This is a genomic window from Dietzia sp. Alg238-R159, from assembly GCF_900537145.1.
GTDB classification, from domain to species: Bacteria; Actinomycetota; Actinomycetes; order Mycobacteriales; family Mycobacteriaceae; genus Dietzia; species Dietzia kunjamensis.
This window is the reverse complement of the sequence record NZ_UNRI01000006.1, coordinates 1-56,506: the sequence shown is the minus strand read 5'-3', so window position 1 is coordinate 56,506 and position 56,506 is coordinate 1. Positions and strand designations below refer to the sequence as shown.

The 56,506-nt window shown below is 70.7% G+C and carries 52 protein-coding genes, 5 pseudogenes and 2 CRISPR repeat arrays (1 of these 59 cut by a window edge); of the genes and pseudogenes, 29 read left to right on the top strand and 28 right to left on the bottom strand.

Annotation, left to right across the window (positions count from 1 at the left end):
* The 3 genes in view from G6R20_RS13795 to G6R20_RS13785 are tightly spaced (each overlapping or abutting the next) and all read left to right on the top strand, a layout consistent with a single transcriptional unit that may run on beyond the window.
* On the top strand, positions 1-790 hold the 3' portion of the coding sequence (locus tag G6R20_RS13795; RefSeq protein ID WP_240341473.1) for a ParA family protein. The gene continues 152 nt to the left of window position 1, outside the view; the window shows 790 of its 942 coding nt (coding positions 153-942); its start codon lies off the left edge, out of view; the stop codon is at positions 788-790.
* Entirely contained in the window at positions 790-1,908 is a 1,119-nt protein-coding gene (locus G6R20_RS13790; protein WP_163376704.1) for a ParB/RepB/Spo0J family partition protein, read from the top strand. The genes G6R20_RS13795 and G6R20_RS13790 overlap by 1 nt, the downstream gene beginning before the upstream one ends.
* A complete protein-coding gene (locus G6R20_RS13785; protein WP_067720183.1) occupies positions 1,905-2,573 on the top strand; it encodes a hypothetical protein in 669 nt (222 codons plus the stop codon). The genes G6R20_RS13790 and G6R20_RS13785 overlap by 4 nt, the downstream gene beginning before the upstream one ends.
* A gap of 57 nt (positions 2,574-2,630) precedes the next feature.
* Here G6R20_RS13785 and G6R20_RS13780 read toward each other — a convergent pair whose 3' ends face one another.
* The 9 genes from G6R20_RS13780 to G6R20_RS13740 all read right to left on the bottom strand — a co-directional run bounded on the left by G6R20_RS13780 (position 2,631) and on the right by G6R20_RS13740 (position 14,907).
* The gene (locus G6R20_RS13780; RefSeq protein ID WP_067720182.1) at positions 2,631-3,821 is read right to left on the bottom strand and encodes an N-acetylmuramoyl-L-alanine amidase; all 1,191 of its coding nucleotides are present in this window, start codon (positions 3,819-3,821) and stop codon (positions 2,631-2,633) included.
* A gap of 156 nt (positions 3,822-3,977) precedes the next feature.
* Positions 3,978-4,322: a thioredoxin gene (gene trxA / locus G6R20_RS13775; RefSeq protein WP_067720180.1), complete on the bottom strand. Its 345-nt coding sequence runs from the start codon at positions 4,320-4,322 to the stop codon at positions 3,978-3,980.
* 57 nt (positions 4,323-4,379) lie between these two features.
* The gene (trxB, locus tag G6R20_RS13770; RefSeq protein ID WP_069389400.1) at positions 4,380-5,312 is read right to left on the bottom strand and encodes a thioredoxin-disulfide reductase; all 933 of its coding nucleotides are present in this window, start codon (positions 5,310-5,312) and stop codon (positions 4,380-4,382) included.
* A 138-nt stretch (positions 5,313-5,450) separates the two neighbouring features.
* Positions 5,451-6,008 (bottom strand): RNA polymerase sigma factor SigM, encoded by a 558-nt coding sequence (gene sigM / locus G6R20_RS13765; protein ID WP_067720252.1) that lies wholly within the window; start codon positions 6,006-6,008, stop codon positions 5,451-5,453.
* Between the two features lie 192 nt (positions 6,009-6,200).
* The gene (locus G6R20_RS13760; RefSeq protein ID WP_163376703.1) at positions 6,201-7,880 is read right to left on the bottom strand and encodes a protein kinase family protein; all 1,680 of its coding nucleotides are present in this window, start codon (positions 7,878-7,880) and stop codon (positions 6,201-6,203) included.
* Between the two features lie 89 nt (positions 7,881-7,969).
* Entirely contained in the window at positions 7,970-9,829 is a 1,860-nt protein-coding gene (locus tag G6R20_RS13755; protein ID WP_163376702.1) for a murein biosynthesis integral membrane protein MurJ, read from the bottom strand.
* Positions 9,826-12,444, bottom strand: coding sequence for a hypothetical protein (locus G6R20_RS13750; RefSeq protein ID WP_163376701.1), 2,619 nt, complete (start codon positions 12,442-12,444; stop codon positions 9,826-9,828). The genes G6R20_RS13755 and G6R20_RS13750 overlap by 4 nt, the downstream gene beginning before the upstream one ends.
* Entirely contained in the window at positions 12,441-13,754 is a 1,314-nt protein-coding gene (locus G6R20_RS18810; protein ID WP_240341472.1) for an NUDIX hydrolase, read from the bottom strand. The genes G6R20_RS13750 and G6R20_RS18810 overlap by 4 nt, the downstream gene beginning before the upstream one ends.
* 70 nt (positions 13,755-13,824) lie before the next feature.
* Complete coding sequence (locus G6R20_RS13740; RefSeq protein ID WP_163376700.1) at positions 13,825-14,907, bottom strand: alpha/beta hydrolase family protein; 1,083 nt, start codon at positions 14,905-14,907, stop codon at positions 13,825-13,827.
* Between the two features lie 100 nt (positions 14,908-15,007).
* On the opposite strand from G6R20_RS13740, the gene G6R20_RS13735 reads away from it, so the two are divergent.
* The 4 genes from G6R20_RS13735 (at position 15,008) to G6R20_RS13720 (ending at position 19,919) form a co-directional block, all read left to right on the top strand.
* Positions 15,008-15,340: an antibiotic biosynthesis monooxygenase gene (locus tag G6R20_RS13735; protein WP_067720170.1), complete on the top strand. Its 333-nt coding sequence runs from the start codon at positions 15,008-15,010 to the stop codon at positions 15,338-15,340.
* 408 nt (positions 15,341-15,748) lie between these two features.
* Positions 15,749-17,290, top strand: a complete 1,542-nt coding sequence (locus G6R20_RS13730; protein WP_227022314.1) for a CCA tRNA nucleotidyltransferase — start codon at positions 15,749-15,751, stop codon at positions 17,288-17,290.
* Positions 17,287-18,570 (top strand): glycosyltransferase 87 family protein, encoded by a 1,284-nt coding sequence (locus G6R20_RS13725; protein WP_163376699.1) that lies wholly within the window; start codon positions 17,287-17,289, stop codon positions 18,568-18,570. Before G6R20_RS13730 ends, G6R20_RS13725 begins: the two co-directional genes overlap by 4 nt.
* A 35-nt stretch (positions 18,571-18,605) precedes the next feature.
* Positions 18,606-19,919 carry a hypothetical protein gene (locus G6R20_RS13720; protein WP_163376698.1) on the top strand — a complete coding sequence of 438 codons (1,314 nt, stop codon included), beginning with the start codon at positions 18,606-18,608 and terminating at the stop codon, positions 19,917-19,919.
* On the opposite strand, the gene G6R20_RS13715 is transcribed toward G6R20_RS13720, so the two are convergent.
* On the bottom strand, positions 19,839-21,260 hold the full coding sequence (locus G6R20_RS13715) for an MFS transporter (protein WP_163376697.1): 1,422 nt from the start codon (positions 21,258-21,260) through the stop codon (positions 19,839-19,841). The genes G6R20_RS13720 and G6R20_RS13715 overlap by 81 nt on opposite strands.
* Positions 21,261-21,363: 103 nt before the next feature.
* Between G6R20_RS13715 and G6R20_RS13710 the strand changes: the two genes are divergently transcribed.
* Together G6R20_RS13710 and G6R20_RS13705 are read left to right on the top strand one after the other, a co-directional pair.
* Positions 21,364-21,996 carry a YqgE/AlgH family protein gene (locus tag G6R20_RS13710; protein ID WP_163376696.1) on the top strand — a complete coding sequence of 211 codons (633 nt, stop codon included), beginning with the start codon at positions 21,364-21,366 and terminating at the stop codon, positions 21,994-21,996.
* A gap of 85 nt (positions 21,997-22,081) precedes the next feature.
* Positions 22,082-23,329: an MFS transporter gene (locus G6R20_RS13705; protein WP_240341471.1), complete on the top strand. Its 1,248-nt coding sequence runs from the start codon at positions 22,082-22,084 to the stop codon at positions 23,327-23,329.
* A 44-nt stretch (positions 23,330-23,373) separates the two neighbouring features.
* Here G6R20_RS13705 and G6R20_RS13700 read toward each other — a convergent pair whose 3' ends face one another.
* Positions 23,374-23,805: a VOC family protein gene (locus tag G6R20_RS13700; protein ID WP_163376695.1), complete on the bottom strand. Its 432-nt coding sequence runs from the start codon at positions 23,803-23,805 to the stop codon at positions 23,374-23,376.
* A gap of 84 nt (positions 23,806-23,889) precedes the next feature.
* Here G6R20_RS13700 and G6R20_RS13695 point away from each other — a divergent pair, with 84 nt between their 5' ends.
* A complete protein-coding gene (locus G6R20_RS13695; protein WP_163376694.1) occupies positions 23,890-24,594 on the top strand; it encodes an AzlC family ABC transporter permease in 705 nt (234 codons plus the stop codon).
* Entirely contained in the window at positions 24,591-24,926 is a 336-nt protein-coding gene (locus G6R20_RS13690; protein ID WP_119193280.1) for an AzlD domain-containing protein, read from the top strand. Before G6R20_RS13695 ends, G6R20_RS13690 begins: the two co-directional genes overlap by 4 nt.
* A 22-nt stretch (positions 24,927-24,948) precedes the next feature.
* Here G6R20_RS13690 and G6R20_RS13685 read toward each other — a convergent pair whose 3' ends face one another.
* Positions 24,949-26,193: a cytochrome P450 gene (locus tag G6R20_RS13685; protein WP_154831011.1), complete on the bottom strand. Its 1,245-nt coding sequence runs from the start codon at positions 26,191-26,193 to the stop codon at positions 24,949-24,951.
* A 72-nt stretch (positions 26,194-26,265) separates the two neighbouring features.
* Here G6R20_RS13685 and G6R20_RS13680 point away from each other — a divergent pair, with 72 nt between their 5' ends.
* Positions 26,266-26,718, top strand: coding sequence for a MarR family transcriptional regulator (locus tag G6R20_RS13680; RefSeq protein WP_240341470.1), 453 nt, complete (start codon positions 26,266-26,268; stop codon positions 26,716-26,718).
* Positions 26,719-26,754: 36 nt separating this feature from the next.
* Here G6R20_RS13680 and G6R20_RS13675 read toward each other — a convergent pair whose 3' ends face one another.
* Positions 26,755-27,312 carry a GNAT family N-acetyltransferase gene (locus G6R20_RS13675; RefSeq protein WP_163376693.1) on the bottom strand — a complete coding sequence of 186 codons (558 nt, stop codon included), beginning with the start codon at positions 27,310-27,312 and terminating at the stop codon, positions 26,755-26,757.
* Positions 27,313-27,432: 120 nt separating this feature from the next.
* Positions 27,433-27,762, bottom strand: coding sequence for a hypothetical protein (locus G6R20_RS13670; RefSeq protein WP_163376692.1), 330 nt, complete (start codon positions 27,760-27,762; stop codon positions 27,433-27,435).
* Between the two features lie 902 nt (positions 27,763-28,664).
* On the opposite strand from G6R20_RS13670, the gene G6R20_RS13665 reads away from it, so the two are divergent.
* The 4 genes from G6R20_RS13665 (at position 28,665) to G6R20_RS13655 (ending at position 30,882) form a co-directional block, all read left to right on the top strand.
* Positions 28,665-29,363: a type 1 glutamine amidotransferase domain-containing protein gene (locus tag G6R20_RS13665; RefSeq protein WP_096906399.1), complete on the top strand. Its 699-nt coding sequence runs from the start codon at positions 28,665-28,667 to the stop codon at positions 29,361-29,363.
* A 10-nt stretch (positions 29,364-29,373) separates the two neighbouring features.
* On the top strand, positions 29,374-29,796 hold the full coding sequence (locus tag G6R20_RS18540) for an alpha/beta fold hydrolase (protein ID WP_205475889.1): 423 nt from the start codon (positions 29,374-29,376) through the stop codon (positions 29,794-29,796).
* Positions 29,797-30,225, top strand: a complete 429-nt coding sequence (locus G6R20_RS18535; protein WP_205475887.1) for an alpha/beta fold hydrolase — start codon at positions 29,797-29,799, stop codon at positions 30,223-30,225.
* Positions 30,226-30,309: 84 nt separating this feature from the next.
* The gene (locus tag G6R20_RS13655; RefSeq protein ID WP_275898262.1) at positions 30,310-30,882 is read left to right on the top strand and encodes a VanZ family protein; all 573 of its coding nucleotides are present in this window, start codon (positions 30,310-30,312) and stop codon (positions 30,880-30,882) included.
* Positions 30,883-30,915: 33 nt separating this feature from the next.
* Here the strand turns inward: G6R20_RS13655 and G6R20_RS13650 are convergent, their stop codons facing one another.
* On the bottom strand, positions 30,916-31,920 hold the full coding sequence (locus G6R20_RS13650; RefSeq protein WP_069390147.1) for a bile acid:sodium symporter family protein: 1,005 nt from the start codon (positions 31,918-31,920) through the stop codon (positions 30,916-30,918).
* A 68-nt stretch (positions 31,921-31,988) separates the two neighbouring features.
* Between G6R20_RS13650 and G6R20_RS13645 the strand changes: the two genes are divergently transcribed.
* On the top strand, positions 31,989-32,390 hold the full coding sequence (locus G6R20_RS13645; RefSeq protein WP_096906397.1) for a DUF202 domain-containing protein: 402 nt from the start codon (positions 31,989-31,991) through the stop codon (positions 32,388-32,390).
* Positions 32,387-32,758 carry a hypothetical protein gene (locus G6R20_RS13640; RefSeq protein ID WP_120285641.1) on the top strand — a complete coding sequence of 124 codons (372 nt, stop codon included), beginning with the start codon at positions 32,387-32,389 and terminating at the stop codon, positions 32,756-32,758. Before G6R20_RS13645 ends, G6R20_RS13640 begins: the two co-directional genes overlap by 4 nt.
* Before the next feature lie 60 nt (positions 32,759-32,818).
* On the opposite strand, the gene G6R20_RS13635 is transcribed toward G6R20_RS13640, so the two are convergent.
* The 3 genes from G6R20_RS13635 to G6R20_RS13625 form a co-directional block, all read right to left on the bottom strand.
* Entirely contained in the window at positions 32,819-33,388 is a 570-nt protein-coding gene (locus G6R20_RS13635) for a hemerythrin domain-containing protein (RefSeq protein WP_120285745.1), read from the bottom strand.
* Between the two features lie 116 nt (positions 33,389-33,504).
* Positions 33,505-34,098, bottom strand: a complete 594-nt coding sequence (locus G6R20_RS13630) for an SdpI family protein (RefSeq protein ID WP_083249818.1) — start codon at positions 34,096-34,098, stop codon at positions 33,505-33,507.
* Positions 34,095-34,610 (bottom strand): MarR family transcriptional regulator, encoded by a 516-nt coding sequence (locus tag G6R20_RS13625; protein WP_163376691.1) that lies wholly within the window; start codon positions 34,608-34,610, stop codon positions 34,095-34,097. The genes G6R20_RS13630 and G6R20_RS13625 overlap by 4 nt, the downstream gene beginning before the upstream one ends.
* Before the next feature lie 116 nt (positions 34,611-34,726).
* Here G6R20_RS13625 and G6R20_RS13620 point away from each other — a divergent pair, with 116 nt between their 5' ends.
* Both G6R20_RS13620 and G6R20_RS13615 read left to right on the top strand, forming a co-directional pair.
* Entirely contained in the window at positions 34,727-34,921 is a 195-nt protein-coding gene (locus tag G6R20_RS13620; protein ID WP_143337727.1) for a hypothetical protein, read from the top strand.
* A gap of 122 nt (positions 34,922-35,043) precedes the next feature.
* Complete coding sequence (locus G6R20_RS13615) at positions 35,044-38,097, top strand: class I tRNA ligase family protein (RefSeq protein ID WP_240341469.1); 3,054 nt, start codon at positions 35,044-35,046, stop codon at positions 38,095-38,097.
* Between the two features lie 157 nt (positions 38,098-38,254).
* Here G6R20_RS13615 and G6R20_RS13610 read toward each other — a convergent pair whose 3' ends face one another.
* The 3 genes and pseudogenes from G6R20_RS13610 to G6R20_RS13600 form a co-directional block, all read right to left on the bottom strand.
* Positions 38,255-38,698: a hypothetical protein gene (locus G6R20_RS13610; RefSeq protein ID WP_240341468.1), complete on the bottom strand. Its 444-nt coding sequence runs from the start codon at positions 38,696-38,698 to the stop codon at positions 38,255-38,257.
* A gap of 2 nt (positions 38,699-38,700) precedes the next feature.
* Positions 38,701-39,596, bottom strand: a pseudogene (locus G6R20_RS13605) (SDR family NAD(P)-dependent oxidoreductase).
* Positions 39,593-40,123: a nuclear transport factor 2 family protein gene (locus G6R20_RS13600; RefSeq protein WP_163376690.1), complete on the bottom strand. Its 531-nt coding sequence runs from the start codon at positions 40,121-40,123 to the stop codon at positions 39,593-39,595. The pseudogene G6R20_RS13605 and the gene G6R20_RS13600 overlap by 4 nt, the downstream one beginning before the upstream one ends.
* 23 nt (positions 40,124-40,146) lie before the next feature.
* Here G6R20_RS13600 and G6R20_RS13595 point away from each other — a divergent pair, with 23 nt between their 5' ends.
* Positions 40,147-40,581: a nuclear transport factor 2 family protein gene (locus G6R20_RS13595; RefSeq protein ID WP_163376689.1), complete on the top strand. Its 435-nt coding sequence runs from the start codon at positions 40,147-40,149 to the stop codon at positions 40,579-40,581.
* 46 nt (positions 40,582-40,627) lie between these two features.
* On the opposite strand, the gene G6R20_RS13590 is transcribed toward G6R20_RS13595, so the two are convergent.
* Entirely contained in the window at positions 40,628-41,995 is a 1,368-nt protein-coding gene (locus tag G6R20_RS13590) for a lipase family protein (protein ID WP_163376688.1), read from the bottom strand.
* 397 nt (positions 41,996-42,392) lie between these two features.
* Here G6R20_RS13590 and G6R20_RS13585 point away from each other — a divergent pair, with 397 nt between their 5' ends.
* Positions 42,393-43,115 (top strand): class I SAM-dependent methyltransferase, encoded by a 723-nt coding sequence (locus G6R20_RS13585; RefSeq protein WP_163376687.1) that lies wholly within the window; start codon positions 42,393-42,395, stop codon positions 43,113-43,115.
* A gap of 23 nt (positions 43,116-43,138) precedes the next feature.
* Here the strand turns inward: G6R20_RS13585 and G6R20_RS13580 are convergent, their stop codons facing one another.
* On the bottom strand, positions 43,139-43,996 hold the full coding sequence (locus tag G6R20_RS13580; protein WP_163376686.1) for a hypothetical protein: 858 nt from the start codon (positions 43,994-43,996) through the stop codon (positions 43,139-43,141).
* Positions 43,997-44,079: 83 nt separating this feature from the next.
* Positions 44,080-44,949, bottom strand: a complete 870-nt coding sequence (locus G6R20_RS13575; RefSeq protein ID WP_163376685.1) for an alpha/beta fold hydrolase — start codon at positions 44,947-44,949, stop codon at positions 44,080-44,082.
* Between the two features lie 554 nt (positions 44,950-45,503).
* A CRISPR array of direct repeats spans positions 45,504-47,067; the repeat unit is 29 nt; unit sequence GGGACCATCCCCGCTCGCGCGGGGAGCAC.
* A gap of 208 nt (positions 47,068-47,275) precedes the next feature.
* On the opposite strand from G6R20_RS13575, the gene istA (G6R20_RS13570) reads away from it, so the two are divergent.
* The 4 genes and pseudogenes from istA (G6R20_RS13570) to G6R20_RS13555 form a co-directional block, all read left to right on the top strand.
* Positions 47,276-48,817, top strand: a complete 1,542-nt coding sequence (istA, locus tag G6R20_RS13570) for an IS21 family transposase (RefSeq protein ID WP_163376684.1) — start codon at positions 47,276-47,278, stop codon at positions 48,815-48,817.
* Entirely contained in the window at positions 48,814-49,611 is a 798-nt protein-coding gene (gene istB, locus G6R20_RS13565; RefSeq protein WP_061917874.1) for an IS21-like element helper ATPase IstB, read from the top strand. Before istA (G6R20_RS13570) ends, istB begins: the two co-directional genes overlap by 4 nt.
* 144 nt (positions 49,612-49,755) lie before the next feature.
* Positions 49,756-50,212: a CRISPR direct-repeat array (repeat unit 28 nt; unit sequence GGACCATCCCCGCTCGCGCGGGGAGCAC).
* 56 nt (positions 50,213-50,268) lie between these two features.
* Positions 50,269-51,199, top strand: a pseudogene (locus G6R20_RS13560) (IS5 family transposase).
* Positions 51,154-51,594: pseudogene (locus tag G6R20_RS13555) on the top strand (HAMP domain-containing protein); the annotation flags it as partial. The pseudogenes G6R20_RS13560 and G6R20_RS13555, both read left to right, overlap by 46 nt.
* A gap of 103 nt (positions 51,595-51,697) precedes the next feature.
* Here G6R20_RS13555 and G6R20_RS13550 read toward each other — a convergent pair.
* Together G6R20_RS13550 and istA (G6R20_RS13545) are read right to left on the bottom strand one after the other, a co-directional pair.
* Positions 51,698-52,465, bottom strand: a complete 768-nt coding sequence (locus G6R20_RS13550) for an ATP-binding protein (protein WP_006898359.1) — start codon at positions 52,463-52,465, stop codon at positions 51,698-51,700.
* Positions 52,465-54,066 carry an IS21 family transposase gene (gene istA / locus G6R20_RS13545; RefSeq protein ID WP_163376683.1) on the bottom strand — a complete coding sequence of 534 codons (1,602 nt, stop codon included), beginning with the start codon at positions 54,064-54,066 and terminating at the stop codon, positions 52,465-52,467. The genes G6R20_RS13550 and istA (G6R20_RS13545) overlap by 1 nt, the downstream gene beginning before the upstream one ends.
* 139 nt (positions 54,067-54,205) lie before the next feature.
* Here istA (G6R20_RS13545) and G6R20_RS13540 point away from each other — a divergent pair.
* A pseudogene (locus G6R20_RS13540) lies at positions 54,206-54,820 on the top strand (HAMP domain-containing sensor histidine kinase); the annotation flags it as partial.
* 42 nt (positions 54,821-54,862) lie between these two features.
* On the opposite strand, the gene G6R20_RS13535 reads toward G6R20_RS13540, so the two are convergent.
* Positions 54,863-55,129, bottom strand: a complete 267-nt coding sequence (locus G6R20_RS13535) for a hypothetical protein (RefSeq protein WP_067715495.1) — start codon at positions 55,127-55,129, stop codon at positions 54,863-54,865.
* A 299-nt stretch (positions 55,130-55,428) separates the two neighbouring features.
* Entirely contained in the window at positions 55,429-55,725 is a 297-nt protein-coding gene (locus G6R20_RS13530) for a hypothetical protein (protein WP_163376681.1), read from the bottom strand.
* A 111-nt stretch (positions 55,726-55,836) separates the two neighbouring features.
* Between G6R20_RS13530 and G6R20_RS13525 the strand changes: the two genes are divergently transcribed.
* Both G6R20_RS13525 and G6R20_RS13520 read left to right on the top strand, forming a co-directional pair.
* Positions 55,837-56,127, top strand: a complete 291-nt coding sequence (locus G6R20_RS13525; protein WP_069389795.1) for a transposase — start codon at positions 55,837-55,839, stop codon at positions 56,125-56,127.
* Positions 56,124-56,506 (top strand): annotated as a pseudogene (locus G6R20_RS13520) (IS3 family transposase); the annotation flags it as partial. The gene G6R20_RS13525 and the pseudogene G6R20_RS13520, both read left to right, overlap by 4 nt.

The following is a 56,506-nucleotide window of genomic DNA, read 5'->3' as shown; positions in this document are numbered from 1 at the left end:
CAACGTTGCCGCCGCTCTCGCCCTGGGTGGGCTCGGGGTGCTCGTGATCGACATGGATCCGCAGGGCAACGCGAGCACAGCGCTCGGTGTCGATCACCGCGAGGGCACACCGTCGAGCTACGACCTTCTGATGTGGGAGGCGTCCGTCGACGAGCTGATGCAGAAGAGTCCCCATGCCGAGCGGTTGTTCTGCGTGCCGGCGACCATCGACCTGGCGGGATCGGAGATCGAGCTGGTCGGGCTCCCCCAGCGGGAACGACGTCTCGCCGAGGTCCTCCTGCCGGAGGACCTGCAATCGCTTGGTATCGACTATGTCTTTCTCGACTGTCCGCCCTCGCTCGGCCTGCTCACCGTCAATGCGATGGTCGCTGCTCGCGAGGTCCTTATTCCGATCCAGTGTGAGTACTACGCCCTCGAGGGAGTGGGTCAGCTTCTCCGTAACGTCGAGCTCATCCAGCAGCATCTCAATACGGATCTGGAGATCTCGACCATCATGCTGACGATGTACGACGGGCGCACGAAGCTCGCCGAGCAGGTCGCCGGTGAGGTGCGGAAGCACTTCGGTGACACCGTGTTGCGGACGGTGATTCCGCGAAGCGTGAAGGTGTCCGAGGCACCGGGGTACGGGATGACCATCCTCCAGTACGACGCCGGGTCGCGCGGGGCGCTGGCCTACCTGGACGCCGCCCGCGAGATCAATGCACGGGGAGGGCCGGCCGGTCCGGGAGACCTCGTATCCACGCCCACCGCGAGTGAAGTTGAGGGCGTCGACCGCCCGGAGGAGAACTGATGAGCCAGCAGCGTAAGGGTGGTCTCGGGCGGGGTCTCGCCGCCCTCATCCCCACCGGCCCCGACGAAGGGCCTCGGCTCGGTAACGACGCCGCCGACCTGATCCTGGGGCCGCGTGGTGGCGGTCCGCGCACCACTCCCCCACGTCCGCGCTCGTCCGGGGCTGGGAATCGGGGTCCGGCGGATATGGAGCTCGCCGGTGCTGCGTCATCGACGGCTCGCGGGGCCGACGCTGGCTCGCATGCCGACGATGGCGCGCCGGTTTCACGTGAAACAACCGAGTTGGTGGACCCCGGCGCCGTCTACCGGGAGATCTCCCCGGCCGAGATCGACCCCAACCCGAAACAGCCCCGCACCCACTTCGACGAGGAGGCGTTGGCCGAGCTCGCTCATTCCGTCAAGGAATTCGGACTCCTCCAGCCCATTGTCGTTCGTGAGATGTCCGGTGGGCGCTATCAGCTCATCATGGGTGAGCGACGCTGGCGGGCGAGCCAGCGCGCGAAGCTCGAGACGATTCCGGCGATCGTTCGGCAGACCGACGACGAGGATCTGCTGCGGGACGCTCTGCTCGAGAACATCCACCGGGTACAGCTCAACCCTCTCGAAGAAGCCGCCGCCTACCAGCAGCTGCTGGAAGAGTTCGACGTGACCCAGTCAGAACTCGCGACCCGCATCGGCCGATCCCGCCCCGCGATCACCAACAGCATCCGCCTGCTCCAGCTGCCGACCGCCGTACAGCGGCGGGTCGCGGCTGGTGTCCTGTCAGCGGGACATGCGCGCGCACTCCTGGGCCTCGAGGCGGGGGCGCCGGCACAGGACGAGCTCGCCGCCCGGATCGTCGCCGAGGGCCTGTCGGTGCGGGCGACCGAGGAGCTCGTCACCCTCGCCAACCGCGATCCCGGGGACACCACGGACAAGCCAAAGCCCCCGCCCCGCGGACGCCAGCGCAACCCGGAGCTGGAGGCGGTGGCGGGTCGGCTGTCAGACCGCTTCGAGACCTCCGTGTCGGTCACGATGGGGCGCCGTAAGGGACGTATCACCATCGACGTCGGCGACACCGATGATCTGGCCCGGGTACTCGCACTTCTCGAGGGCGGGTCGACCGCAGCGCCGCGATGATCTCCCTCCGCCCGCTGGACCTGTCGGCGGTGGACCAGCTGGGTCCTCGCGCCCGGCGTTGCGTCTATTGGCAAACCGACGGTGAGCAGTCCCCGGGAGATCCGGAGTTCGAGAAGGAAGCGTGGATCTCACACGTATCCCTGGAATGGGGTGTCTGCGGCCAGCTCGCCACCTACGGGGACCGATCGACGGCTGCCGCCTTCTACGCCCCCCCGGGGATGGTGCCGCGGGCAACGTGCTTCCCGACCTCGCCCGTCGGCGCTGACGCTGTGCTGCTCGCCGGCATGAGTGTCGAGCACGGCGCACCGGCAGGGGTACTGACCGCGTTGCTCGACGCCGTCGTCGTCAATGTTCGAAGCCGCGGAATCAAGGCCATCGAGGCCTTCGGGGTCACGTCCGAGGACCCCGGGCATGTTACGTCACGTGACGGGTGCGGCGCGGACTCGTGCGTGCCGGGGATGAGCTTTCTGGTCGAGCACGGTTTCACGGTGGTGGCACCCCACGAGACCCATCCCCGCCTCCGGCTCGATATCGAGAGCGAGCACTTGTGGAAGGCGGATGTGGAGCGCGCCCTCGATCAGCTCTTCGCCGAACACGGATTCGCCACCCGGCGGCTCGGGGTGCTGTCGGGCGCGTCGGCGAGCGCCGTCGCCCGGGGGCTCTGACACCCCGGGAATCACGACACCCCGGTCCCGACTCCCCCGGGGTGGCCGGAGCCGCGATCAGTCGCGCTGGCGCTGCTCGTAGTCGATGAGGTCGTCGACGGACATCGACCCGGTGGGATGATCGTCCTCGTCGAGGAGGTACAGACGTTTCACGCCCACGAGGATCGAGTCGATGATGGTGTCCTGGGCGGCACGATCGCCGAGGATCTCGAGATCCTGCGGGTTGTACGCGTAGCCCAGGTAGATCTGCACGGACGGCATGCGGGTCATTCGCAGCAACGGCCAGCTCCGGCCATGGGTCCGGCAGTCGCGAAGAGTGGTGCGGCTGACGATCTCCCGCTGGATGAAGCCGGATAGGGCCTCACCGAGCATGGACTCCGCGCCGAGCGAGTTTCCGAAGTAGAACGTCGCGACCCCGTTGCCCACCGGATTCGGGTGGCGGTCCAGGCGGAGCGAGATGATGAGATCGGCGTTGAACGCGTTGGCTATCTCGGCGCGCTCGGGATCGGTCGGGATCATCGCCTCGGGCCGGGAGAGGAAGACCTCCACGCCGGCCTGGTTCATCCGCTCGGAGAGCCGCCGGGTGATGTCCCAGAGCAGTTCCGCGTCGGTGATGGTCCCGTAGGGGGTGTCGATCCGGATTGGATTCTCGGACCCACTGGGGCCGGGATCGAGGACGATCCGTTTACCGGCGAGCATGGGACCGGAGGTGCGGGCCCGCTCCTTCTCGACGAGAGAGGCGACGTCCCCGCCCTTGAACAGGGTCGAGAAGCGGCTCAGGGTGTCCAGGGTCTCGGCACCGACCACACCGTCCGCGGGGAGCGCGCAGTCGCGCTGGAAGTCGGTGACGGCCGCGTGCGTGAGGGGGCCGAAAGTCCCGTCCACCAGGCCGGCGTAGAACCCGAGCTCGCCGAGTCGTCGCTGCAGTTGGGCGATATCGTCCCCCGCCATCGGCCTGGAGACGATATAGCTCAGGTCCCGGGTCCCCAGCACGTGGCTGGCGTCGTGGAGCGCGGCCTGGGTGGCCGGACCCACGATACCGTCGGAGATCAGCGCACGCGCCTGCTGGAAGGCCAGAACGGCCTTCTCCAGGTCGGCGTCGAAGACGGCGTCGGTACGCGCGAGCACTGACCCGGTCTCGGGCTCGGTGACCCCGACCGACTCGATGTTGTGCAGCAGACCCATGCCCGCGAGGGTGGCCCGGATGGCGGCCACCTCGGGCCCACGGTCACCACGCCTCCACGCCATGGGTCTCCTCCCGCTCTCCTAGTGTTGGGTACCCGGATGAACTTACCGCCTCACACGCGGACATGCCCCGTCCGCGCCGGGCGGTGAGGGAACGCCACGGGGGAGCGCCACAGCGTAGCGACACAGGGTAGCGACCCGGTGCCGCCGGCGTGTGTGTCAGGCGCCGAGAACGTCGCCCAGCTCGGCTCGGAGCGCCGACTTGGACTTGGCGCCCGTGATGCGCTTGACCGGCTGTCCCTCCGAGAACAACAGCATCGCGGGGATCGCGGTGATCTGGTACTCGGCGGCGAGTTCCTGGTTGGCTTCGACGTCGACCTTGGCCACGGTCAGCTTGTCCGCCTCCGAGCCCGCCAGCTCGTCGAGGACCGGCGCCATCATGGTGCACGGGCGGCACCATGTGGCCCAGAAGTCCACGAGAACGGGCTTGGAGCCGCTGGCGGTGAGCACGGCGTCGGCGAAGTCGGCCTCGGTGACGTCGATGATGTTGGGGGTGTCGGCCATGAGGTGGTCCTTTCGGGTGGGTGGACGGGGCCCGGTTGTTCCGGGCCCGGTGCGGGCTCAGGCCTGCTCTGCGAGCCAGCGCTCGGCGTCGATCGAGGCGGCGCACCCCGAACCGGCGGCGGTGATGGCCTGGCGGTAGCGCTTGTCGACGAGGTCGCCACAGGCGAACACCCCGGGAAGGGAGGTGGCGGTGGTCTGACCGGTGAGGACGTAGCCGTCCTCGTCGACCTCGACCTGGTCGCGGGCCAGTTCGGAACGGGGATCGTGGCCGATCGCGACGAACATGGCGGCGGTCTCGAGCTCACTGGTCTCACCGGTGACGGTGTCGCGCAGACGGAGTTTCTCGACCGAGCCGGTCGCGCCGGCCAGCACCTCGTCCACGGCCGTGTTGAGGACGAACGAGATCTTCTCGTTCTCCCGTGCCCGCTCGAGCATGATCTTGGAGGCGCGGAACTCCTCACGGCGGTGCACGATCGTCACGGAGGAACCGAACTTGGTGAGGAAGGTGGCCTCCTCCATGGCGGAGTCGCCGCCGCCGACCACGACGATCGGCTTGTCGCGGAAGAAGAATCCGTCACACGTGGCGCACGAGCTCACGCCCCGGCCGAGGAACTCCTGCTCCCCCGGGACCCCGAGGTAGCGTGCCGCGGCACCCATCGCGAGGATCACGGCGCGGGCGCGGTGTTCCTCTTCCCCGACCCGGACGGTCTTGATGTCCCCGGCGAGGTCCATGGACGTCACGTCCTCCATCCGGAGGTCGGCGCCGAACCGCTCGGCCTGCTCGCGCATCTGCATCATGAGATCGGGGCCCATCATGCCCTCGGCGAAGCCGGGGAAGTTCTCGACCTCGGTCGTGGTCATGAGCGCGCCACCGAACTGGGAGCCCTCGAAGACGACGGGCTTGAGCTCGGCCCGCGCGGAGTAGATGGCGGCGGTGTACCCGGCCGGACCGGATCCGACGATGATGACGTCGTGGACGGTGTCGCTCATGAGTTCTCGGGGCTCCTCGGGCGGTTGGTGGCTCGTGAGTCGGAACCGGCATCAGGTGCCGGGTCTTCTAGAGGCCACAACACCCCGGGGGGCTGCCTTGTTCCCGCGCCCGCCCACCGGGTGACGGGAGGAACACCCTCACACGGTGAGGGTGACCCCCTCGAGCAGGGCCGCGAGTTTCGCGCGGCCACGGGAGCACCGGCTCTTCACGGTGCCCGGGGGGATGTTGAGCAGGTGGCTCGCCTCGGCGACGGTGCACCGCAGCATGTCGACGACGACGACGGCGTCCCGCTGATCGTCGGGCAGTTCCGCCAACGCCTCGGCCACGATGATCGCGTACGCCGGGTCCTGGTGGAAGTGGTCACGCAGCGTGACCTGTTCGTGTAGGGAGGGGGTGAGCTGGGTGTGGGTGCGCAGGCGCTGGGCCCGCATCTTGTCCAGGCAGGCGTTGACCACGATGCGGTAGAGCCACCCCTGGACCGGGCAGGCGTGGCGGAAGGTATCCGCCTTCCGGTACGCCGAGACGAGAGCCTCCTGCAGGGCCTCGGCGGCGTCGTCGCGGTTGAACGACGTGCGGATGGCCAACCGCCAGAGGTAGTCGTAGTGCCGCCGGACGAGGGCGGAGAAGGCGTCGGGGTCGCCGGCGACGTGCGCGTCCAACAGTTCGGCGTCGGACAGCGGGGACTCGGCTGTCAATGCGGGCCGGGCCCTGAGAACGGACTCTGCCCTGAGAACGGACTCTGCCCTGGGAGCGGACGGGGCGCTGAGCGGGGATTCCGCGCCTGCGGGCGGGGCAGGGGAACCCGCCGCGGTCGGGACGGCGGTACCGGTGTTCACGGCCGTCACCGTAACCCGGCCGGGCCGCCCGTGGGGACGTCTCCCGGCCGGTCAGCGGGTCAGTTCGACCTCGCTGATCGTGGCCTCGTAGGACTGGGCACCGGAGGTACCCAGGCGGGTGATCCACACCAGGACGTACCCGGACTCCCGCGGGTCATCGATCGTCACGGTGGCCGACCCGTCGCGGACGGTGCCCGCTCCGAGACGGGTGGTCTCGTCGAGTGACTCCGGAGAGGCACCGGGCGCGGACCGCACCTCGAAGCGCACGCCGTCATCCCCCGAGCGGAGCACCACCCGTCGGACCTCCTGCTCACCGTCCAGTGTGAGCAGCAACCCGATACCCGGCTTGTAGGCCGACGGGCCGTCGCCGATCTGGGATCGGTAGGCGTCGCTGGACCACGAGGTGGACCGGTCACCGTCGACCACGTTGGGGGCATCCGCCGAGTTCTCCGCGACGCCGTTCGAGGACGAGGGCTGCCAGGTGGTGACGGTCGACACGGAGACCGGGGTGGTCGGGGTGGCCTCCTCCGCCTCGTCCCCGGTGTCGCCTGCGGCGGGGTCATCGGCCGCGGGCTCGGCGGTCTGGGAGGCGCGACTGGCCTGGGCGGCTCGTTCGATCGCGTCGAGCTGCTGTGAGAGCGGGGTGTCGTTGCGGGTGCCGCCGAACCCCCCGAGCATCCACGTGAACAACAGGGCGATCACCACGACCGCGGCCGCGCCGGTCCCGGCCATGATCTGCCAGCGGCGCTTCTGGACCTCCGGGTCCGGCTCGCTGTACGGCGCGGGTTCGGGACCCGCCTCAGCCGAGGACCACTCCGCCGGCGATCCCTCCGCCGACGACCACTCCCCCGGTGCCCACTCCGTCGCGGTGGCGGTCGCCGGGTAGGCGACCCGGGAGGAGGCCCCGGAGGAGGCGCGCCGCGGCCCGCCGACGCGATCGGTCACCATCGCTCTCACGGTGGCCGCCGAGCTGACCGACGACCCGTCGAGAGACCGCATGGCCAGGACCGCGGATTCCGGCGCCACCCCGGAACCGGCCACCGTGGGGTCGAGGAGCTCGTCGTCGTCGTCCCTCCGGGCGGGGCCGGGCCGACCGTCGGTCGGTTCGTACAGATCGGAACCCTCGGGCAGCGGGAGCGGCCACGCTCCGGTGAGCAGCGCGTAGAGGGTGCCGCCCAGGCCCCGCACGTCGGACCGGGCGTCGTCCCCGTCGCGGACCCCGGGGAAGGCCAGGACGGCGCGCCCGTCCTCGGTCAGACGGATCCGGTCGGGCGAGTCGAGGCCCAGGGTCAGGCCCACCTCCTCGGCACGGGTCGCGGCGTCCGCCAGACCCCACACCGCGCCCACGGCGGAGTCGGGGTCCGGCTCGGTCACGGCCGCGGCGAGACTGCGTCCGGGGATCCACTCCGAGACCACGATGCCGCCCGCGCGGCCGCGGATGACGTCGAGCACGCGCGCCAACCCGTCCGCGTAGACCGTGGTGAGCGCGACGGTACGGTCGAGCACCCCCGTCGCCGAACCCGGGGGCTGCTCGCCGGGGAGCGGGTCGACGAAGGTCAGGGCGACGAACCTCCCCAGGCGCCGGTCGCGGGCCTTCCAGAAGGACTGGCCGGCGACACCACCGCACGGTTCGAGGAGTTCGTACCTGCCGCCGGAGACCAGGCCTCCGACGGTCAGACGCGGTGGCGACGAGGCGGTGTCCGGTGCCGGGGCTCCAGTCTGTTCACCCACCCGTTGACCCTCCTCGCCTGGTGCGGCAGCCCGTCGGGAGGCGCCGCTCGTGATCCCTGAGTGTACGTACCGGCCCCGCGTGGATTCGACTATCTCCTCAGACGCCCCACGAGTCCGCGGAGAACGGGGGTGATCGAGTCGAGTTCCGGCAACCGGGACCGCGACAGGATCAGACCGGTCACCGCGAGGGTGATGACGGCGGCGACACCGGCACGCAGGACGAACCCGATGCTTCCGACGGCGTCGGTGAGGGCGTCCATCGGCAGGATCGTGTCCACCGCGAGTGCGACCAGGGCGCCGACGATCGACGCGCCGAGGGTCCACGAGGCCGACCGGAGGGTCTCGCGACCACGCAGGGACCCCAGTTTCGACCGCAGCAGGACGAACCCGGCGACCGCGCCGACGACCCAGCCGATGCCGTTGGCCAGGGCCAGGCCGATCACCACGTGGGACCGCTGGTCGGCGACCACGGGGACGAGGAGCGACAGGATCACGCGGACGACCGTGATCGCGAGGATCATCGCCGTCGGCGTCCAGTAGTCCTCGCGGGCGTAGAACACCCGCTGCTGCAGCAGGACCACGGCGTAGGGCACCAGCGTGAACGCGCCGAAGGTCAGGGTCAGGCCGAGCACCTGGGCGCTCTCGGCGTCGAAGTTCCCGTAGCGGAACAGGCCGGTGGCGATCGTCGGGCCGAACGCGGTCATGAACGCGATGATCGGCAGCAGCCCGAACAGGGACAGCCGCGTCCCCAGCGAGATGTCCCGCACCACCGCGTCGTTGCGGCCGGCCACCCCGTTGTCCGCCAGGCGGGGGTTGATGGCGGTGAGCAGGGTGACGCCGATGATCCCGTACGGGACCTGCAACAGCAGCCAGTAGGTCTGGTAGATAGCGATGGCGGCCTCGTCCGCAGCCGACCCGATGCGGTTGGTCATGACCAGACCGACCTGCGAGATCAGGACGTAGGTCACACCGGCGACGGCGTGCCCGCCGAACTGCGTGATGCGGGGGTCCAGACCCCACTGGGGGCGCAGGTCCACGCCCGCGCGACGCAGGGCCGGCACCAATACCGCCGCCTGCAGCACCACGCCCAGGGTGGTGCCCAGGCCCAACAACAGGATGGGCGCGCTGAGCAGGTTGACCGGCGCGGCCGGGTCGATGCCGCTGCCGACCACCGCGAACAGCACCAGTGTCGCGATGGCCACCAGGTTGTTCCACACCGGCGCCCACGCCCCGGGACGGAAGACACCGTTGTAGTTGAGGATCGCGAGCATCACCGAGAACACGCCGTAGAAGAAGATCTGCGGCAGCAGCAGGAACGCGAACGCGGTGGCCAGGTTCGTGTTGACCTCGCCGTCGCCCAGGTTGAGCTCGGTGAGCAGCGGCGCGCACGCCACCGCCACGACGGTCGCCCCCAGTGCCAGGACCGAGGTCACGGTGAGCAGGCGACGGATGAAGGACACGCCCCCGTCCTCGTCCTCCTGCGCGGCCTTGGCCAGCAGCGGCATGAACATCGCGGTGAGCACCGAACCCAGGACGAGCTCGGTGATCATGTTGGGCAGCGTGTTGGCGGTGTTGAAGGCCGACGCCACGGCGGGGCCGAGCACGGTGAGGATGAGGATCATCCGGACGAACCCGGTGATGCGGCTCGCGAGGTTGGCCACGGCCATCGATCCCGTCGAGCGCATCACCGACGCGTCGGAGGAGTCGCGGTTCCGTGCCCCGGTCCCCCCGCCGGGCGTCGCCGGCCGCGCTGCGGACCGCTCCGGGGTCGGGGCGATCGGCCGCGCGATCGACGGCGCGGGCGCGGCGTCCGGGATGAACGAGTCGGCGACCGGCGGCGGGGAGGCCGGGCCCGGCAGCACGCAACTGCCCGGCTCACGGCGTCGGCCGCGGAGTCCGGGATCCGGTCTGCGCAGTTCGGGTCCGGGGGACCCCTGCTCGTCGTTCACGGTCGGTGCCCTTCGTCCGCGGGGTCGAGGATGCCCCGACGGTAGCGCAGGTACCGCCGGCCCCCGAGGACGAGGGCGAGGGCGGCCGCGGCCAACGCGAACGCCTGGGCGACCGGGTAGCCACCGGTCTGGACGGACAGCTCCACCGGCTCCGACAGCGGGCGCCCGTCGGGACCCTCGAGGACGAACGCCACGGTGTGGCGTACGCCGCCCTCGGCATCGGACTGGGTGGGCACCTGCAGGGTCCGCGAGCCCGAGGCCGGGATCTGGACGACCCCCACCGGCTCCACCGTGATGTCGTCCGGCGCGGTGACGGTGACGCCGACCCGCACCGGGAAGGGCAACGCGTTCCGGGTCACCAGCAGCAGTGGGCTGTTGGGGCTGGCCATGGTGAACACGCTGCCGGGCGGCAGCAGGTCCACCCTGCCGAGCGAGCGGGAGACCGTCTGCTCGAGGCGGTCGAGACGCTCGGCGGTGGCGGCGCGGGCGTCCGCCCCGGTACCGGACCCGGGCGACGTGCCGTCTCCCCCCGCCCGCCGGCCGGTCTCCGACAGGGCCCGGAGGGCCTCGGTCACCATCGGGTCGAGGTGGCCCTCGGCGTCCGCCGAGGTGGGATCGGCGGCGTCGACCAGTGACCGCAGCGTGCCGATCCCCCGCAGGGCGTCGGAGACGCGACGGTCCACCCCGGCCAGGTCCACGGCCCCCGGGTCGACGGCGCCCGTGGGGTCGTCCGCCAGGGACCCGTCCGGGACGGTGACCGGTCCGGCCAGGCGCTCGGTGAGCGGCACCGCGCGCATCCTCCCCGCCGCCAGTTGGGCGCCGAGGGTCTCCAGCAGCGAGCCGGCGGCCTCGCCGTCGACGCTCCACACCTGCGGCGGCACGGCCAGGACCCCCTGATCGTCGGACGGGCCCGAGGGCCCGGTGTCGGCAGCGGGACCGGTGCCCGCGGAAGGCCCGGCGCCGGCCGCGAGCGGGGCGATGGGGGCGGGCCCGGCGTCGATGGCGTCCACGACCGGCGCGAGGAGCGCGGCCCTCGCGTTCTGGAGTCGGGCCGCCGCGGAGTCGGCGGTCAGCCAGTACCGGGTGTCGGGGTCGGAATAGCGCGGGTTCTCCGGCGCGGACCCGGTCGCGGCGAGGGCCGCCCCGATCGGCGCCGAATACGTCAGTGCGCGTCCGCCGTCGGTGCCGGCCAACCCCACCATCCCGGGGGGCGGGACGATACCGGTGTCGGTCCGCGTCGACGGGGCCGCAACCACGGCGGTGGCGCCGGGCTCCCCCAGTGCCTCGGCGGTGCCGGGCAGCAGGGTCCCGGACGCGGGGACCAACACGTCGGGGATCGGGGACACCCCGAGGATCCGCTCCACGGAATCGTCGCTGTCCAGCGCGGCCCGGGTGAGCTCGGTGGACCCCACCGCGCCGACCGCCTCGAGGCCGGCCTGGGCGGCCGGCAGCGTCACCACGCAGGTGCCCTCGGCCAGCGCCCGCAGCTCGTCCAGCCAGCGTTCGGCGTCGGCTTCCACCGCCCCGGGATCGGCGGGGGCGGACCGCTCCGGGTCCTCCCGGCCGCCGCGGTTCCGCCCGGAGGAACCCCCGTCGTCGCCGCCGGTGCCGTTCCCGATGAGCACGGCGCGGCCGTCGGCGATCTCGGACACGGTCCCCAGCAGCTCCGGGTCCACGCCCAGGCACACCGCCTGTCGCAGGTCCTGCCCGCCGGGTCCGTCGAACGCGTCGTCGGCCGCCCGGACCAGCCCGGTGAGCCGACCGCCCTCGGACAGCTCGCGCAGGAGCGAGTCGTCGGTCAACGCGACCACCGGGTCCGGGCCTTCCGCTCCGGGCACCGTCGCGATCCGCGTGGGTGCCGCCGCCAGCGGCCACATCATGGTCAGCGGGACCGGCGCCGGGCCCCGCCCGTCCGCCGGCCCGGGTGCGACCACCTCGTCGTCGTCGTCGACCCCCGGTAGCGCCGCCGGTCGCGGCGCCTCGAGCACGGGCAACTGGGTGCGGGCGTCGTCGAGTCGCGCGGGCGACCCGCCCTCCGGGGTGCCGTTGACGTTGACGAGGAGCGGATAGATGCCGGGTTCGGTCAGCTGCAGGTCGGGGGCCGGGTCGCCGGGGATCTCCCGGGCCGGCATGGACACGCGGTACGGCACGGACTGCCCCGGCGCCACGGTCTCGGCCACCCGCAGGAACTCGCCGCGGACCGCGAACGACGGCTCGGACCACACCAGCGGTTCGCGCACCGCCTCCGCGTCGGCGGCGCGGGGCCCGCGCTGGAGCCGGACGTCGACCGACTCGAGGGGGATGTCGCCGACGTTGGTGATGGTGCCGGACACCGTGACGACCGGGACCCCGGACTCGGTGCCGACCGCGACCCGGCCCCCGCCACCCGCCCCGCCCGGCCCACCCGCCCCGTCGAGGACGGTCGGGGAGATCTCGTCGATGGTGATCCGGGCCAGTGTCGGCGCCGGATTGGGGATGTACCCGGCCGCCGCGGCCTCCGCGGGGGTGATGGCCCCGGCCGGCTGGACACCCCACAGCGGGCCGAGGGCCAGCGCCGCACACAGTGCCGTCGGGACGACCGCCCGGACTGCGCGCCCAACCGGCCGCCCGGTCACGGCCCGGACTCCTCCGGCGCGTGGTCGCGAGGGGTGACGCCGTGCGCCCCGGTGCGGCGGACCGGCTCGGGGCCGTCCGCCCGGCGGGACGGGTCCACCATCTGCGCGTCGGCGGGCGGGGGATTGTCGCCGGCCAGTTCGGCGCGCGCGAAGTCCGGGAGCAGGGTGCGGGCGGACTCGACCAGTCGCCGCTCGTCCGGGTACGCGAGGCGCCGGGGCAGGTCGTCGAACGCGAACCAGGCGACCTCGGTGATCTCCGGGTCCTCGTCGCACAACTCGCCGTGGTCGTAGCGGACGAGGTGGTGGTGGACGGTCTTGTGGATGCGCCGGCCCTCGGCGACGAACCAGTAGTCGATGGTGCCGAGCGGAGCCAGGACGGTGCCGTCGACACCGGTCTCCTCGAGTACCTCGCGCCGGGCCGTCTCCGCGACGGTCTCCCCCGGCTCGATGTGCCCCTTCGGCATGGACCACAGCATGCGGCCTCGGCGGTCCAGCCGACCGATGAGGGCGACCTCCAGCCGGGACAGGTCGGGCTCGGGCCCCTCCCCCGCCTGCGCGAGGTTCCGGACCACCAGGCCGCCGGCCGAGGTCTCCAGCACCGTCTTGAGGCGCTGGCCACCGCGGGGATGCCGCGCGCCCCCGCGACCGCCGCGGGCGTTCTTGGCGCCGGCCTTGCCGCCCTGGTGGGTGCCGGGCTTGGTGGTCTTGGCCGCGGCCTTGGACCCGCCCTTGCCACCGGCCTTGGAGCCGGTCTTGGACCCGGTGCCGCCGCCGGCCTTCGCGGGCGCGGACGTGCGGGTGGTGTTGGTGGAGCTCGCCTGGCCACCGCCGCCCGACTTGGACCGGCCGGGCTGACGCGGGTGACGGGGGGCCTGGCGGGAGGTGGCGCCGGCGGTGCCGTCGCCGGTCTTCACCGTGTGGGTGGCGTCGGGGCTCGACGGCTGGTTCTGGTTCTCGGGTGCGCGGCCCTGTCCCCGGCCGCCCCGCCGACCGCGTCCGCCGCGGCGGCGACGCCGCCCCTGCCGGGACTGACCGTCGCCGGAGGGACCGGAGGACCCGGTGGGCCCGGACTGGCCCCCCTGGCCGGACTTCTGACCTGGCTTCTGGCCGCCGCCCCCGGTGTCCCGGGGCGTCGACTTCTGCTTGTCGCCCTGCGCGCCGCGCTGGCCGTCGGACCCCTTCGCGGCAGCGCTGTCCCGCTTCTGACCTGCGGCGTCGCGTCCCGCGGCGCCGGGTCCGGCGGGCCGACGCGCACGACGACGCCGCGGCGCGTTGGCGCGCGGTTCGGCGGGACGATCGGCTTCGGACACCCATCGATGCTACCGGCCGGGGGTGAGTGGACCGGAATCCACGGCGCGCCGCGGCCCGGCCGCGTGCGGGTCAGGCCCCGAGCGCCGGACCGACGACCCGCCAGGAATCCCGCAACTCGCGGGTGAACAGGGCGAAGGTGTGGGCGCCGCTCGGGTAGCGGTCATAGGTGAAGGGCACGCCGCCGTCCCGCAGCGCGCGGGCCATGTGGCGGGTGCCCAGGTCGGCGGCGAGCTCCGTCGGCGCCCCGATGGCGAAGGTCGCCGACCCGATCTCCGGCGAGTCGTGCGGGCCGGGGTTGCCGGGGGCGGACGCGAGGTAAAGGGCGGTGCCGCGGAGGCGCTCGACATGGTGGGAGGGGTCGTGTGCGAGCCAGGCCGGGTCGTCCGGCGGGCCGAACGCGTTGTGGACGTTGCCGCCGCCGCGCGCGACCATGGCGGTCATGGCGGCGCGACCGAACAGAGTGGAGACCTCGGGGAATCCGGACAGGGACGCGGCGGCGGCGTAGTGGTGTCGGCTCCGCGCGGCGAGGGTCAGCGCCGGGCCGCCGGACATGGACACGCCGATCACGCCGCGGGTGCCGTTCAGGGCGTGGGCGCCGGCGAGCGCGGCGGGTAGTTCGGAGTCGAGGAAGGTGTGCCAGCGGTTGACGCCGAGGACGGGGTCCTCGCGCTGCCAGTCGGTGTAGAGGCTGAACCGGCCGCCCTCCGGGCTGGCGACCAGGACGTGTTTGTCGGCGAAGAAGTCCTCGTAGTCGGTGTGATAGGCCCAGCCGACGTGGTCTTCTCCCCCGCCCACGCCGTTGAGCAGGAGCAACAGCGGTGCCGGCGACGGGCTCGCGGGGAGGAGGAGGAACGTGGGGACGGCCTTGGCCATGGACGGGGACCACACGTCGGCGAGCACCTTGCGGCCCTCGACCGGTTGGACGCGCAGGATCTGTGGCCGCGAGGTGTCGGCCGGGGGCGGCGCGGTGGGGCGGGGCGAGGTGGTGAATCCGAGGGCCGTGGAGGTGTCGACGCCGCCGGCGGACTGCGCGCCTGCGAGCGGGTGGACCGCGCCGGTCAGCGCCACCGCGGCCGTGAGCGCGACGGCCGTCGGTGCGATGCGCCGACGGGTGGGTGACGGGCGTGGGTATATACGACGACGACGAGACACACCCGTCACTCTAGATCGCTTCTGTATCACGGGACAGAATGTCGGTCTCGTGGCGGCCGGGGACGGTCCCGCGGCGGCGGGCGCGGCTAGAGTCCGCGGTATGAGCTCTGGCCCGTCCACCCACGCCCTGGTCCTGCGACACCGGGCCAAGCCGGGCCGTCGCGACCAGTTGATCGAGGTGTGGCGCCGGCACATGCCCGAGGCCGTCCAGGCCAACGACGGGCACCGGGCCTATGTGCTGTGCGCGTCCCACGTGGATCCGGACGTGATGGTGGTGTTCCAGCACTACCGGGACGCCGCGGCCGCCCAGGAGTTCCTCGGTAACCCCGCCTACCTGCGATACCTGGAGGAGTCGAGCCCGCTGCTGAGCGGCCCGCCCGAGGTGGAGGCCGTGGACCCGCTGTGGTCGAAGGTCGTCGCGGCGGGTGGGTGAGGCGGCGCGCCGGGCATTCCGGCAGCGCATCCGGCCCGGATGCGCTGCCTTGTCGACTTGCGCGCCCCGAATGGTCCATTCCCGCAGCATGACCCGGTGATCGGCGTACATTCCGGCAGCAGAGGTCGGCGAGGCGGTGTACCCGGGACTGCGTGTGCCGGCGGTGCCCCCGCCCGGCCGCCGGCGCGGCCCTGCCCACTCGTGGACCCGGCTCACACCGGGCCCATCCGGCCCACGGGGCTGATCCCGCCCGGCCCCGAGCGCGCGGGTCAGGGATTGTCGGGCCCACTCGGTAAAGTCGGGCCCGTGACAGCCCGCAGACCGACCCCCGACCGCAGTGCCGCCGACAGCAGCGCCGCCGCCGATCGATCCGCCTCCGATCGACACGACGCCGCGGTGTTCTCGGCGTTGCAGGACGGACCGGGTTCCCGGCCCGACCCGGCGGAGGTCGAGGCGCGCCGGGTCCGGTTGCTCGCGGGCGCCCAGACCACGATGAACGACCTGGCCGACGTGCTGGCCCCACTCGCGACGGCGTTCGGTGACGCCGGGCACGAGCTCTACCTGGTGGGTGGCAGTGTCCGCGACGCCGTGCTCGGCCGACTGGGCACCGACCTGGACTTCACCACGGACGCCCGGCCCGAGACGGTGCGGGCCATCCTCGACGACTACGCGGACGCGGTGTGGGACACCGGGATCGAGTTCGGCACGCTCTCGGCCGTCAAGCGGGACGGTGGCGGGATCGAGCAGCAGATCGAGATCACCACGTTCCGTGCCGACTCCTATGACGGGGTGACCCGGAACCCCGAGGTCGTCTTCGGTGACACCCTCGACGGTGACCTGATCCGGCGCGACTTCACGGTCAACGCCATGGCGGTGCGTCTGCACCCGGACGGGCGCCAGGAGTTCGTCGACCCCCTGAACGGGATGGACGCCCTGCTCGCCGGCGTCCTGGACACCCCGGCCGCACCGGAGCAGTCGTTCTCCGACGACCCGCTGCGCATGCTGCGGGCCTGCCGGTTCGTCTCCCAGCTGGGGTTCACCCTCGCGCCGCGGGTGTTCCGTGCGATGGCGGAGATGACCGGGGAGATCGACCGCATCACCGTCGAACGGGTGCGGACCGAACTCGACAAGACCATTCTCGGCGACTACCCGATCGACGGCATCAACATGCTGTGCGAGGCCGGGTTGGCGGACCGGGTGTTGCCGGAGGTGCCCGGCATGAAGCTCGAGCGCGACGAGCACATGCAGCACAAGGACGTGTACTGGCACTCGCTCACGGTGCTCAAGCAGGCCATCGACCTCGAACCCGAGGGGCCCGACCTGGTGCTCCGCTGGGCGGCGTTGCTGCACGACGTGGGCAAGCCCGCCACGCGGGCGCCCAAGCCCGGCGGCGGCGTGACCTTCCACCACCACGAGGTGGTCGGCGCGAAGATGGTGCGCAAGCGCATGCGTGCGCTCAAGTACTCCAAACAGATGATCGAGGACGTCTCCGGCCTGGTGTTCCTCCACCTGCGCTTCCACGGGTACGGCGAGGGTCAGTGGACGGACTCCGCGGTGCGCCGCTACGTCTCCGACGCCGGACACCTGCTCCCGCGCCTGCACCGGCTGGTCCGGGCGGACTGCACGACCCGCAACAAGCGGCGGGCGGCCAAGCTGCAGGCCAACTACGACTCGCTGGAACGGCGGATCGCCGAGATCGAGGAGAAGGAGGACCTCGCCCGGGTCCGCCCCGACCTCGACGGCAACGAGATCATGACGCTGCTCGACCTCAAGCCGGGGCCCGATGTCGGTCGCGCGTGGGCGTATCTCAAGGAACTGCGCCTCGACCGCGGCCCGCTCGACCGGGATGAGGCCGAGGCCGCGCTCCTGAGCTGGTGGGCGGGACAGAACGAACCGCAGCAGAACGGCGGGTCCGGGGGCTCCGCCGAGCAGAACGGCGACCCGGCATGATCGGCGGAGCGGTCGACCGCTACCTCGGTTCGGCCGCTGCGCGGGTCGTCGTCGTCGTCCTCGCCGTCGTCGGCACGCTGCTGCACACCGTCGGAATCCCGGGGCTGCAGCAGACCCCGCCGTACCGCATCGACCTCGACGTCTACCGCGTCGGCGGGCAGGTGTTCCGCGACGGTGGCGACCTCTACGGCGAGCTGCCCCAGCTCGCCCAGGGCGCCCACCTGCCGTTCACCTATCCCCCGCTGTCGGCGCAGCTCTTCTCGCTGCTCACGCTGGTGCCGTTGGCGGTCGCGTCCGCGCTGATCACCCTGGCGACCATCGCGGTCCTGGCCTACGTCGTGCAGCTGGTGCTCACGCGCACGTGCGAACGCCCGCAGCGGGAGTTGTGGTGGCTCACCGCCGCCGTGGTGGCGGTGGCACTGTGGTTCGGCCCGGTGCGCGAGACGATCGGGTTCGGGCAGGTCAACGTCTTCCTCATGGCGCTGGTGCTGGTCGACGTGATCCGCGGCCGCGGCCGCTGGTGGGGAGGCACCCTCACCGGGTTGGCGATGGCCATCAAGCTCACCCCGGCGGTGTTCCTGCTGTACTTCGTGCTGCGGCGCGACTGGCGTGGGCTGGCCACGGCGGTCGTCTCGGCGCTGGCGTTCACCGGGATCGGGCACCTGCTCACCCCGGACGACTCCGTCCGCTACTGGACCTTCGCCATCCGTGACCCGGCCCGGATCGGTGGTCTGGCGTTCACGTCCAACCAGTCGGTGAACGGGTTCGTGCACCGACTGGGCTTCGAGGACACCACCGCGTCGGTCGCGTGGTTCGTGGTGTCCGCGGCGATCGGCCTGGGGATCGCGTGGGTGGCGTGGCGGTTGCTGCGGTCCGGCCACGAGGTGGCCGCCGCGGTCGCGGTGGGTCACGTGGCCCTGTTCTGCTCGCCCGTGTCATGGGGACACCACTGGGTGTGGGCGGTGCCCGCGGTCGTGCTCACCCTGGTGTGGGCCGACCGCGCGGGACGAGACGGCGACGACGACGAGCGCGGCTGGCTCGCCCTGGCCGGCAGCGGCGTGGTGATCTTTCTGGGCACGCCGCAGTGGTGGGTGCCGCACAGCGAGGGCCGCGAGCTCGGCTGGGGCCCGCTGGAGCACCTCGTCGGCAACGCCTACCTGATCTGGGCGGCGGTCTTCCTCGTCGTCGTGGGTGTGCGGGCTTCCCGCCTCGGCCGCCCCGACCTGGGCGGCGATCCCGAACAACCCGCGCTGCTCGTCAGGGCCACCGCGAGCAGCTGAGCGCCCGCCGTCAAGGCGGAATGGGGATCTGTGGAATGCGGTTCATCGCTCCACAGATCGCGGATCGGGGCTGGTCCGATCAGGGCTCCCGGGACACGATTCTGGCCATGGACTACTTCTTCGGAGACGGCGTCGGGGACCCGACGCAGTGGCAGGGCGAGCCCGACCTCACCCTCGGAACCGGTGCCGCGGACGCGCTGTGGCTGGACTTCGACGGCGACGGATACGCCGACGACGCCCTGTGGGACTCGGACCTCGACGGCGCCGCCGACCGCGTGGTGACCGACGTGGGTACCGGCGCCCAGGCCGCCTACGCCGATGACGGCGGACGCGGAGTGTGGAACGTCTACGCCGGGGGAGCCGGCGCGCTCGCCGCGGGGTCCGTGGGCGGCGGGTCTGTCGGGGGCGGGTCTGTGGGCGGTGGCTCGGTGGGTGGTGGATCAGTTGCCGCCGGTTCGGCGGGCGGTGGGTCCGTCGGGGCGGGGTCGGTGGGGGGCGGCTCGCTCGGCATGGGGGCCGTCGGGGCCGGCTCCCTGGCGTCCGGATCGGTGCTGGCAGGAGCCGAGGGTGCGGGCGCGCTGACGGGCGGTTCGCTGGCCGCGGGGGCGGACGGGCTGGCCGCCGGGTCGGAGGCGATGGGCGGGCTGCCGGACTGGGGCGCCCTGCTGTCGGATGCCATCGGCGCGATCCACCACGGGTCGGCCGCTGCAGCGGATTCGGCCAGGTGGTCCACTCCCCCGGTCACGGAACCCGATCCGGTGCCGCCGCCCCCGCCGGTCGTGCACACCCCGGCCCCGGAACCCGCGCCGGTGCAGGGCGGGACCGTTCCCGAACCCGCGGAACCGGTCGTCGAGGACGACGGCTCCATCACCGTCGACACGGGCAGCGGGATGCTGTCCGTGGCGGACATGAACGGCGACGGGCGGCTCGACGCCGCGCTGCCCTTCGAGCCGCCTCACCTGGAGCTCCCGCACATCGACGCGGGCTCGGCTGCCGGATCGCTCGACGTGGGGGTCATCGACGCCGGCGCGCTCGGCGGTGGCTCGGTTGGTGGTGGCTCGGCCGGTGGGGACGCCGGAGCTGTCGGTTCCGCCGCGGCGGGCTCGGCTGCGGCGGGTTCCGCTGCCGCCGGGTCGATGGGCGCGGGTTCGGTCGGGGCGGGTTCGGTCGGCGCAGGTTCGGTCGGTGGCGGCTCGGTGGGTGCAGGCTCGGTGGGTGGCGGTTCGGTCGCCGCGGGCTCTGTGGGCGGTGGTTCTGTGGGCGGAGGGTCAGTCGGTGGTGGCTCGGTCGGTGGTGGCTCGGTCGGTGGCGGTTCGATCGCCGCGGGTTCGCTCGGGCTCGGCTCCTGACCGCCTGCGCGCGGCGACGAACGCCGCGATCACCGCGGCGGCGGCGTACAGCGCGGCCGGGACCAGCATCAACGACACCGACCGTCCGTCGGCGGGCACCAACGGCACGACCGCGACCATCCCCACCACGAACGCCGAGTTGAACAGCGCGTCCTGCAGTGCGAAGACCCCGCCGCGGCGGGCGTCGGGGACGTCGGTCTGCATGGCGTTGTCCGCGACGAGCTTGACCACCTGGGCGCCCAGACCGATCGCCACCGCGCCCACGACCAGCGCCGTCGGCTCGAGGGTCGGGCCGACCGCGAGCTGCGCGACCCCCGACAGCACCGCGCCCGATGCCACGACGACGATCCGCCGCCGACGGGCGATGGCCCAGGGGGTGACGACGGCGGCCAGGCCCATGCCTGCGGCCACCGCCGCCGACATCAGTCCGAATCCACCCATCCCGGCCACGACAGGGCCGCCCACGCCGCCGGACTCGGCGTCGCGCAGTAGCAGGATCGCCAGCATCGTGGTGATCCCGAACGCCGCCCGGCCGAGCGTCACGCCGGTCAGCGACACCCACACGAGGGCCGTGGACCGGGCGGCCCGGACGCCCTCGGCCAATCCACCGGCGAACAGGGACAGCGCATCGAGTGCCACGCCCCGGCCGGGATCAGCGCTGAGCTCGTCGTCGTCGGGTCCCAGGTGCCGGCGCGGCAGCGCCAGGATCGCCCACACCCCCACCAGCGCGGCGACCACGGACGGCACGAGGGTCCACGACACCGCGGCGTCCCCGGCGCCGAGGACGGCCAGGACGGCGAACGCCGCGACCGCGCCGACGGCCGTGATGATCGACCCCACGGTGACCAGAACCGAGTTGGCGGCGGCGAGGATCCGATCGGGCACCACCTTTGGCATGGCCGCGGTCATGCCGGTGTTGATGAGGCGGCCGAGACCGATGGCCACGAGCGAGAGCGCGAACAACATCGCCAGGCCCGCCCCCGTGTGCACGGCGCCGGCGGCGACCAGCGCGATGGTCGCGACAATGGCCACCGTCCTGACCAGCGCCGCGACCGCGACGACGACCCGACGATCCCACCGGTCGAGCGCGGCGGCGGCGAAGGGGCCGACGACCGAGTACGGCAGCAGCATGACGGCGAACCCGCCGACGATGGCGGCGGGCGTCGTCGCGGACTCGGGGCTGAACAACACGATCCCGCCCAGCGCGGCCTGGTGGATCCCCTCACTGAGCAGGGCGGCCAGGCGCGCCGTGGACAACCGGCCGAGGCCGTCCGACTCCCGCAGCGCGGCCGCCAGTCGTCCGCGCGGGGGGCCGACCGGATCGGCGGACAGTGAGGTCACGCGAATCACCGTAGCGCTCGCCGCACGAGCGGTGACCACCGCGGCGGGACCCGATCGAGGGGACGCGCGTGTGGGTCGTCGGCCACGGGGGCATCATGGGGACATGGACACGGGACCGGACGATCTGGGCGGCGGCGGCCTGTTCGGCGACCGCCTCTACTCCGCAATGGACAAGCGTGATCCCGTCGCCGGGTCGCTGCTCATCGCGGCGCCCGACATGCCCGATCCCAACTTCCAGCGCGCGATCATCTACATGATCGAGCACGACCCTTCGGGCTCCCTGGGCGTCGTCATCACCCGCCCGAGCGAGACCGAGGTGGAGTCGATCCTGCCCGCCTGGGCCGAGATCTGCGCTCCCCCGTCCGTCTTCCACATCGGCGGTCCCGTCAAACCCGACACCGGGATCGCACTGGTGGTGCTCGGCTCCGGCGTGGACGGTGACCGGTTCGTCGGGCTCCAGCAGATCGAGGGCCGGGTGCACGTGGTGGACCTGGACAGCGACCCCGATCTGCTGCGCGACCACGTCGAAGGGATGAGGGTGTTCGTCGGATACACCGGTTGGGCCCCCGGGCAGCTGCAGGACGAACTCGACCGCGGCGACTGGTACGTCGCCCCCAGCCTGCCCAGCGACCTGCTCGCCCCCGCCCGCGTCGACGTGTGGGGTGCGGTACTGCGGCGTCAGGAGATGCCGCTGCCGCTGTACGCCACCTTCCTGCAGGACGGGGACGTCAACTGACGGCCGGCGCCCCGGATGAGTCCCATTATATGGGAGACAGTTTCTAGTTTGTGGGATCGAGTCTAGGCTCGTGCAGGTGGAGACGGTGAAGCATGAGTCGACCGCGGTGACCCCGCGGCACTGGCTGGTGCTGGCGGTCGCCACGTTCGTCGCGGCGTCGGGCTCGGCGTTCGTCGTCGGCGTGGGCTTCCTGCTCCCCCACCTCACGACCGTCGAAGGGCTGTCACTCTCGCGGGCCGGGGTGCTGGTCGCGATGCCGCTGGTGGGCATGGCCACGGCGCTGATCGCCTGGGGCTGGCTCGTCGACCGGACGAGCGAGAAGCTGGTCCTGGTCTCCGGCTCGGTCGGTGCCGCGCTCGCCCTGGCAGCCGCACTGTTCGTCGACTCGTTCACGTTGCTGGCGATCCTGTTGCTGGCCACCGGCGCCTTCACCGCCTCGGGGAACTCCGCGAGCGGGCGGCTGGTCGTCAGCTGGTTCCCGGCCCACCGCCGCGGGCTCGCCATGGGAGTCCGGCAGATGTCGCAGCCTGCCGGATCCGCGGTCGCGGCCATGACCTTGCCTCTCCTCGCGCAGTCGTACGGATTGGCCGCGGCCTTCGCGGTACCCCTGGTCATGGCCGTGGTCTCGGCGGTCGCGGCCCTCGTCGTCGTCACCGACCCGCCTGGCCACCTGGCTGCTCCCCCGTCGGCGCCGAGCGCCGCGGTTCCCACGGTGACCGGCACGGCGTCAGCGACCCGTCCCCCGGCGGACGGGTCGCCGTACCGCGGCTCGGACTACCTGGCCCGGGTGCACGGCGCGTCGGTGCTCCTCGTCCTGCCGCAGGGCATGCTGCAGGCGTTCCTGCTGGCGTGGCTCGTGCTGGGGCACGGCTGGTCGGCGGTCTCCGCGGGAATCGTGGTGACGGCGAGTCAGGTGCTCGGGGCGGTCGCCAGGATCGTGGCCGGCGCGGTGTCTGACCGCGTCGGGTCGCGGATGAGACCCCTTCGCGCTGTGGCGATCTCGGTCACCGGCGGCCTGGCAGCCCTCGCTGTGGCCGAGGCGCTGGGAGCCCCCGGGGTGGTGGCCGTGACGCTCGGCGTGGTCGCGACCGTGCTCTCGGTGTCCGACAACGGCCTGGCGTTCACCGCCGTCGCCGAATACGCCGGCCCGCGGTGGAGCGGGCGCGCGCTGGGCGTGCAGAACACCGCGCAGTTCGTGGCGATCGCGGCGTCCACTCCCCTGGTCGCTGCCGTGATCGAGGCGGTCGGCTACTGGCCGGTGTTCGCGGGCGCGGCGGTGGTCGCCGCGGTGGCGATCCCGCTGGTGCCGCGCGCAGACGTCGTGCGGGTCTGACGAGGGGCTGGCCGCGGGCCGGGCCTGCCCCGACGGCCGCTGAGTCAGGACGTCCCGGCCGGCAGGGGTTCGCCTCGGTACTGCCCCACCGACCACACGTTGCCCTCCGGGTCGCGGGCGGAGAAGGTGTGATCCCCGTAGTCGGTGTCGTGGAGCTCCATGACGATCTCGGCGCCCGCCGCCCGGGCGCGCTCGTAGACGACATCCGCGTCGGCGGTGACCACGTAGGCCAACCCGGTTCCCGGCGGCATCGCATGGGGATCATCCGGCCCCGGCCGTTGGTCACCGAGCATGATGCCGCCACCCTCGGGCCACAGCAGTTCGGCGTGCACGATGCGGCCGTCCTCGGCATGGGAGACGGTCTCGACGAAACCCAGTGCCTCGACCAACCAGTCGATGACGGCGTGGGCGTCCGAGCACCGGAAGCAGTGCCACACGGTGGGAGCGGGCTGGGTCCCGGGCTGGTGTGCGCTCATGCCCCGAGTCTGCGCCGACCGGCGCGAGCGCGGAAGGGCTCCGACGGGGGTGATTCCAGATCGTGGCTGGCTAGACTGCCCGGCGTGCCGCACGCCCCCTCCACCAGCGCAGAGATCCGCAAGGGTCTTGCCGACTGCTCGACCGTCGGGCTGGGACTCGTCCCGCTCGGTCTGGCGTTCGGGGTGCTGATGACGCAGGCCGGGTTCGACTGGTGGTGGGCACCGGTGTTCTCCATCGTCATCTACGCCGGCTCCATGGAGTTCCTCGCGATCGGCCTGCTCACCGCGGTCACTCCCCTGTACTCGCTGGCCGCCGCGGCGTTCCTGGTGAACTTCCGGCACGTCTTCTACGGGCTGAGCTTCCCGATCGAATCCATCCGCTCTCGGCTCGGCCGACTCTATGCCGTCTACGCCCTCACCGACGAGGTGTACGCGATCACCGCCACCAAGCGGCGCGTGGAGATGACCGGCGCCCGGACGCTGACCATCGCGATCACCTGCCAGTCGCTGTGGGTGGTGCCGGGCATCCTCGGTGCGCTCGTGGGATCCGCGCTGCCGGAAGGACTGGACGGGCTGCAGTTCGCGCTGACCGCCCTGTTCGCCGTGCTTGCGGTGGACGCGTGGCGGTCCTCGGGAGACCTGCCGGCGCCGGTGATCGGCCTGGTCTGCGGCCTGGTCGCGGCGGTGGTCGCGCCCGGTCAGATGCTCATCGTGGGCCTGTGCGCGTTCGTCGTAGTGCTGTTGCTGCGCTACGTCTGGGCCGCGCGCACCGAGCGGGCCGCGACGTGACCGCCGCGGTGCCCGGGACCGCCTACCTGCTCGCCGGGCTGGGCGTGATGTTCCTCGTGACCCTCGCGCTGCGGGCCGCCCCGTTCCTGGCGCTGACCCGGCTGCGCGATTCCGGCGTCGTCCGCTATCTGGGCCGCACGATGCCCGCTGGCGTGATGGTCGTGCTGGTGGTCTACACCCTGCGGGACACGACCACCGAGCTCGGCTCGTGGGTGCCGGCGGCCGTCGCGTTGGGGCTCACTCTGGCTGTGCACCTGGCGTTTCGACGGGCCGCGGCGAGCATCGTGCTGGGGACCGCGACCTACATGCTGCTGCAGACCCTGCTGGTGTGAGCCTGCCAGCCCCGCCTGCCGCTCAGTGGACCACCGGGCACTTACCCAGGTCGACCTTCCACTCGGTCAGGCCGTTGAGCCACCCCGACCGGAGCCGCGTGGGGTCGCCGAGCGCGGTCAGATCCGGGAAGTAGTCGGCGACGGCGTTGAAGATCAGCTCGAGCTGCATCTTCGCGAGGTTGGCGCCGAGGCAGTAGTGCGGGCCCTGGCCGCCGAAGGTGACGTGGGGGTTCGGATCGCGCAGGATGTTGAAGCTGAAGGGGTCGTCGAAGACCTCCTCGTCGAAGTTCGCGGAGCCGTAGCAGATCAGGACGCGGTCGCCCTTCGCGATCGACACGCCTCCGATCTCGGTGTCCTCCATGGCGGTGCGCTGGAACTGGGTGATCGGCGAGGCCCACCGCAGGATCTCGTCGTAGGCGGTCTCGGGCCGCTCGCGCTTGAACAGTTCCCACTGCTCGGGGTGCTCGAGCATGGCGACCATGCCGTGGGTGGTGGCGTTGCGGGTGGTCTCGTTGCCGGCCACGGCCAGGAGGGTGACGAACCAACCGAACTCCTCGGCGGAGAGATGTTCGCCGTCGACGTCGGCCTGGACGAGCTTGGTCACGATGTCGTCGCGCGGGTTGGCGGCGCGGTCCTCGGCCATGGCGTTCGCGTACCCGATGAGCTCCATGGACGCGATGGCGGGAGCGTCGGGGTCGCCGCCGGCGTCGTAGCTGGTCATGATGTTGGACCACTCGAAGATCTTGTGGCGGTCCTCCTGCGGCACACCCAGCAGGTCGGCGATCGCCTGGAGCGGCAACTCGGAGGCGATGGCGGTGACGAAGTCGTCGGCGTTCGACTCGGCGGCGGCGGTGACGATCTTGCGTGCCCGGTCGGCGAGCTCGTCGCGCATCCCGGCCACGCCCCGGGGGGTGAACCCGCGGGAGATGATCCGCCGGTGCTTCTTGTGGATCTCGCCGTCCTCGTTGACGAGCATCGACCGCTGGGCCTCGATGATCGATCGGTCGGTTCCCTCGGCGAACCGCGGGATCATGGTGTTCTCGCCGGCGGAGAACACCTCCCCGGTCAGGCGCGAGATCTCTTTGACGTCGGCGTGTTTGGTGACCAGCCAGTAGTGGTCGTCGTCGAACCCGTCGGAGCCCGCGCGCTTGTCGACGCGGTGGATCGGTTCGGACTGCCGGAGCTGGCGCCACTCGTCGTGGGGGAGCCGCTTCTCGAACAGGTCAGGGTCGGTGAAGTCGAAGCCTGCCGGGATGGTGACGTCCATGGTGTCTCCTGGGGCTGGTCGCCCGCCGGGTCTGGCGGGGATGAAACCGTGAATAGTGGTAACTATATACACGTGGCACTATCTTCGAGTGAGATTCTCGACCGCGCTCTGATGTTGGCGGAGCAGATGTCGGGATCGATCGCGCGCGCGGCGGCGAACTACGACCTGACGGTGCCGCGGCTCGAGCTGTTGTTCGTCCTGGGTCTGCAGGGCGAGTGCAAGCAGGTGGAACTCGCCACGTATCTCGACTGCTCGCCGCGCCAGGTGACCGCGCTGGTGGACGGCCTCGTGGCCAGCGGGCACGTCGAGCGCACGATGCCGCCGGACGACCGGCGGGTGCGGCTGGTCAACCTGACGGAGAAGTCACGCCGGATCGTGGATGAGGTGGTGACGGCGCGCGTCGGACTCGCCGACTGGTTGTTCGAAGGATTCGGCGACGACGAGCTGCAGGCGTTCGGCGCGGTGTCCGAGAAGTTGGTCTCCCGGATGAGCGGGCGGGCGCTGAGTCGGCTCCCCGAGCAGTGAGTCGAGCTCGGCCGTTGGGTCACGCCGGCCGTTGAATCAGGCCGAGCAGGTAGCGCACCCGGTGTCCGCGCGGGCGTATTCGACAAACCCGCGGGAGAGGTAGTTGGGGACGGCGGCGGGGGAGTCGTCGTCGCAGGTGTGTAGCCATACCCGACGGCACCCGGGGACGTTCCAGGCGATGCGGCAGACCTCGGAGAGGAACCAACCGCCCAGGCCGCGGCCGGCGAATTGGGGGAGCAGGCCGAAGTAGACGATCTCCACGTCGACGCCGTCGTCCCCGGCACCGTCGGAGTTGTTGAAGGCTGGACCGGTGGTCTCGTCGCAGGGGCTCATGCGAAGTTCGGCGAACCCGACGACCTCGCCTCCCCGGGTCGCGCGCAGCGTGCTGACGCACGGGTCGGAGCAGTACGAGGCCCAGTCTCCGTCTGCCCACTCCAGCCGATCGATCCAGTTCCAGTCGCCGCCGATCTCGCGGTACATCCGCGAGTTGAACGACGGCTCGGCGGGGAAGACGCGGGAGATGGTCAGCTCCGCACGGCCAGCGGGACGCAGGTGGTCGGCGTCGGTCTGCTGGAAGTAGGTCACGCTGGTCATCGGGTTATTGAAGCACCGCCGCCCTCCCAGACCCAACATTCGCGGGGGGAGGGCGGCGAGATGATCAGCCACGCGGGGTGCGGAGCCTGCGCTATTCGGCTGACCGCTTGTCGTACCGACTCAGTTGAACGAGATGTGCGGAACGCCCGGGAGGTTCAGGTTGTTGACGGACCCGGCAGCGGCGTCCTTCGCCTGGTTGAGCGCATCGGTGACTCCGTTCTGCACTCCGACTGCTGCGTGGGGACTGGCTCCGATGGCGCCCGCACCTGCACCCAGGGCGGCTGAACCGCCTGCTGCAGCGCCAGTGCCGGCGATGCCAGCGATTGCGGTGCCAGCGGTCGCGACTGGGCCGGCTGCCAACGCGGCGCCAACCACAGGTGCTGCGATGGGGCCGAGAGACGCCAGGGCGGAAATGATCAGTCCGGAGATGGCGGTGGCTGCTGCGAGCATGAGTGATCCTCTTTCTCTTGGTGGGATGGGCCTGACTGGTTCTGCGTCAGGGGATATTGAGTTGTCTGGGCGCGATCGGTGGTTGGGGGATGATCTCCCCGCGTCCGCCGAGGTCGATGGTGATGGTTTCGGGGACCGGTGGCGCTGGTGCAGGCGCTGGCGCGGGCGCCGGAGCGGGCCGGTACGGGGCCGGAGCGGCCGGCTGCGCGGGGAACACCGGCACCCGGACGGCCGGCGGCCGGGCTGGCGCGACCGGCGCGTGCGCGGCGGCCGGGCGGGCCGGCGACGACTCGCGTTTCGGCGAAGGCAGTCGTTCGCTACTTGCCGGCGCGGTCGAGGTCGAGGAGGTGGAGGACGAAGGTTGCGTCGAGGTAGTGGAGGGTGCGGCTGATGTGAGGCCGGACTGCTGCACCGAGGACGCCACCGGCCCAGCCGCTGTGGCTGTCGCCGTCCCCCCGGAGAGCCAGGCCGCTCCCGCTCCTGCCGAGAACCCGAGCAGGACCAATCCGGCGAGAACCATGAGCGACATGGAGCGAGCGAGTGGCGGGCTTGTCGAACGCATGGGCACCCCTCCTTGAGTCATATGCCCGTGCGCCATTCGTCCGGGCGGATGCTGAACCCCTCAGCACATGCGGCGTGAACATTAAGACTGTGTCGGCGGTGCCTCAACGTTTTCCTCACTAACGAGACCGGCCGGCGAATAATCCTGTGACCTGCTGATATGTCGCCAAAACCGGAGAATGAAGCGAACCCGCAGGTAACGGCGATCAGCAAGTGAATCGCGGTGACATAGCGAATCTGTGAGAAGACACTGATTCGTGATCGGGATCACAGTTGAATGCGACCCGCACTGATGTGGAGCGACCAGTTGCGAGTTGTCCCGAGAGCCGTACTGTCGCGGTATGGCTAACGTTCTGATGATCATGTCCGCAGCCGACCACTGGACCCTCAAGGACGGGTCGGAGCATCCCACCGGTTTCTGGGCCGAGGAGTTCGTGGCCCCGTACGAGGTGTTCACCGACGCCGGCTGGTCCGTCACCGTCGCGACCCCGGGTGGGCGTGCTCCCACCGTCGACCAGGCCAGCCTCGGCGAAGGCGCCGGCGACCCCGAGACCCTGGACAAGGTGAAGGCCTCGCTCGACCGGCTCGCGCCCGTCCTGAACTCCCCGGCCGACCTGGCCTCCGTCGATCACAACGAGTTCGACGTCGTGTTCTACCCGGGCGGTCACGGTCCCCTGCAGGACCTCGCCGTGGACAAGACCTCCGGTGCGATTCTCGCCGAGCGGGTGACCGCGGAGAAGCCGCTGGCCATGCTGTGCCACGCCCCCGCGGCCGTGCTCGCGGCCTCGGAGGACGCGTCGTCCTCGCCGTTCGCCGGGTACAAGATGACCGGGTTCTCCAACGTCGAGGAGGAGCAGGTCGGGTTGGCCGAGGGTGCGCCCTGGCTGCTCGAGGACAAACTCGTCGAGCTGGGCGCCGACTACTCCTCGGCCGCCGAGCCGTGGGCCTCGCACGTGGTGGTGGACCGCAACCTGTACACGGGTCAGAACCCCCAGTCCTCGGAGGAGCTCGCCAAGCGGATCGTCTCCGACCTCGGCTGACTCCGTGCCGGTGAGCCACATCGTCGACCGGCACGCCGTCGTCGACGGCCACCGGATCTCGTTCGGCGTGCACGGCGAGGGCGAGCCCGTCGTCCTTCTCCACGGAACGCCCTCGTCGTCGTACATCTGGCGCGACGTGGTGCCCGTCCTCACCGAGGCCGGGTACCGCGTCCACGTCTTCGACCTCCTCGGATACGGGCTGTCGGAGCGGCCGCGGAACCCCGACGTCGACACGTCGATCGCCGGTCAGGTCGCCGTCCTCGAGGGGCTGTTGGGGGAGTGGGGACTCGACACGTTCCACCTGGTGGCCCACGACATCGGCGGCGGGATCGCGCAACGCTTCGGCGTGCAGTCGACCGGGCGCCTGCGGTCCCTGACCCTCATCGACGTGGTGAGTTTCGACAGCTACCCCTCCGAGCGGACCCGGGAATAGATGGCCGACGGGCTTGACGAGCTGGCCCGCACGCCGGACGCCGAGCACCGGGCCCACTTCCGGGACTGGCTGCTGTCGACGCACAGCGACCCGGCGAACTTCGACCCCGCCGCGCTCGACGTGTATGTCGACCTCATCAGCGGGCCGATCGGCCAACCGAGCTTCTTCCGGCACCAGGTCGCGCACTACGACCCGCGCCACACGCTGGAGATCTCCGACCAGCTGGACAGGCTCGGTCGGATCCCGGTGCAGCTGGTCTGGGGCGCCGACGACACCTGGCAGGTCACCGACTGGGCGCACCGCCTCCACGCCGCGATCCCCGGCAGCGAACTGCATCTGATCGAGAACTGTGGCCACTTCGCGCCGGAGGAACGCCCGGCCGAGGTCGCCGCGGCACTCCGGGCATTCCTCGATGCCCACCGGGGCTGACGGGGCCCACGGCGCTCCGGGCCCGAGATCCCGGCCGGACCCGGGACCGCCTCCGCTGCCGGGGCCCGTGTGAGGATTGTGCCCGTGACGCAACCGTCAGAGTCGAAGGTCCGAGGCTGGGCCGCGCTCGCCGTGGTCGCCTACGGCGCCGTGGTGGTGGCGCTGACCATGCTCAAGGCCTTCTTCGTGATCGGGCTACTGTGGCGACCGGAATCCCAGCGCGGCCGCTCGGTCGAATGGGTACCGTTCGCTCAGTTCAGGGGCGCCCAGACCTGGTTCGGCCCACTGTTCGACGCACTCGGCAACCTGGCCTTCTTCGTGCCGCTCGGGGTGCTCCTGTACATCCTGCTGGAGGGCCGGGCCAGGGCGGTCCTCGTCGTCGTCGTCACCGGAGCGGCGATCAGCGCGACGGTCGAGGTCCTCCAGTACGTCCTCGCCCTGGGACACTCCGACGTCACGGACCTGCTGTTCAACACAGCCGGGGCGCTGGTCGGCGCCCTCATAGCGCGCGCCTGCGGCCCGCGCCTCCACTCACTGTGGATCGGTCTCGCGCTCACCACCGCTGCGGTGTTCGCCGTCCTTGTCGTCCTCGGTCCGCGCCTGGGCGACCCCGCCGCAGTGGTGGAGCTGGGGACGGACAGGCCGCCGGCGCGGTGACCCGCGGCGGGCTCGTCACGCCCCCGGAGCCTCCTACGCTCCCGCGCCGCGGTCGGTGTCGGCGTCGGTGCCAGTGTCTGCGGCCCGCCCGTACCGGCCGGCCAGCCACGCGCACACGATCAACTGGATCTGGTGGAACAGCATCAGCGGCAGGACCAGGAGCCCGATCGGCTGGCCGACGAACAGCACGGCCGCCATCGGCAACCCCGTGGCCAGCGACTTCTTGGACCCGCAGAACTGCACGACGCGCTTGTCCCGGTCCTCGAAACCCAGGGCCCGGGAGGCGAGTTCGGTCAGACCCAGCACCACCGCGAGCAGCACGCAGCACGCGACGATCAGCCAGGCCAACTCGCCGACGCCGATCGTCGACCAGATCCCGTCGGCGACCCCGTCGGAGAACGCCGCGTAGACCACCAGCACGATGACGGTCTTGTCGAACAGGGCGATCCGCTTGATCCTGCGGATGACCGGCAGGACCCAGGTCCGCAGGAGCTGGCCCACCACGAACGGCAGGAGCAGCTGCAGGGCGATCGTGCCGACCGAGTTCCACGTGATGACCACGGACCCGTCGGTGGTCATCAGGGCGAAGACCAGCAGGGGAGTGATCACCACACCCAGCAGGTTGGACACCGACGCCGACACCACCGCCGCGCTGACGTGCCCGCGGGCGATCGCCACGAAGGTGATGGACGACTGGACGGTCGACGGGACCAGCGTGAGGAACAGGAACCCGGCGGCCAGGGAGGCGCCGAGCACGGGCGTGAGGAGCCACTGGCCGAGCAGGCCAAGGAGGGGGAACAGGAGATACGTCGAGGCGAGCACGACCGAGTGGAGCCGCCAGTGCGTGAGGCCGACCACCAGCTCCCGGGGCTCGAGGCGCGCGCCGTAGAGGAAGAACAGCACGGCGATGCCGATCGTCGTCACCCAGTCGAGCGCGTCGGCCGCGCCACCGGTGGCGGGCAGGAACGCGGCGACCACCACCGCCGCCAGGATCGCCAGGATGAACGGCTCGATCCGGAGACGACGCAGAATGCCCATCCGCCTATTCCACCACCAGGGCGGCGGGGGGCGACCGATAGGCTCGGCACCATGACGGAGCGCAGGCGATGACCGGACAGGCCGGACAGGCCGGCCAGGCCCCGGAGGGGTGGCGGCCCAGGGCGTTGCGGGACGGCGAGGAACCGGACCCGCGGTTCACGCTCGCCAACGAGCGCACCTTCCTGGCCTGGATCCGCACCAGCCTCGGGTTGACGGCGGGCGCGGTGGCGATGGAGGCCTTCGCGGGGGACGAGATCCCGGAGATCGTCCGCACGCCGCTGGCCTGCATCCTGTTGGTGCTGGCGGCGGTCCTCGCGATCGTGGCGTTCCGGCGGTGGATCCGGATCGAGGCCTCGATGCGTCACCAGCGGCCGCTGCCCATGCCGCAGGCATCCATCCTGTTGGTGTTGGGGATCTCGATCGGCGCGGTCCTGCTCATCGTGGCGATCCTGGGCGGCACCTTCGCATGAGCACGCCCCGGCAGCGGCGGATCGGGGTGGAACCGCGGGCGGTGCCGCCCGACGCGGGACTGGCCGCCGAGCGCACCAGCCTGTCGTGGGCGCGGACGTGGGCCGTGGTGGGCGTGAACATCATCCTCATCGCCAAGCTGGTGGCGGAGACGTCGGTGTTCTGGGCGTCGGTGTTCTCGTTGCTCACCGTGGTCCCGCTGCTGGCGCTGCTCCGGGTGCAGCGTCACCACGAGCGGCGAGTCGGGCGCTTCGTCCGCGGGGCCGAGGTGCCGCAGACTCGGGCGGACCACAACGTCGGTCTGGTGGTGTTGGTCGTCGTGATGGCCACCTGCGGCCTGGTCGCCGTGCTGGTCAGCCTGTCGAACTAGCAGCTGAGAGCGCGCGGCCCGGCCCCGCGCGGGTGGTCGCCGGGGCCGGGAGCGGAGGTGTCAGGTGTTCTTGGCCCGCCCGCTCAGGGCGTCGCGGAGGCGGTCGACCATGCCGACGCCGGGTCCCAGGGTCATGTGGAACAGCTCGGAGTGCGGTGAGCCGGGGTGCGGCCGGGTGGGGGCGATCTTCTTGGCGGCCTCGACCTTGCGGCCCAGGTCGACCAGGTCCTCGGCGGAGATGTGCTTCCGCATCTTGGGGAACTGGTCCGCCTCCTCGTCGTCGGCGTGGTGGTCGAGGAGTTCCTTGAACCGCTTCACGGTGGCGATGAACTCGGCGCTCCCGGCGTCCAGGCCCTCGAGCTCCTTCATCACCTCTTCGAGTTCCTGGTGCTCTTCCTTGTCGTGCTCGACCTCGTCCGCGCCGTCCGGGACCTCGCGCTCGTAGACGGGGTAGACGAACAGTTCCTCGGCCACGGAGTGGCGCACGACCTCGGCGATGGCGGAGTCGGCCAGCGAGCGGCGTTCCTCGGCGTCGGCGGTGTTCTCGATCATCTCGAGCAGGCCGACCATCTCGCGGTGGTCGGCGGTGAGGATGTCGACGACGTCCCCGGCGGTGGTGGGATCGGCCATGGTGATCTCCTTCGCGGTGTGAGACGGGTGGACCTCTCGACCGTAGAGGCGACCGTGCGCGTCGGCCACCGGACCGACGGCCACCGGAGGAGCCGGGGACCTGCTCGGTGGCCGGTTCAGGGGCGCGTGCTTTCCGTCTCGCACATGCCCTGCAGGACGCAGGTGCCGCAGCCGCCGGTCACGCCGCAGTCCGCGGCGGGGTCGCCGGGAGTGGAGCCGGCGGGGGAGCAGGAGGCGGCGCCGTCGGTGGAGGAGCCCGCGTCACCGCAGGTGGAGGCGTCGGAGGCGGCGGGGTCGGGTGCGCCGGCGGAGTGGCCGCCGCAGCCGTCGGGGCCGCAGCCACAGCCGCCCTGGTCGCCGGATGTGGCGTCCCATCTGGCCGCCGCGCGTGCCCCGGCGAGGCCGGCGACGCTGAGCAGGGCGAGGGAGGCGACGAGGGAGACGACGACGACGAGGCCGCCGACCCATCCGCCGATCAGTCCCAGGGCGAGCGCACCGAGCAGCAGGACGAGACCGGAGCCGAGGAACGAGGGTGCGGCGGCGCGGTTGGCGAGCTCCCAGGCCTCGGGGGAGCGGCGGGTCTCCGGGGTGCGTACGCCCAGGACGCCGTTGCCGGGCAGTCTGCCGACGAGCGCCGCGACACCCGTGCCCGCGAGCACGAGGGCGAGCCCCACGAGGAGCACCATGACCACCACGAGCACTGCGTTCACGCCACCGAGGGTACGCCCGCGACGTCGGATCTCCGATTCGCCTCAGCCCCGCCGGGACCCCGGACCAGGGCGAGCAGCCGGGCGAGTTCGCGCTTGTCCTTCGCGCTGAGGCGGTCGAGGAACTCCCGCCGCACCGTGGCGACGTGATCGGGCGCGGCCTTCTCGATCTCGGCCATGCCCTCGTCGGTGGTGGACACGAACGCCCCGCGGCCGTCGTCGGGGCAGCTGGTGCGCTCCACGAGTCCGCGCTTGACCATCCGGGTGACCTGGTGGGACAGGCGGCTGCGTTCCCACTGCAACGCGTCGGCGAGCGCGGTCATCCGCATCGGGCCGTCGGCCTCGCTGAGGTAGACCAGCACCTCGAATTCGGGCTCCGTGAGGCTCGACGAGGTCTTGAGGTCGCGTTGGATCTCCAGGTGCAGGCGCCCCTGGATCGCGAGGTAGTCACGCCACAGCGCCTTCTCCTCGTCGTCCAACCATCGCACGTCCTGACCCGGAACCTGTTCAGCCATGCGCCCAGCGTACCCGGTTAGTTGACACAACACATAGGGCCTGGCAAGGAATGTGTGTCACATCATCTACTGAGGGAGTCGCATGCCGACCACGACCGCCACCACTCACCCAGGCGGTGGCCGTCCTCGTCGTCGTCGTCATGGTCGGTGCCTACGCCTACGTCCACAAGGCCGCCGGCATCTACGCCGCCGACGGTGGCTGGGAGCTCGTCGCCGTGATCGGCCTGGCCGTCGCCGTGTTCGGTCTGGTCGGCACCGGGCGCTACAGCCTCGACGCCCTCATCGCCGGGCGTCGCGCCGCCAGGGGCTGATCAACCCCGCCCTCGGCCGACGGGGCGGTGCCCACACGCTGACGCGGCCCGACCCGCCCCAGGGTTTAGGCTGGACACCGCCTGCGTGTGGGCACCGGCGATACCAGGGAGAGCAGACAACCGTGAGCAGCAGCGACCAGACCGTCACCGGCGTGCAGTCCGAGACCGGACCGCAGTCCGACACCGGACCGGCCCACCGCTACGGAGCCGGGTTGGCCGGGGAGATCGAGTCGCGCTGGCAGACCGAATGGGCCGAGCGCGGCACATTCGAGGCCCCGAACCCCGTCGGCCCCCTCGCCGACCCGGACGGCGCCGCCCCGCCCGAGGACAAGCTCTTCGTCCAGGACATGTTTCCCTACCCGTCGGGCGCCGGGCTGCACGTCGGCCACCCGCTCGGCTACATCGCCACCGACGTCTTCGCCCGCTACAACCGCATGCTCGGCACCAACGTCCTGCACACCCTGGGCTACGACGCCTTCGGCCTGCCCGCCGAGCAGTACGCCGTCCAGACCGGCCAGCACCCGCGCGTGACCACCGAGGCCAACATCGCCAACATGGAGCGCCAGCTCGGCCGCCTCGGCCTGGGCCACGACCGCCGCCGCGTGTTCGCCACCACCGACACCGACTTCTACCGCTGGACCCAGTGGATCTTCCTGCAGATCCACGGCTCCTGGTACGACCCCGAGGCCCCCGCCCGCGCGATCGACGGCGGCGAGCACCCCACCCGCACCGGCCGCGCCCGGCCCATCGCCGAGCTGGTCGAGCAGTTCGTCTCCGGTGCCCGCCCCCTGCCGGGCGAGCACGCCGGCCGCGACTGGGCCGAGCTCTCACGCGCCGAGCAGGAGAAGGTCCTCGACGCCCACCGGCTGGTGTACCTCTCCGACTCCACGGTCAACTGGTGCCCCGGGCTGGGCACCGTCCTGGCCAACGAGGAGGTCACCGCCGAGGGCCGCTCCGAGCGCGGCAACTTCCCCGTCTTCCGCAAGAACCTGAGCCAGTGGATGATGCGGATCACCGCGTACGCCGACCGGCTGGTCGACGATCTCGACCGCCTCGACTGGACCGACAAGGTCAAATCCATGCAGCGCAACTGGATCGGCCGCTCCCAGGGGGCCCGCGTCCGCTTCGCCGTGGCGGACCAGTCCATCGAGGTGTTCACCACCCGCCCCGATACCCTCTTCGGCGCCACCTACATGGTCCTGTCGCCCGAGCACCCGCTGGTCGACGAGCTGGCCGGCCCGTTCTGGCCGGAGACCGGCGCGGCCGGCGCGGCCGGTGCGGGCGGTGCGGGCGCCGGGGGCGGGCTCGACGAGCGCTGGACCGGCGGCCACTCCTCGCCCGCCGAGGCCGTGATGGAGTACCGCCGGCGCGCAGCGCAGAAGACCGACCTGGAACGCCAGGAGAACAAGGAGAAGACCGGCGTCTTCCTCGGCGCCCACGCCATCAACCCGGTCAACGGCGAGCAGATCCCCGTGTTCGTCGCCGACTACGTGCTCATGGGCTACGGCACCGGCGCGATCATGGCCGTGCCCGGCCACGACGCCCGCGACCACGAGTTCGCAGGAGCCTTCGGCCTGCCCATCGTGCAGGTCGTGGCGCCGGCGGACGGTGCCGGGATCGACGTGCAGGCCGAGGCCTTCACCGGCGACGGCGTCGCCGTGAACTCCACCAACTCCGGCGGGCTGGTGCTCGACGGGCTGGCCGTGGACGAGGCAAAGGCCGCCACCATCGACTGGCTCGAGGGCCAGGGCACCGGCGAGGGCACCATCCAGTACAAGCTGCGCGACTGGCTGTTCGCCCGCCAGCGCTACTGGGGCGAGCCGTTCCCGGTGGTCTACGACTCCGACGGCGTGCCCCACGCCCTGCCCGACGAGATGCTGCCCGTCGAGCTGCCCGAGGTCGAGGACTACAAGCCCGTCTCGTTCGACCCCGACGACGCCGACTCCGTGCCCTCCCCGCCGCTGGCCAAGGCCACCGACTGGATGACCGTCGAACTCGACCTGGGCGACGGCCTGCAGACCTACACCCGCGACGCCAACGTCATGCCCAACTGGGCCGGCTCGAGCTGGTACCAGCTGCGCTACATCGACCCCACCAACTCCGAGCAGCTGTGCGCACTGGAGAACGAGCGCTACTGGACCGGGCCCCGGCCCGAGACCCACGGCGCGGACGACCCGGGCGGCGTCGACCTCTACGTGGGCGGCGTCGAGCACGCCGTGCTGCACCTGCTCTACTCCCGCTTCTGGCACAAGGTGCTGTTCGACCTGGGCCACGTCACCAGCGAGGAGCCCTACCGACGCCTGTACAACCAGGGCTACATCCAGGCCTTCGCCTACACCGACGCCCGTGGCGTCTACGTGCCGGCGGCCGAGGTGACCGAGCGCGACGGGAAGTTCTACTGGACCGACACCTCCGCAGGTGCCGACGCCGCCGAGATCGAGGTCACCCAGGAGTACGGGAAAATGGGCAAGTCGCTCAAGAACTCCGTCTCCCCGGACGAGATCTGCGACTCCTACGGCGCCGACACCCTGCGCGTGTACGAGATGTCCATGGGCCCGCTCGACACCTCCCGGCCCTGGGCCACCAAGGACGTCGTGGGCGCGCACCGCTTCCTGCAGCGGCTCTGGCGCGTGGTGATCGACGAGACCACCGGCGAGGTCCGCGTCACCGACACCGAGTCGGCGGACGGCGCGCCGGGCGAGGACGTGCTCAAGGCGCTGCACAAGACCATCGCCGGGGTCCGCGACGACTTCGCCGGCCTGCGCGACAACACCGCCATCGCCAAGCTCATCGAGTACGTCAACACCCTGACCAAGACGTACCCGACCGAGGGGCCGGGCGCCCCGCGCTCGGTCGTCGAGCCGCTGGTGCTCATGGTGGCGCCCGTCGCCCCGCACCTGGCCGAGGAACTGTGGTCGCGGCTCGGGCACACCGGGTCGCTGGCCCACGGGCCGTTCCCCGAGCACGACGAGTCCTACCTGGTCGAGGACTCCGTCGAGTACCCGGTGCAGATCAAGGGCAAGGTGCGCTCGCGCATCACGGTCCCCGCCGACGCCTCGCCCGCCGACGTCGAGGCCGCGGCCCTGGCCGACGCGAAGGTGCAGGAGAACCTCGGTGGCGCGGCGCCGAAGAAGGTCATCGTGGTGCCGGGCAAGATGGTCAACATCGTCCCCTGAGGGCTGGGCGATGCGGCTGGCTTGGCCGACCTGGCCCCGGCCCGGCCCCGGATCCGCTATCCGGATTCCGGATCCGCTACTCCCGTGCGGGTAGCCGATCCGGAATCCGGGTAGCGGATGTCGTGCGTGGGCGGGGTCTCCGGGGAAGTGGCCGCCCTCAGCCGGCCCGGACGAACACCGCCGAGGACGAGACGATCAGGTACGCCGTGGTGACCATCCACATCGCATAGGTCGCGTACAGCCACGGCCGCCACCGGATGCGCTGCTTCCACCGCCGGTAGGTCGTCACGCCCGCCGTCACCGCCAGGATGACCGACAGCAGCAGCGGCAGGACGACCACCTCGACGCGGTCGGCGGTCATACACAGCGCCCCCTCGTCCGTGCACTCCTCGTCAATGCCGCCCTCCAGCATCACGATCACGGTCGCCATGACCACGATCGCGACGATCGACAGCAGCACGTACCGGAAGGCCTGGTTGGCCTGCCGCTCGTTCCGCTCGAGGCGTTCGAGCGGGTCGTCGAAGTCCCCGTGGGCGCTGTGGTCTCCGTGGGCGCTGTGGTCCCCGCCGTCGCTGCGGTTCCCGTGGTCGCCGGACGTCATCCCTACCGCCCGCCGAACCCGTTGTGACCGCCCGCCGCGGCCACCTCGTCCACCGTGTCCAGACCCAGCTGCTCGTCGGTCAGCGGCGGGAAGAGCGGACCCCCGCCGAAAGCACCGCGGTGCGACAAGGGCACCTCGCCGTCGTCGTTCCTTATTCCCTTCTCGCGCCCGTACTCGGCGGTGATGACGGTCGAGCCGCTTATCCGGGTCAGGTCGGGGTCCTCGGCGAGGGCGGCGATGACCCGTCCGACGAAGGTGGGGTCCTCGGCGCGGTCCAGCGGGAAGCCGTTGAAGTCGTCTTCCCCAGCGACAGCAGCAGTTCCGTGCGGATGAGGCCCAACCACAGCGAGAGGGTGGAGACCCCGGTGCCGGCGAGTTCGTGCGCCATGTCGGAAGCCATTTTGTCGAGGGCGGTCTTGCTCATCCCGTAGAGCACGGTGTGGAACGGTGCGCGAGAACCGAACGACGAGATGCTCACCATCAGCCCGGAGCCCTGCGGCACCATCACCTTGGCGGCCTCGCAGCTGGCGACGTAGTGCGCGCGCAGACCGACGCCCATGAGGGCGTCCCAGTCGCCGGCGGGCCGCTCCCAGAACTTGCCGTTGAACCCCATGAAGCCCTTGGGGTTGGTCCACACGTTGTTGACCAGCAGGTCCAGGCGTCCGGCCTGCTCGGCGATCCGGGCGACGACGGCGACGATCTCGTCGTCCCGGGAGTGGTCGCATTCGAGTGGGCGGATCTCGCCCGGGGCGCCGGAGGCCGCGTCGATCGTGCCCTGCAGGCGCTCGGCGGACCGGCCGGTCACGTAGACCGTCCACCCGGCCTGCGCGAGGGCGGTGGCCACACCGCGTCCGACGCCGCGGCTGCCACCGGTCACCAGGGCGACGCGGGCGCTCACGAGTCCGCTCCGGCGGTGGCGGCACCCGGGACGGTGTGGACCTCGGGGTAGGTCACGGTGGCGTCGTCGAGGGTGCGGGTGACCGACCAGCCCGGGGTGAACAGGCATTCGGCCATCACCCAGCGGCCGTCCTCGATGACATACGCATCCGAGTACTCGCCGGTGGAGAGCGTCTCGGTGCCCTTCTCGCGGTCCACCTGGCGGAACTGCAGGGTCCAGGTGCCGGTGGCGCGCTGCGGCGGGCTGCTCGGCCCGCCGCCCTGCTCGCTGATAGACGGCATGAAGCCGTGGTGCATGTCGAGGATCCGCGGGCCGCCGTCGGAGGCGGTCGCCAGCGCGATCTGGCGGAAGATCCCGACCATCGTGTCCGGGTCGGTCCGCCCGAGGGGGCCGAAGTCCAGCACCCCGCCGGAGGCCACGAAGCAGGACCGGAAGCCCTCGGGGTCCTTGGCGTCGCACGCCCGCCAGTACCGGTACTTGAGCTGTTCGATCGCCTCGCGGGCGCGGACTTCCTCCTCGTACTGCATAAGGCCACGTTAGCGTAGGGGGCATGAGCCGAACACTGGTCGAACTATCCGATCGCTGGGATCTGCAGGACCTCATGACCAGGTACGCGACCTGCATCGATTCGCGCGACTTCGACGGGTTGGACACGGTGTTCACGCCGGACGCCCGCGTGAGTTACTCCGCGTCCGGCGGCCCGGAGGACGACTACCCGGCGGTGCGCGCGTGGTTGGCCGAGATGTTGCCGATCTTCGCCGCCACACAGCACCTCATGGGCAACCTCGAGGTGAGCCTGGACGGGGACTCTGCCACCGGGCGCTGCATGTGCTTCAACCCGATGGCGCTGAAGCCGGTGGAGGAGAAGGACCAGCAGGTGTTCTTCTACGGGCTCTGGTACCTCCTCGACTTCGTCCGCACGGGCGACGGCTGGCGGATTTCCCGCCTCAGCCAGCAGCAGGCGTTCCACCACAACCTGCCCTGAGCCGGGGTGGGCCGGCCCCGGCCCGGCCCGGTTCGCGCCGGCCGCCTCAGACGGTCCCGCAGGAACTCGTCGCCGGGCGGTCGAGGACACGGTCCAGGAGGTAGCGGGCGTTCGTGGACCGCTCGGAGAGCATCGGGATGGCGTGGTCGATCACCAGGCCGGGGGCGATCGACGGCACCTCGGCCGTCCGCAGCTCCACGGTGGTGCCCTGTTCGCACCAGTCGCGGACGAGGTCCACGGCCGTGTGGTGCGGCACGACGTCGTCGTTCCTGCCGATCATGACCAGCGCCGGCACCGCCGGCGCGACCCTGCCCAGGTTGTAGCCCTCGAGCACCCGGACGATCTCCGGCTCCGACCGCGCGGCGTCGCCGAGCGAGCGGCCGTCCACGGTGAACTCGTTCGTACGCTTCAGGCCGTAGGCGAACGCCGTCTCGGCGACGCACTGCCCGGCGGTCACCTCGAGCATGCGCTGGCCCTCGGCGTTGAGATGTCGGTCGAATGCCGTACGCAGCTCGGGGTGGACCTGCAGGATGCCGTTGATCGCGTACCCCACCGCGCCGGTGAGCAGTCCGCCGTCCACGCGGTCGAGCGTGCCGAGCATGTCGGACGGCGGCGCTCCCGCCGCGATGCCGACCAGGTTCACGTCGGGTGCGTAGTCCGGCTGCATCTCCCCGGCCGCGGCGGCGGCGCCACCGCCCTGCGAGTAGCCGCTGACCACGGTCTTGGAGTCGGGCGCGAGGTCCGTGCCGGGAAGCCGCACCGCCGCGCGGGCGGCGTCGAGGGCCGACCGGCCCTGGGAGTCGCGGTTGACGTACGGGTGGTGGCCGGGCGTGCCGAGCCCCTCGTAGTCGGTGACGACGACGGCGAAGCCTTCCATCACCATCGTGAGCGCGTCGATGATCGCGTACCCGGCGGCCATCGACGGGGGCGCGGTCTGGATACCCAGGCCCACCTCCATGGAGCGCGACGGCGCGCACTGGTCGCCCTGCCCCTGCGTTCCGGGCGTCACCACCGCGAGCGGGCGCGGCCCGGGGCCGGTCCAGGGTGCCTCGGGCTGCAGGAACGTGCCGGTGACGGCGATCGGACCGCCCGCGGCGCCGGTGGAGCGGTACATGATCCGCTGGGCGTCGGCGGGCAGCGCACCGCCGTTCATCACATCGGGCAGGCTCGGCGTGATGGTCATCGGCTGGGTGCGGATGATCGCGCCCGGGTCGGCGGGGGGCTCGGCCGGCGGGACGTAGAACGCGGTGCGATCCGGCGCGTTGGATGAGCCCTCGGTGGAGGTTTGCGCGGCGGCCTCGGGGGCGCCGACAAGGGCCAGGGCGGGGGCCAGCCCGACCGCGACACCCAGCGCGAGGGCTCCGGCGACGGTGAATGGTCCGGATGATGTGCGCCGGCTGGACGGTGTTCTCACGAATGCTCCCGGGGTCGAGACCGCGCGGCAGGGGACCCGCGCCGATGGGGCAGAACCCTAACGCGTGTCGAGTCGTAGGTGTGTCCCACCTCACGGCCGTCCGGTCCCTCGTCTGGCAGCCCCTCCTGAACACCGTGAACTTCCCGGTGGCCGGTGTCCGACCCCGCTGTTACGGTGAGGGCGTGCCCAAAGACGTGCTGATGTGCTGGCGATCCGGACCGACGTGGTCCCGCATCGCCCACGCCGTCTTGGCGTAGTACCGACGATGCGAGGGCCCGCCGGGATCGGTCGGGCCGCATCCGCCATGCGAGGCGGTCTCCGACGGAACCCGGGTCAACGATTCAGACCCCACGGCTCGGGACAGGACCGGGCCAGCCGACTTCAGGAGAGTCCCCAGGTGACCGCAAGTCCCCACACCACCTTCCACGCGCTCGAGGACACCGACGTCCTCGTCAGTGCACGGTCGCTGGACGAGTACACCGATATGTTCGGCCTGGACGAGGCCGACCTGAAGGGGCGCATCGTCGACTGCCCCGGTGGCGCGGCCAGCGCGGTGGCCGAGATCTGTGCGGCCGGTGGCGAGGCCGTCGCGGTGGACCCGCAGTACGCGCTCGGCGCGGACGACCTCCGCGGCCGGATCCTCGAGGACGTCGAGCGGTCTTTGGCGCAGAAACACGCGCGCGAGTTCGACTATGACTGGGACGTCCGCGGCGGGGTCGTGGGGCACGAGGTCATCCGCCGCTCGGCGGCCGACCGGATGCTGGGCCACCTGGCCACCGCCCCCGAGCGGTATGTGGCCGGGGCTCTTCCCTGGCTCCCTCTCGCCGACGACTCGGCCGACCTGGTGCTGTGCTCGCACCTGCTGTTCACCTATGCCGACCGCATGGATCTGGCCGACCATGTCGACGCGATCGTGGAGATGGCCCGCGTGGCGCCGGAGGTGCGGATCTACCCGCTGGTCGACCACGCCGGGAACCCGCTGCCTGAACTGGTGCGCAGTGTGATCGCCAAGCTCAAGAAGGAGCGGCTGATCAGCCGCATCGAACCGGTGATCCGGCCGTTCCAGCTGGCCGCCACCACGCGGTTGGTCGTCGAGCGGAACGGCCGCCAGCGCCCCTAGGGTTCACGGCCGGCCGGCGGGGTTCACGGATGGTCGGCGGGTGCCAACCGGAGGATCTCCTGCCCGGTGAACGGTGAGACCCCGGCGGTGGCGACGAGCGGCTGTGGGCCGCCCACCTCGAGGGTCAGGCCGGGCTGGAAAATCGTCCCGGTGGCCAGCGAGTAGGCCACGAGGTTGCACATCTCGGCGTAGACGGCCGCGGGCGGAGCGTCCACGTCGAGTCGTTCGAGGTCCATGCGACCGAATCGGCCCATCCCACTGGTGTAGACGCACGAGGTGGTCTCGGTCTGCATCCCGGCCCGCACCCCGACGAGCGCCGGTGCCGGCACGGGGTTGCCCGTCACGAGATCGCGGTACGGGCCGGCCGGCAGGGTCGCCGCGGCGCCGCCCACGCTCACGGCCACCGCGCCGGGCAGCGCGGTCAGGGCTGCCGTGACGTTCGCGACCGCCAACTCGCAACGGAGCGTGTCGAGCCGGGGGTCCAGGTACTCGGGTTCGCCCGGCTCGCCGTCGTCCCCGATCGGTCCCCACCGGAACGCGGCCACGACGACCTGGGACCGGTGCGACTCCACCACGGCCTCGCCGCCGTTCCAGGCGGCCAGGTCACGCGTGTACTCGATGGCCTCCGGCACCGGCGCGTCGACCGCGGACACGATGACCGTCGCGTCCTCGACGTAGACGGCGGTGGCGGGGTCGTCGTCGCTGCCCCGCTCGACCTCGTACGACCCCTCGAAGATCTCGGTGAGGAGTTCACCGACCTCGTCGTGGCCGGGGGCGGGCCGGTCGAGCAGGACGATCGCCACCGGGGTCTGCTTCCACGACAGGTCCTCGCCGGTCTGCGGGTCGACGGCGGGCTGGTCGGGCTGCGGCGTGTCGGTCATGGCCCGAGGCTAACGCCTCGCCCCTGCCGCAGCACTGCCCCGGCACTGCCGCGACCGGCCACCGCGCCCGCACCGCCGCCGGGTCAGTTGAGCAGGAAGTCGATCACGAGGCGCTCGAACTTGTCCTTCTGCTCGATCATCGCCCAGTGGCCACAGCGGGAGAAGGCGTGGAGCTCGGCGCGCGGGAGCTGGCGGAAGGCGAAGTGGGCCTGCTCGTAGGGGAGCATGCGGTCGTCGCGGCCCCAGATGAGCATGGTCTCCTGCCGGATCTGCGAGGCGCGGGCGTACAGCGGTGTGTAGGCGTTCTCGGGCTTGAGGATCGAGCCGAACACGGAGTACATCCGCTCGACGGCGCCCGGGGCGGTGGCGGCCTCGGTGCGGGCGCGGATGAGGTCCTCGTCCACGACCTTCTTGTTGCCGACCATCGTGTCGACCCAGGCCGCCATGGCCTTGTCGGACGGCTCCGCGAGGAATTCGAACAGCCGACGCGATCCCTCGCTCGGTTCGGGCGTGAACAGGGGAGCAGCCAGGCCGCCGGGGCCCATGAGCGCCATCTTGCGGACCCGGTGCGGGTAGGCCAGAGCGGTCTCGCAGGCGACGTTGCCGCCCATGGAGTTACCGATGATGTCGACCTTCTCGATGCCCTTGGCCTCGCAGAACGTGTCGATAGCCTCGGCGGCGATGAGCGGGTAGGCCTTCTCCCACTCCAAGTCGGAGCTCTTCCCGAATCCCGGCATGTCCAGCAGGATGGTGTGGAAACGCTCGGCGAAGACGGGGAAGTTGCCGGCGAAGTTGGACCACGCGGTCACGCCGGGGCCGGATCCGTGCAGGAAGAGGACGGGGACCGCGCTCTCGGGCTCGGCGACGCTCTGCTCGCCCGCCTCGTGGTAGTGCAGCTCGAAGCGGCCGGCGGTGATGGTCTTGCTGGTGGACTCGAAGTCGAGGGCGCTCATGCCCCCCACGCTACTAGAACACGTTCTAGGAATCCCACCGTCGTCCGAAATTAAGTCAGCCGCGCGGGGAGTCCCTGAAACATCCCCGCGCGGCGATGGCGAAACTCTAACCTGAAATCGCGCTGGGTGACAAGTCGGTAACAATTATGACGGTGGTCACATTGCCGTGCCCGGCCACGATGCCGCTGGCCAGCATTTATGAAGTGCCACATATGGACGGTCGGTGTAGATGGGGGAGGCGATGACCGACTGGCCACCCCGGCCCCACACCCGGCCCGACCCCAGTCCCACGCCCTGGCCGCGCGGCCGCCGGCCCCGCGATCACCTCATGACGCGGTCGAGGAACGCGGTGGCGTCTGGGATCGCCGCGTAGACGGTCCCGCTGTCGACGCACTCTGGTTACGCGCGCCGCGCGGGTAGGTTGCCAGCCCTACAAGGCAGGAATAGCGTTGCTGCAAACACGTTGGCTAATTCCAGTAGAACTCGATCACTGCCGATCCCTCGCGCTCGCAAAGGGATCACAGCGGCGCCAGCCGTGTACTGCAAGCCGAGGTAGAATCATCCCCGCTCGCGCGGGGACTACTCGAATTGTGCCCCGCAGGTACGACAGTCCTCGGGACCATCCCCGCTCGCGCGGGGAGCACCACGGCCGCACCGCGATCGCCACGTCCGCCGTCGGACCATCCCCGCTCGCGCGGGGAGAACATGGACGGCACCCTGTGGGCACGTCCCGCGCGGGGACCATCCCCGCTCGCGCGGGGAGCACGCTACCCCTGTCGCGTCGGCGGGACCATCCCCGCTCGCGCGGGGAGCACGCGAGCAGGTAAGCGGGGTGAAGATCCAGCTGGGACCATCCCCGCTCGCGCGGGGAGCACCCCGAGCCTGTCGAGGTGGTCAGGTGGTGGCGGGGACCATCCCCGCTCGCGCGGGGAGCACGAGACCGGCGAGGTCTTCGCGGACCAGCCGCAGGGACCATCCCCGCTCGCGCGGGGAGCACCGCTACGTGCAGATCGGTCGGCAGGCCCGTCTGGGACCATCCCCGCTCGCGCGGGGAACACACTCCGGACCGCAGGCAGACCAGCCGCCGCGGGGGACCATCCCCGCTCGCGCGGGGAGCACGGAGAACGTGTCCGCACCCGAGGAGATGAACACGGACCATCCCCGCTCGCGAGGGGAGCACGCGTACGGGGGAGACCGGTGATGTTTGCTCGTCCGGACCATCCCCGCTCGCGCGGGGAGCACCGATCAATCCACTGGGGCATAGGTGGCGTAAAGGAACCATCCCCGCTCGCGCGGGGAGCACTCGATCCCGATCGTCAAGGAGACGCGGGTCGTGGGACCATCCCCGCTCGCGCGGGGAGCACCTGCCCGTCGTCCAGTACCTCTAGGCTGGCCCGGGACCATCCCCGCTCGCGCGGGGAGCACCGGGTGTCGGGGCCGTGGCGGTTCCGTGAGGCGGGACCATCCCCGCTCGCGCGGGGAGCACGTTCATCGACGGCCAACTGGACCTGACCGACCGGGGACCATCCCCGCTCGCGCGGGGAGCACAGGGTGTGGTCGATAGTGCCGCCGACGAACAAGGGACCATCCCCGCTCGCGCGGGGAGCACGTGTTCGGTCCGGTCATCGTCGCGGCGGCGGACGGACCATCCCCGCTCGCGCGGGGAGCACGGTATCGCGTTCCCGTCGAAGGTGTTCGCCGGGGGACCATCCCCGCTCGCGCGGGGAGCACCGCCGCCAGGTCGCCCCGATGCCACCGCACATTGGGACCATCCCCGCTCGCGCGGGGAGCACACGATGTCCTCGAACACCCAGTGGCGGACCTGGCCCACCGCCGCACACCCCTGGGACCATCCCCGCTCGCGCGGGGAGCACATCGCTGACCTCATCAAGGGCGAGCTCGGGGCGGGACCATCCCCGCTCGCGCGGGGAGCACAGGAGCGCGACGCCCGCAACGCCGCCGAGGCCGGGACCATCCCCGCTCGCGCGGGGAGCACACCCGCAGGTGCTCGGGGTTGACGCATCGGCGGGGACCATCCCCGCTCGCGCGGGGAGCACGCGGTGCGGGCCTCGGCGGCGGTGGCGGCGCGGGGACCATCCCCGCTCGCGCGGGGAGCACGTCGCCACCTGATGTGTGTGACGACGGACACGAGAGACTGCCCGTAGGCGGTCACGAAGGTGCCCGCTGGCGGACGTGAGAGTTGCCCGCTGGCGGTCATGGGATCTGCCCGACACGACATTGTTTCCCGGCCCGCTTGGGCGGTTCGGGGCCCCTCCTCGGGTGCGATAGCGGTGCTGAAGCGCCCATCGCCCCGAGGAGGGACAACATGAAGTCTGCCGAGGAGATCATGGAAATTCTCGAAGCGTTTGATCTGACAGGGTCGTATCGGGATGCCGGCGAGCTCGCCGGGGTCTCGCACCACACCGTTGCCCGCTATGTGACTGCTCGTGATGCGGGCCGGTTGACCGACAAGCCGGCGGCCCGTCCGCAGTTGATGGACGAGTTCATGCCGAAGGTCGAGGAATGGGTGGAGCGCTCCGGCGGCAAGATCCGCGCGGACGTGGTCCACGACAAGCCGCTCGCGGTGGGGTTCACCGGCTCGGAGCGCACCACGCGTCGGGCGGTGGCGGCGGTGAAGAAGTCCTACCGCGTGGGCCATGCGCGGGTGCACCGGCCCTGGGTGACCGAGCCGGGCCTGTGGTTGCAGTACGACTTCGGTGACGGTCCGGTGATCGACGGGGTCAAGACCGTGCTGTTTTGCGCGTGGCTGGCGTGGTCACGGTTCCGGGTGGTCCTGCCGATCCGCGACAAGACGGCCCCGAGTGTGTTCGCTGCCCTGGATGTGACGTTGCGCCGCCTGGGCGGGGCGCCGACGTATGTGCTGACCGACAACGAGAAGACCGTCACCGTTGAGCACGTGGCCGGGATGGCGGTGCGCAACCCGCAGGTGGTGGCGTTCGCCCGCCACTATGGGGTCACGGTGCTCACGTGCGAGCCCGCGGATCCGGCTTCCAAGGGTGGTAGCGAGTCCACGGTCAAGGTCGCCAAAGCCGACCTGGTGCCCAAGGAGACGAACCTGCGCGGCGAGTACTCCTCGTTCGCTGAGCTGGAGGAGGCCTGCGAGCAGTGGTGCGAGCAGATCAACGATCGGGAGCACCGCGTCACTCGGCGAGCGCCAGCGGAGATGCTCGCCCAGGAACGGGCCCGCCTGCACACCGTGCCGACCGAGGCATACACGGTGGCGCTGGGGGCGACCCGGCAGGTGCCGGTGAACTCGCCGATGGTGACGTTTGAATCCGGACAGTACTCGGTGCCGCACACGCTGCTCGGTCAGACCGTGTGGGTCCGCGCCTATGGTGCCGGCGCCGGCGAGCAGATCGTCGTGGTGCACGTCGGAGCGGATGGGCCGGTGGAGGTGGCCCGCCACCCGCGGGCCACCCCGGGCAGCCCACGACTTGCCGATGCGCACTTCCCGGACGCCCCGGCCGGGGCCCTGCACCGCCAACCCAAGGCCCGCAACGCCGCGGAGGCGGCCTTCCTGGCCCTCGGCGACGGGGCCCGACTGTGGCTGACCGAGGCCGCCGCCGCGGGCACGGCCAGGATGCGGGTGAAGATGGCCGAGGCCGTCGCCCTGGCCAAACTGTTCGACCCGGGCGAGGTCGACTGGGCGCTCGGTCACGCGGCGCTGCACAGCCGGTTCGCCGAGGCCGATCTGCCGTCGATCCTGAACCACCACGCCGCCTCCGGCGGTGCCGGCCAAGCCCACACAGCGGGTGAGGACCGGTCGCTGACCCAGGGCACTTCCGGATGGGCCGCCCTCGGCGGGCAATCACCGGTGGCCGCCGATTCTGAGGAGGTAGACCGATGACCGCCACCGAGGTTCCGGCGCTGGGTGTGCCGGCCAGTCCGCCGCTGCCCGCAGACCTGGATGCCGTGTTGCGGCGCCTGAGACTGCCGCACATTCGCCGCCACGCGCCCGAGGTGATCGCCACCGCCAAAGCCCAACGCTGGGACCCGGCCGAGGTGCTGCGTGCGCTGTTGGCTGAGGAGGCCAGCGGCCGCGACCGGGCCTCGCTGGCCACTCGACGCGCTGCCGCCGGGTTTCCCACTGGCAAGACGTTCGACGCGTGGGACGAGTCCGTCTCCTCGATTCCAGCACCGACTCAACAGGCGTTGCGGACGCTGGAGTGGGTGCACCGCAAGGAGAACCTCGTCGTCTGCGGGCCCTCTGGGACCGGCAAGACGTTCCTGCTCGAGGCCCTCGGGCAGCAGGCGGTCGAGGAGGGACTGAAGGTCTCCTGGTTCACCCTGGAAGACCTCGGCGTTCTCCTGCGCAGTCACCGCGCCGACGACACCGTCACCAAGGCCATCGCCAAGATCCTGCGCGCCGACCTGATCATCGTCGACGACATCGGACTGCTGCCGGTGGCCACCGACGCCGCTGAAGGGCTTTACCGCCTGGTGGACGCCGCCTACGAAAAACGAGCCATCGCGATCAGCTCGAACCTGCACCCGGCCGGCTTCGACGAACTCATGCCCAAGACCATCGCCACCGCGACAGTGGACCGGCTCCTGCACCACGCCCACGTCTGCCAGACCAGCGGCGACTCCGTCCGCCTCTCCCAAGCACTCGCAGGCCAGGGGGTGAAGCCCTTGGCCTGACAACCCGAGGACCCGAGATGGCCAGCCCCTGGGCAGATCCCATGGCCATCTCCGGGCAGATCTGGTGACCGTCACCGGGCAGGTCTCAAGACCGCCCCTGGGCAGAACTCACTGGCCCTTGACATGTGTGCCACCGAACAGGGGCGGACCATCCCCGCTCGCGCGGGGAGCACTAGTGGGCCGACGCCTCCCGGCCCTGCCAGACGGGACCATCCCCGCTCGCGCGGGGAGCACGGTGTTTACCTGCACGTCGGCGAACTCGGCGAGGGACCATCCCCGCTCGCGCGGGGAGCACTCGCGTCAGGCGGACCCGTCACCTGGGAGCACGGGACCATCCCCGCTCGCGCGGGGAGCACCCGGCCTCCGGGAAGCGGGTGCCGTGGTTGGAGGGACCATCCCCGCTCGCGCGGGGAGCACTCGCTGCGGGTTCGGCTGACTGCGCCACCGCCGGGACCATCCCCGCTCGCGCGGGGAGCACCTCCACAATCCGCCGAGTCAGATCGTCTACGTGCGGACCATCCCCGCTCGCGCGGGGAGCACGAGTTCACCCTTGGTCCCGTAGGTGGCATTAAGGGACCATCCCCGCTCGCGCGGGGAGCACCGGCGACTAGGGCGTGTCTCCCATAGCTGAGCGGTGACCCGCGAGACCGTGGCCGTATGGGGCAGACGAAGTCACGATTTCGCCAGTTCACCGACGAGCAGTGGGAGCGGATAGAGCCCCTGCTGCCCTCCAATGAAGGGCGGCAGGGGCATCCGTTTCGCGACAATCGCAAAGTCGTCGAGGGGATCATCTACCGCTACCGAGCAGGTATTCCCTGGCGGGACCTACCTCGCGAGGAGTTCGGTGCGTGGCAGACCGTGTGGAAGCGTCACGCCCGCTACGCCCGGGACGGGACCTGGGATCGCATCCTGCACGTGATCCTGGCCGATGCCGACGCAGCCGGAAAGATCGACTGGAACGTCTCGGTCGACGCCACCATCTGCCGCGCTCATCAGCACGGCACAAATACAACGCGCCCTGAGCAGGACACAGGGGGCAGGGTCGAATCACAAGAACCGGCCCTTCCGGGACTGTGAACCCGCAGGTCATGGCATCGGTCGCTCGCGAGGAGGGCTGACCACCAAGATTCACAGTGCCGTCGACGGCCGCGGCCGACCGCTGGCGAACGTGATCACCGGTGGGCAACGAAACGACGGCGCGATGCTGGCCGAAGTCCTGGCCGACATCCACGTCCCACGCCACGGCAAGGGCCGACCCCGCACCCGCCCCGACGCGGTGATCGCAGACAAGGCCTACTCGTCTGGCACGATCCGACGCCAGCTCCGCAGTCGCGGTATCGCCGCTGTCATCCCAGAGAAAAGCGACACCATCGCCGCTCGCGAACGCCGCGGCAGCCGCGGTGGCCGACCCCCGAAACTCGACACTGACCTCTACAAAGACCGAAACGTCGTCGAGCGTTCCTTCGCACTGGCCAAGCAATGGCGAGCGCTGGCCACCCGCTACGACAAACTCGCGATCACTTACCGCGCCGCCGTCACCCTCTGCGCAATTCTCACCTGGCTACGCCGATTGGGAGACACACCCTAGCTCCGGGAATCTTCCACGATCACCTGGGCCAGGCCGGCATCGATCATAATTCGGCGGAGGCAGCCCACGTCGAGGAAGCATTCACGGCGTCCATCATCGTGGCGTGGGGGTTGGCGGTGACCATCGCAGTGTTACTGGCGCTGCTGGTGAGTTGGTATCTCACCCGGAGAGTTCAACACTCCGTCACCGCCGTGACCTCCTCGACTGCCGAGATCGCCAGTGGACGCTACGACACGCGGGTCGTTAGCCCAGGCCTGGGCCGCGAGTTCGACGATCTCGCCGACAGTGTCAACGAACTCGCCCGACGGCTCGACGCCACCGAGACCACCAGACGCAGAATGCTGGCCGACCTCGGACACGAAATGCGCACACCCCTTGCCACACTCGACTCCTACTGGCAGATAGGGCTTGTCGGTACCGCGGGTCCGGCGAGTTGGTACCGCCATTCCGGCGACCCGGAACCGGCCCGTGTGTGAAGCGGGCCGGCACCGCAGGGGGTTACTCCCAGTAGCCGGTAGTGGCTCGGGCTTGGTCGTCGCGCTGTCGGCGCATGTCGACTTCGCCGAGGTTGATCTCGCGGGCGTTGTTGGCCAGGCGGTTGACGATGGAGTCCGCGGCGACCCGGTCAGGCAGCGCCTCGAGCCAGTACGCCGGCCGGGATTGGGAAGCGATCATCGTCGGCAGCCGGTGCTCCCGGTTGGCCAACACGGCGAACAAGTCGTTCGCGGCCTCAGGATCGATGCCCACGGTCAGGAAATCGTCGATGATCAGCAGCTCCACGTCCGAGAGGTCGTTGAGCATCTTCTGGTGGCGGATGCCGTCGCCGCGGGCGATGACCAGCCGCCGGGCGAGTTCGTCCATGCGGGCGTAGGTGACGGTGTGCCCGTTCTGGCAGGCGGCGATGCCGATCGCGCAGGCCAGGTAGGTTTTCCCGCCGCCGGTCGGTGAGAGGACCAGCAGGTTGGTGGGGTCTTGGCGCCAGTGGTGCCCGGCGTAGCGTTTCATCCGCACCGGGGTGATCCCGCGTCCTTCCTGGTAGTTGATCTCCGCGATCGAGGCCTGCGGGATCGGGAACTTCGCCGCTCGGATCAGCTTGTCGATCCGGTGGGCCTGGCGCTGGTCCAAGGCGTCGTCGACGGCGGTGAGAAAGATCTGCTCCGGGGTGAGCTCGTCATTGGCCTCATCGCTGATGAGCTCCTCGAACCGGGTCGCCACGTGCGTGATGCGCAGATTGCGGAACTTCTGGTGATCGATCTCGGTGAACATCACACGCCCTCCCCGCTGCGGCCGCGCGCATAGTGATCGGCCGAGCGCACCTGCACCGCGCCGTCGTCTCGGGCTCCGGCCGGTGGCGGGGGCTTTCGTGTGGCCGCCGCCGGGACCACGGGTCGGGGCGCTTTGCCGTCGGAATCGATGGTGGCCATGACGCGTTTGAGCACGCTGTAGCTGCCGACGCTGTTCTGGTTGAGCAGCACTTGGCAGGCCGCCTCGAGCCGCTGTCGACTTCTCTTGCCGAGAGTTTCGAGAATGTTCTGGCAGTCCAGATAGCCCTGCGCCTCGATCACGTGACGATCCAGGATCTGGGCGATCACTTTCTCGGTGGCGGGGCCGAACCCGCGGGCGCGGTCGGTGAACCACTGCCGCGACCACAGGCCGTCGATACCCTGGTGCTCTTTCGGGGCGTGAGCCAGCACCGTCGAGTACTGGCCCTTGCGGCCGTGGCGCCGGGAGTGCTCGCAGACGACCTGGTCACCGTCGAAGAGCGTCACCGACTGCGCGGTCAGGCGCACCCGCAGCAGCTGACCGGCGAAGGTGTACGGCACCGAGTAGTACTGCGACTCGCAGGAGACGTGATAGTTCCGGCCGACCTTGAGTTGCTTCCATTCCACCGTGGCGAACCCGTCGTCGGGCAGGGCCGCCAGCAGCGGCGCTTCGTCGGACTCGAACCTCTCCCACCGGGTCGTACCGTCAGCCCGGCGAATCTGGGTGTTGATCTCGGCGACGCGGTCGGCGATCGCCGCGTTCAGGGCCTCGACGGTGGTCCACACCTCCTCGGCGAGGTAGCCGATGACGCGTTTGTTGACCACTTCCACTGCTGACTCTACGGCTGCCTTGTCGCGGGGTTTTCGGACCCGGGCCGGCACGATCGCGGTGCCGTAGTGGTCGGCCAGCTGCTGGTAGCGGACGTTGACAGCCCTGGCCGCCTCCCCCTTGTTCTGCCGGTGGGTGGCGGTGGTCGGGTTGTCAGGCACCACCATCTGCGGTGTCCCACCGAAGAACGCGAATGCGGCGACGTGAGCGTCAATCCAGGACGGCGATTTCATATCCGTGAAGCCGCGGCAGAACACCGCACCGGAGTACGGCAGGACGGCCACGAACAAGTACAGCTTGGTGACCTCTCCGGTGACGGCGTCGAGGACCTCGAGGGTGTCGCCGGCCCAGTCGACCAGCATCGTTCTGCCGGGTTCGTGATGCAGCGTGGCCACGACGTCCTTGATGCGGGCGTGCTCGGCGAACAGGGCGCAGTACTGCGAGTACCCGTACTTCTTCCCGGCCCCGGCGGGGTCGGCGAGATATTTGCCCCAGGCCTGCTGGATGGTGAAGTGCCGGTTGAACTTCATCGACGCCAGCACCCGATCAAAATCGGGCTTGGCGTAGTCCTCCGAGACGCGTTTGCGCCCGTCGGGGAACATCCCGGCGATCTCGGCCGGGTTCATCGACGACGCTTGGCCGGCGGTGATGCCGTACGCGGTGATCGTCTTCTTCACCGCCGCGATCTCCCGACGCGAACACCCGACGGCGGCGACGATCTCGCTGTAGCTATGCCCGGCCAGCGCCAACGTCATGATGGCCTTGTACTCGGCCACATCAGCCTCCTCAAATAGGAAGAAGCGGCGCAGTCGCGCCGCCTCACCCCGAGCAGACCACCCCGCCCGCCCCAAGGAGTACCGAGTCGCCGGAATCGAAGTACCGGATCGCCGGACTAGGCGTACCCACTGGCCCTATCTGCCATCCTACCTCGAAGCCATCGACGACGGCATCCACACCTTCGACGACGACGTCCGAACCATTCTGTGGTCGGCTACTCGGCGGCTGGAGAGACTCGCCGCGGACATCGTCGACGTCTCCCGCGCGGAAGAACACCTCACCCGCCTTCGCCCCAGTCCGACCACTACTCGGACGCTGGTCACCCGTGCGGTCGACGCCGTCCGAGAACGATACGAGAACAAGGGAGTCCAGCTACACACCCACGTCGACGACGCACCGGTGACGGTGGACACCGACCGCATCGGACAAGTGCTGGGCAATCTCCTGGACAACGCACTTCGCCACACCCCCGCCGGCGGCACCGTCACCGTCATCAGCGGGCAGGTAGGGCGCCGCCACGTCSAGATCACCGTGTCGGACTCCGGCGAAGGAATCGCCCCACACCACCTCGACCACCTCTTTGACCGCTTCTACCGAGCCGACACCTCACGCGGCCGCCACAGCGGCGGCAGCGGTATCGGCCTGACCATCACTCGCGCACTCGTCGAAGCCCACGGAGGGCACATTCGAGCGCACAGCGACGGGCCCGGCCAAGGTGCGAGCTTTACTGTCGAAATTCCAAAGCCGGACTAARGACGACTCAGGTGGCCGCCGGGCCGAGGGGGTCAGGGGCGGTCATGCCAGTACGCCTGAGAATCCGTCGGTGGCGTCGAGGTAGCCGACATCGCGCAAGGCCGCCTCGAGAACCCGGACATACGGAAGATGCAGTTCGGTAGCCATGCCATCGAGAGTCGCTCGGGCCGGCAGGCCGCGCAGACCGCGGGTGCGCCACAAGTACAGATTCTGGCGGGTGATCCCGATTCGGCGGGCCAGCTCGGCCTCACTGACGCCGTAGGTGTGCTTGTGAGCATCAATGAGCTCGACCAGGCGAGAGGTCTCCATAGTCCCGAGTATTCGCCTGCGCTGAGTATGTCGTCAAGTAGTAGTGGACGCTCTCAACAAGTACTACTTTACATAACGTCTGGTTATCGGCGTCAATTTGCCTCCTGGTGAGAGCGCGACAGAAGGGCGGATTCGGCAGAGTCGGGAGTTGGGCGGTCGGGAGGCCGATTGGTGTTGCCCCTGCTGCGTGACCGGGTATCGTGGGGTGTGAGCGCGACACCGTGGGTGTCGGGCCAGTCGCAAGGCCAGGTGCACTTGGGGCAGACCGGGACCCTGGCCTTACGCATGTCCGGAGTTGGTCAGCTGCCGGTACCCAGCTCTACTTCGTACAGGCAGTGTTCCAGTTTCAGCCGGTAGGCCCCGTTTCCTTGATGGTGGGCCCGGACGGCGCCGGCCACGATGTCGGCGGACCACAGGAGCGGCTCCTGGCTTCCAGCCACGTGCTGGACGTGGAAGCGCGTACCTGCGGGGAGCGAGAACCGCGCTCCTTGGACTGTCTTGATGTCGCGCTCATTGAGCTGGACCGTTCGAGATTCAATCACCAGGTCCGTGACCGAGTAGCTGTGCAGCTCGGCAACGAGTCGGGTCAGACACATCGCCCGAGGACTTCGGCGAGTCCGAGGTGGGCGACGAGTGCCACATGGCGTGGGCCGGCGGTGGCGATGATGTCGCGCTGCACCTCGTTGGTACCGCCGCCAGGGGAAGCGATGCCAGAGAAGCGCCAGAAGTACGACCGGGAGTTCCGTGAGGGAGCGGTCCGGATCGTCGAGGAGACCGGGAAGCCGATCGCCCAGATCGCCCGAGACCTTGGGGTCAACGCGGGCACCTTGGGCAATTGGGTCAATCAGGCTAAGGAAGCTCGGGAGGGCACAGAAGGCCTGTCCAGGGGCGACATCGAGGAGCTCAAGCGGCTGCGAGCAGAGAACGCGGAGCTGAAGATGGAGCGTGATGTCCTCAAGCGATCCGTGGTCCTGTGGGTCAAGGAGGCGACGAAGTGAGCGTGGCACGTTTCATCGCCGACCTTCAGGACCAACTACCGAGTGCCACACACTCTGGTGTGCGCCCTGCTGGGCGTGTCGCTGGCGTGGTTCTACAAGTGGCTCAAGCGGGCCACCGGGCCGGAGGCGGCCAGCGGTCTGCACACCGAGCGTGACCGCCGCCGCGAGGTCGTCGACCAGGCGGTCGCGAAGGCGTTCACCGCCGCAAAGGGCCGGCATGGATCCCCTCGCCTGTACTTCGACCTTCGTGACGAGGGCTGGCAGGTCAGCGAGAAGACCGTGGCCGACTCGATGCGCCGCCAGGGCCTCGTCGCACGCCGCATCAGACGCCGCAACGGTCTGACCAGGCAGGACAAGACGGCCCCGAAGTTCCCCGACC

Bases quoted from the DNA above. Each gene is read 5' to 3' on its own strand.
- G6R20_RS18535 (WP_205475887.1), top strand. From the start codon at position 29,797: ATGGCCGACGGGCTTGACGAGCTGGCCCGCACGCCGGACGCCGAGCAC.
- G6R20_RS13685 (WP_154831011.1), bottom strand. From the start codon at position 26,193: ATGGACGTCACCATCCCGGCAGGCTTCGACTTCACCGACCCTGACCTG.
- G6R20_RS13700 (WP_163376695.1), bottom strand. From the start codon at position 23,805: ATGAGCGCACACCAGCCCGGGACCCAGCCCGCTCCCACCGTGTGGCAC.
- G6R20_RS13635 (WP_120285745.1), bottom strand. From the start codon at position 33,388: ATGGCCGATCCCACCACCGCCGGGGACGTCGTCGACATCCTCACCGCC.
- G6R20_RS13670 (WP_163376692.1), bottom strand. From the start codon at position 27,762: ATGCTCGCAGCAGCCACCGCCATCTCCGGACTGATCATTTCCGCCCTG.
- G6R20_RS13675 (WP_163376693.1), bottom strand. From the start codon at position 27,312: ATGACCAGCGTGACCTACTTCCAGCAGACCGACGCCGACCACCTGCGT.
- G6R20_RS13735 (WP_067720170.1), top strand. From the start codon at position 15,008: ATGAGCTCTGGCCCGTCCACCCACGCCCTGGTCCTGCGACACCGGGCC.
- istB (WP_061917874.1), top strand. From the start codon at position 48,814: ATGACCGCCACCGAGGTTCCGGCGCTGGGTGTGCCGGCCAGTCCGCCG.
- G6R20_RS13645 (WP_096906397.1), top strand. From the start codon at position 31,989: ATGACCGGACAGGCCGGACAGGCCGGCCAGGCCCCGGAGGGGTGGCGG.
- G6R20_RS13785 (WP_067720183.1), top strand. From the start codon at position 1,905: ATGATCTCCCTCCGCCCGCTGGACCTGTCGGCGGTGGACCAGCTGGGT.
- G6R20_RS13580 (WP_163376686.1), bottom strand. From the start codon at position 43,996: ATGACCGACACGCCGCAGCCCGACCAGCCCGCCGTCGACCCGCAGACC.
- G6R20_RS13640 (WP_120285641.1), top strand. From the start codon at position 32,387: ATGAGCACGCCCCGGCAGCGGCGGATCGGGGTGGAACCGCGGGCGGTG.
- G6R20_RS13650 (WP_069390147.1), bottom strand. From the start codon at position 31,920: ATGGGCATTCTGCGTCGTCTCCGGATCGAGCCGTTCATCCTGGCGATC.
- G6R20_RS13530 (WP_163376681.1), bottom strand. From the start codon at position 55,725: ATGTGTCTGACCCGACTCGTTGCCGAGCTGCACAGCTACTCGGTCACG.
- trxB (WP_069389400.1), bottom strand. From the start codon at position 5,312: ATGAGCGACACCGTCCACGACGTCATCATCGTCGGATCCGGTCCGGCC.
- G6R20_RS13610 (WP_240341468.1), bottom strand. From the start codon at position 38,698: ATGACGTCCGGCGACCACGGGAACCGCAGCGACGGCGGGGACCACAGC.
- istA (WP_163376684.1), top strand. From the start codon at position 47,276: ATGAAGTCTGCCGAGGAGATCATGGAAATTCTCGAAGCGTTTGATCTG.
- G6R20_RS13535 (WP_067715495.1), bottom strand. From the start codon at position 55,129: ATGGAGACCTCTCGCCTGGTCGAGCTCATTGATGCTCACAAGCACACC.
- G6R20_RS13600 (WP_163376690.1), bottom strand. From the start codon at position 40,123: ATGCAGTACGAGGAGGAAGTCCGCGCCCGCGAGGCGATCGAACAGCTC.
- G6R20_RS13710 (WP_163376696.1), top strand. From the start codon at position 21,364: ATGGACACGGGACCGGACGATCTGGGCGGCGGCGGCCTGTTCGGCGAC.
- G6R20_RS13575 (WP_163376685.1), bottom strand. From the start codon at position 44,949: ATGAGCGCCCTCGACTTCGAGTCCACCAGCAAGACCATCACCGCCGGC.
- G6R20_RS13790 (WP_163376704.1), top strand. From the start codon at position 790: ATGAGCCAGCAGCGTAAGGGTGGTCTCGGGCGGGGTCTCGCCGCCCTC.
- G6R20_RS13550 (WP_006898359.1), bottom strand. From the start codon at position 52,465: ATGTTCACCGAGATCGATCACCAGAAGTTCCGCAATCTGCGCATCACG.
- G6R20_RS13780 (WP_067720182.1), bottom strand. From the start codon at position 3,821: ATGGCGTGGAGGCGTGGTGACCGTGGGCCCGAGGTGGCCGCCATCCGG.
- G6R20_RS13720 (WP_163376698.1), top strand. From the start codon at position 18,606: ATGCGGTTCATCGCTCCACAGATCGCGGATCGGGGCTGGTCCGATCAG.
- G6R20_RS13725 (WP_163376699.1), top strand. From the start codon at position 17,287: ATGATCGGCGGAGCGGTCGACCGCTACCTCGGTTCGGCCGCTGCGCGG.
- G6R20_RS13525 (WP_069389795.1), top strand. From the start codon at position 55,837: ATGCCAGAGAAGCGCCAGAAGTACGACCGGGAGTTCCGTGAGGGAGCG.
- G6R20_RS13665 (WP_096906399.1), top strand. From the start codon at position 28,665: ATGGCTAACGTTCTGATGATCATGTCCGCAGCCGACCACTGGACCCTC.
- G6R20_RS13625 (WP_163376691.1), bottom strand. From the start codon at position 34,610: ATGGCTGAACAGGTTCCGGGTCAGGACGTGCGATGGTTGGACGACGAG.
- trxA (WP_067720180.1), bottom strand. From the start codon at position 4,322: ATGGCCGACACCCCCAACATCATCGACGTCACCGAGGCCGACTTCGCC.
- G6R20_RS13595 (WP_163376689.1), top strand. From the start codon at position 40,147: ATGAGCCGAACACTGGTCGAACTATCCGATCGCTGGGATCTGCAGGAC.